Genomic DNA, 54,050 nt, shown 5'->3' on the forward strand with positions numbered 1-54,050 from the left:
GGAGAGTCGGTCAGCGCCAGGCCACCCCACCACCCCCAACACCCACACCCCCGCGGGGTGGAGCAGCCCGGTAGCTCGTCAGGCTCATAACCTGAAGGTCACAGGTTCAAATCCTGTCCCCGCATCCAACGATACATAACATAGGTGTTCGAGAAGTCCGTCCAGAGATCCTCTGGACGGGCTTTCGGCGTTTCCACTCCCTGGCCCAGCGCCAGCATCGCCGCTAAGGCGCCCCGAACCTCAATCCGCAGCAACCCTCCCTCCGGGTTCAGCCGCACCTCCTTCACAAGGTCGTGCACATCCTCGCGCGCCTGCGCACCCGTCTCCCGCTGCAACGCCGGAACCCTGAGCGACAGCCTTGCCGTCCGTTCATCCGACATGTCAGGCTTCCGCCGACAACCTTGCCGGGGACGTTCCGCATGGACCGCCGTGCCTTCCTTCTTTCCGCCTCCGCCGCCACGCTGGCCGCGCCCCGCCTCGGCCATGGCCAGGCGGCGCGGCCGCTGCGCTTCGTGCCGCAGGCCAACCTCACCAGCCTGGACCCGATCTGGACCACGGCGAACGTCACCCGCAACCACGGCTTCCTGGTCTACGACACGCTCTACGGCATGGACGCGCAGTTCCGCCCGCAGCCGCAGATGGCCAGCGGGCACACGGTCAGCGACGATCGCCTGACGGTCACCATCACCCTGCGCGACGGGCTGAAATGGCATGATGGCGAGGCGGTGCGCGCCGCCGACTGCGTCGCCTCCATCGGGCGTTGGATGAAGCGCAACCCCTCGGGCCAGCAGCTGGAGCGCGCGCTGGAGGAGGTGTCTGCGCCCGATGACCGCACCATCCGCTTCCGGCTGAAGAAGCCCTTCCCGCTGCTGTTCCAGGCACTGGCCAGCCCGGTGAACCCGGTCGCCTTCATGATGCCCGAGCGCATCGCCCGCACCGACCCCTTCCAGCAGATCCGCGAAACCATCGGCTCCGGCCCCTTCCGGTTCGCACCGCGCGAGTTCAACAGCGGCTCAATGGTGGTCTATGAGCGCAACCCGGACTACGTGCCCAATCCGGCCGCCGCCTCCTTCACCGCCGGTGGCAAGCAGGCGCATTTCGAGCGGCTGGAATGGCACATCATCGTGGATGCCAGCACCGCCGCCGGCGCGCTGCAGACCGGCGAGATCGACTGGTACGAGCAGCCGCCGCCGGAGATCCAGCAGCTGCTGCGCCGCAACCGCAACGTCGCACTGGACGCCATAGACCCGCTGCCGCTCACCGGCATCCTGCGCTTCAACCACCTGCATCCGCCCTTCAACGACAAGCGCGTCCGCCAGGCCTTCCTGCCCGCCATCAACCAGGAAGACTTCATGCAGGCGATCGTGGGCACCGACCCGTCGCTCTACGTCACCGGCAGCGGCATCTTCACCCCCGGCACCCCGCTGGCGAGCGAGGAGGGGCTGGAGCCGCTGCGCGGCCCGCGCAGCCTCGACCGCGCCCGCGCCCTGCTGCGCGAGGCCGGCTACACCAACCAGCCGATGCGCCTCATCGGCCCGACCGACATCCTGGCGCCGGCCGCCATGACCCAGGTCTGCGCCGACCTGCTGCGGCGCATGCAGGTGAACGCGGACGTCGTCATCACCGACTGGGGCACGGTGGTGCAGCGCCGCGCCTCGCGCGAGCCGCTGGAGCGCGGCGGCTGGTCCATGCTGCTCACCTCCTTCAGCTCCACCGACTTCATGGACCCCGCGGGGCACTTCCCCTTGCGCGGCAACGGCCTCAACTCCTGGCCCGGCTGGCCCACCATCCCCCGGCTGGAGGAGCTGCGCGACCAGTGGTTCGACGCCCCTGACCTCGCCGCCCAGCAGCGCATCGCGCGCGAGATGCAGCGCGTGGCGATGGACGAGGTGCCCTTCATCCCGGTCGGCGCCTACCGCTCCGTCACCGCCTTCCGGCGCAACCTGGCGGACCGGGTGCCCGGCTTCGCCATCTTCTGGAACCTCAGGAGGACCTGACCGATGCAGCGGCGCCCCTTGCTCCTCGGGGCGCTCGCCGCCCCCTTCGCGGTCCACGACGCGTCGGCCCAGGCGGCGCGCACGCTGCGCGTCATCCCCCAGGCCAACCTCACCAGCCTGGACCCGATCTGGACCACGGCGGTGGTCACCCGCAACCACGGCTTCCTGGTCTATGACACGCTGACGGCCGAGGATTCGCAGGGCCGCGTGCAGCCGCAGATGCTGGAAGGCTGGCAGGTCAGCGAGGATCGCCGCACCTGGCGCTTCACCCTGCGCGAGGGGCTGAAGTTCCACGACAACCAGCCGGTGCGCTCGGCCGACTGCATCGCCTCCATCAAGCGCTGGGCGCAGCGCGAGACCTTCGGCCAGATCGCCGGCGGCGCGGTGGAGGAATGGCGCGCCCTGGATGACCGCCGCTTCGAGGCGAAGCTCAAGCGCCCCTTCCCGCTGCTGGCGCTCGCGCTGGGCCGCGGGCAGGGCCCAGCCTTCATCCTGCCCGAGCGCTTGGCCACCACCGATGCCGCGACCCAGGTGCGCGACGCCACCGGCTCCGGCCCCTTCCGCTTCCTCGCGGATCAATGGAGCCCCGGCGCCCGCGCGGTCTGGGCGAAGTTCGACGGCTACGTGCCCCGGCAGGAGGCGCCGGACGGGCTGGCCGGCGGCAAGGTGGCCCGGGTGGACCGGGTGGACTGGACCGTCATCAGCGACGCCGCCACCGCGGCCGGCGCCATGGCGAATGGCGAGCAGGACTACTGGGAATACGCGGTGCACGACCTGCTGCCGCTGCTGCGCCGCTCGCGCGAAGCGGTGGTGGAGCAGCGGCTGATCCATGGCACCTATGGCTGCCTGCGCTTCAACCACCTGCACGCACCCTTCAACAACCCGAAGGTGCGGCAGGCGGTGGCGATGGCGGTGGACCAGCGCGACTACCTGCGCGCCGTGGCCGGCGAGGACCCGCGCGGCTGGGGCGTGATGGAGGGCGTCTTCCCCGCCGGCGGCCCGCTGGCCACCGATGCCGGCGCCGACATCCTGAAGGTCCGCAGCGTCGAGCGCGCCCGCGCCGCCCTGCGCGAGAGCGGCTACAATGGCGAGCGCGTGGTGCTCATCACCCCCTCCGACTACCCGCAGATCAACGCGCTCGGCCTGGTGACGCATGACCTGCTGCGCCGCATGGGCATGAACGTGGAGCTGGTGGCGAGCGACTGGGGCACGCTGGTGCAGCGCCGTGCCTCGCGCGAACCCGTCGAGCGCGGCGGCTGGAGCATCTTCCACACCACCGCCAGCGGCGACGCCCTGGCCCTGCCGCCGGTGCACCTGTTCCTGCGCGCCAACGGCGCCAATGCCTGGTTCGGCTGGCCAGACGACCCCGCCATCGAGGCGGACCGCCTGGCCTTCCTGGATGCCGAGACGGAGGCCGAGCAGCAGGCCATCGCGCGGCGGCTGAACGGGCAGGCGATGCGCACGCTGCCCTATGTGCCGCTGGGCTACTACTGGCAGCCCACGGCGCTGAACCGCCGCGTCACCGGCGCCTTTCGCGTGCCGGCCACCGTGTTCTGGAACATCGGAAAGACCGCATGATCACCCGCCGCGCCCTCGCCGCCGCCGGCGCCCTGGCGTTGCCCGGCCATGCCTCGGGGCAGGGGGCGCAGCGCGTGCTGCGCTTCGTGCCGCAGAGCAACCTCGCCAGCCTTGACCCGGTGTGGTCCACCGCCGTCATCGTCCGCAACCACGGGCTGATGGTGTGGGACACGCTGTTCGGCCTGGACGGCCAGTTCCGCGCCCGCCCGCAGATGGCCGAGGGGCACGAGGTGAGCAGCGATGGCCTGACCTGGACCATCCGCCTGCGCGAGGGGCTGCGCTTCCACGATGGCAGCCCGGTCACGGCGGCGGATGCGGTGGCGTCCATCCGCCGCTGGTCGAAGCGCGACGTGCTGGGCCAGCGCCTCGACGCCCTGGCCGACGAAATCGCCGCCCCGAACGAGCGCGACATCCGCATCCGCCTCAAGCGCCCCTGGCCGGGCCTGGCCTGGGCGCTGGGCAAGCCCTCGGCCAATATCTGCGCCATCATGCCGGCGCGGCTGGCGGCCACCGACCCCTTCGCCCAGGTGGGCGAGGCGGTGGGCTCCGGCCCCTTCCGTTTCCGCCAGGACCTGTTCCGCCCCGGCGACGTCGCGATCTATGAGCGCTTCGACGGCTACCGCCCGCGCGACGAGGCGGCGGATTTCCTGGCCGGCGGCAAGCGCGTGCATTTCGACCGCGTGGAATGGCGCATCCTGCCCGACCCCTCCACCGCCAATGGCGCGCTGACCCGCGGCGAGGTGGATTGGTGGGAAACCCCGCTGGCCGACCTGCTGCCCGCCCTGCAGCGCAACCGCGACATCGTGGTGGACCTGATCAACCAGGCCGGCAACCTCGGCGTGCTGCGCTTCAACTTCCTCCATCCGCCCTTCGACAAGGTGGAGGTGCGCCGCGCCATCCTGCCGGCGCTGGACCAGCGCGCCTTCATGGACGCCGCCATCGGCACCGACCGCGCGCTGTCGCGCGTGCCGTCGGGCGTCTTCACCCCCGGCACGCCGCTGGCCACCACCGAGGGGCTGGAGCCGCTGACCGGCCCGCGCGACCTCGCCGCCGCGCAGCGCGCCCTGCGCGAGAGCGGCTATCGCGGCGAGCGCGTGGTGATGATGTCCGCCACCGACCTGCCGGTGCTGCAGAACCTCAGCGAGGTGGCGGCCGACCTGCTGCGCCGCATCGGCTTCACCGTGGACATGCCGGCGATGGACTGGGGCACGCAGATCCAGCGCCGCACCAATCGCGGCCCGATCGAGCAGGGCGGCTGGTCCGCCTTCTGCACCACCTGGGAGGGGCTGGACGTCTCGGTGCCCGGCTCGCACCAGCCCTTGCGGGGGCATGGGGCGCAGGCCTGGTCCGGTTGGCCCACCATGCCGCGGCTGGAGGCGCTGCGCGAGGAATGGTTCGACGCGCCCGACCAGGCGGCGGAACGCGCCATCGCCGCGCGCATCCAGCGCGTGGCAATGGAGGAGGTGCCCTTCCTGCCGCTCGGCCTGGTGCTGCCGCGGCAGGCCTATCGGCGCAGCATCACCGACGTGGTCAAGGGCGGTCCGGCGCTGTTCTGGAACGTCCGGCGGGCGTGAACTGGCACGGATGCTGCAAGGCAGCATGCCGATGCGGTGGTCAGGCGGGTTTCCCTTGGGGGATGCCCAGGATTGCGGCACGCTCCGGGGCAATGGGCTGAAGCCCGGGGCATGACAGGGTTTGGGAGAGCATCACGAATGGATCGCAGGACCTTCATCGGCGCTGGCATCGGCGCCGGCGCCGCGCTGGCGGCTTCGGGCATCGCTGCCCCCGCGCTGAGCCAGGGCGCCAATGCCCGCACGCTGCGCTTCGTGCCGCAGGCGAACCTCGCCAATTTCGACCCCATCTGGGGCACGCAATACGTGGTTCGCAACGCCGCCGTGCTGGTGTGGGACACGCTCTACGGCATCAACGACCAGCTGGTGCCGCAGCGCCAGATGGTGGAAAGCGAGGAGACCAGCGCCGACGGCCGCACCTGGACCTTCCGCCTGCGCGAGGGGTTGCGCTTCCACGACAACGAGCCGGTGCGCTCCAGCGACGTCGTCGCCAGCCTGACGCGCTGGATGGCCCGCGACCCGATGGGGCTGATGATCCGCGCCATCCAGCAGGAGCTGGTGGCGGTGGATGACCGCACCTTCCGCTGGGTGCTCAGCCGGCCTTTCCCGAAGATGCTCTACGCCCTGGGCAAGAACAACTCGCCCATGGCCTTCATCATGCCGGAGCGCATCGCCCGCACCGACCCCTTCCAGCAGATCACCGAGCATGTGGGCTCGGGCCCCTGCCGCTTCGTGCGCAACGAATGGGTGCCGGGCGCGCGCGCCGTGTTCCAGCGCTTCGAGGGCTACGTGCCGCGGCAGGAGCCCGCGAGCTGGCTGGCCGGCGGCAAGCGCATGCTGGTGGACCGCGTCGAGTGGGCCATCATGCCCGACCCCGCCACCGCCTCCTCCGCGCTGCAGAACGGCGAGGTGGACTGGTGGGAGAACGCGCTGACCGACCTGGTGCCGCTGCTGCGCCGCAACCGCAACATCCAGCTCGACATCGCCGACCCGCTGGGCAACATCGGCGCCTTCCGCCTCAACCACCTGCACCCGCCCTTCAACGACGTGCGCGCCCGCCGCGCCATCCTCATGGCGATGAGCCAGGAGGACTACATGCGCGCGCTCGTCGGCAGCGACGACGCGCTGTGGAAGCGGCTGCCCGGCTTCTTCACCCCCGGCACGCCGCTCTACAACGAGGAGGGCGGCGAGGTGATCTCCGGCCCGCGCAACCTGGACGCGGCGCGCGCCCTGCTGCGGGAAAGCGGCTATTCCGGCCAGCCCGTCACCGTGCTGGCGGCGCAGGACCAGCCCATCACCAAGGCGCAGGGCGACGTGACGGCCGACCTGCTGCGCCGCCTGGGCATGAATGTGGATTTCGTGGCGACCGACTGGGGCACGGTGGGCCAGCGCCGCGCCATGAAGAACCCGCCCAGCGCCGGCGGCTGGAACATCTTCTTCTCCTGGCATGCGGGGGCGGATTGCACCAACCCGGCCGCCTACACCGCCATCCGCGCCAATGGCGACGGCGCCTGGTTCGGCTGGCCCAACATCCCGGCCGTCGAGCAGAAGGTGAACGAGTGGTTCGAGGCGCCGGACCTGGAGGCCGAGAAGGCCGCCATGCGCGGCCTGAACCGCGCCGCGCTGGAGAACGTGGTCTACGTCCCCACCGGCTTTTTCCTGGGCTACCAGGCGTGGCGCCGGAACGTGTCGGGCGTGGTGAAGGGGCCGATCCCCTTCGCCTGGGGTGTTTCCAAGTCGTGAAGCCTGGGGTCTGATCGCGCCATGTGGGCCTATATCCTCCGCCGAGTCCTCGCCACCATCCCCGTCATGGCGGTGGTGGCGCTCTTCGTCTTCTCGCTGCTGTATCTCGCCCCGGGCGACCCGGCGGCGGTGATCGCCGGCGACCAGGCGACGCCGGAGGATGTGGAACGCATCCGCGCCTCGCTCGGGCTGGACCGCCCCTACCTGGTGCGCTTCGGCGCCTGGGTGGGGGACATCCTGTCCGGCGACCTCGGCACCTCCATCTTCACCAACCTGCCGGTGAGCACGATGATCGCCCAGCGGGTGGAGCCGACGCTGTCGCTCTGCGTGCTGACGCTGATCCTCGCGGTGTCCATCGCGGTGCCGATGGGTGTGGTGGCGGCCTGGAAGCAGGGCACCACGGTGGACCGCGCGGTGATGGGCTTCGCGGTGCTGGGCTTCTCCGTTCCGGTCTTCGTGGTCGGCTACCTGCTGGCCTATGTCTTCGCGCTGGAACTGGATTGGCTGCCGGTGCAGGGCTACACGCCATTCCGCGAAGGGCTGTTCCCCTGGCTGGAGAACCTGATCCTGCCCGCCATCGCCCTGGGCGGCGTGTACATCGCGCTGATCGCGCGCATCACCCGCGCGACCATGCTGGAGGTGCTGAGCCAGGACTACATCCGCACCGCCCGCGCCAAGGGGGCCAACCAGGCCTCCATCCTGTTCCTGCACGCGCTGAAGAACGCCGCGGTGCCCATCGTCACCGTGGTGGGCATCGGCATGGCGCTGCTGATCGGCGGCGCGGTGGTGACCGAGAGCGTCTTCGCCATCCCCGGCCTCGGGCGGCTGACGGTGGATGCCATCCTGCGGCGCGACTACCCGGTGATCCAGGGCGTCGTGCTGCTGTTCTCCTTCGTCTACGTGCTGGTGAACCTGCTGATTGATCTCCTCTACACCCTGTTCGACCCGAGGATCCGCTACTGATGAGCGCCGTGACCATCCCCCCCGGGACGGCGGTGGCCGCGCCCATGCCGGACATCCTGCCGGACGTGAAGCCCAGGCGCGGCTTCGTCGGCTTCCTGCGGCGCAACCCCACCATGGCGCTGGGCGGCTTCCTGCTGCTGCTGATGGTGTTCGTCGCCGTCTTCGCCCCCGTGCTGTGGACCAAGGACCCCACGGCCCTGGCGCCGGCGCTGCGCACGCGCGAACCCTCGGCGCAGTTCTGGTTCGGCTCGGACATGCTGGGGCGCGACGTCTATTCCCGCGTGCTCTACGGCGCGCGGGTGTCGCTGATCGTGGGCTTCTCCGTCGCCATCCTCGCCTCGGCGGCGGGGCTGTTCATCGGGCTGATGTCGGGCTTCAACCGCATCGCCGATTCCATCATCATGCGGGTGATGGACGGCATGATGTCCATCCCGCCCATCCTGCTGGCGATCGCGCTGATGGCGCTGACGCGCGGCTCGGTGCAGAACGTCATCATCGCCATCACCATCGCCGAGATCCCGCGCGTCTCGCGCCTCGTGCGCGGCGTCGTGCTGTCCCTGCGCGAGCAGCCCTATGTGGAGGCCGCCGTGGCCTCGGGCACGCGCACGCCGGCCATCATCTTCAAGCACATCCTGCCCAACACCCTGGCGCCGCTCACCGTGCAGGCCACCTACATCTGCGCGGCGGCGATGATCACGGAGGCGATCCTGAGCTTCATCGGCGCGGGCACCCCGCCCATCATCCCCTCCTGGGGGAACATCATGGCCGAGGGCCGGGCGCTGTGGCAGGTGAAGCCCTACATCGTCTTCTTCCCGGCCATCTTCCTGTCCATCACCGTGCTGGCGGTGAACCTGCTGGGCGACGGCCTGCGCGACGCCATCGACCCGCGCCTGGCGAAGCGGCTGTGAACGCGATGACCGGCATGGCCGACAACCGCCCCATGCTGCTGGAGGTCGAGAACCTCCAGACGCATTTCCGCACCATGGACGGAGTGAACCGCGCCGTTGACGGCGTCTCCTTCTCCGTCCGCGCCGGCGAGACGCTGGCGGTGGTGGGCGAGAGCGGCTGCGGCAAGTCCGTCACCGCCATGTCCATCCTGCGCCTCATCCCCGAGCCGCCGGGCAAGATCGCCGGGTCCATCCGGTTTCAGGGCAAGGACCTGCTGAAGCTGTCGGACCGCGAGATGCGCGCCATCCGCGGCAACGAGATCAGCATGATCTTCCAGGAGCCGATGACCTCGCTGAACCCGGTGCTGACCAATGGCCGCCAGATCGGCGAGACGCTGCGGCTGCACCAGGGCCTGAGCAAGGCCGCGGCCGAGGAGCGCGCGGTGGAGATGCTGCGCCTCGTCGGCATCCCCGAGCCCGGGCGGCGCGTGCGCGAATACCCGCACCAGCTTTCGGGCGGCATGCGCCAGCGCGTGATGATCGCCATCGCGCTGGCCTGCAACCCGAAGCTGCTGATCGCCGACGAGCCGACCACGGCGCTGGACGTGACCATCCAGGCGCAGATCCTCGACCTGATGCGCGACCTCAAGACGCGGGTGGGGGCGGCCATCGTCCTCATCACCCACGACCTGGGCGTGGTGGCCGAGGTCGCGGAGCGGGTGGTGGTGATGTATGCCGGCAAGAAGGTGGAGGAGGCGCCGGTGGGCGAGCTGTTCCGCGCGCCCAAGCATCCCTACACCCAGGGCCTGCTGGGCTCGGTGCCCAAGCTCGGCTCCTCGCTGACCGGCGAGACCTCGCGGCTGGCGGAGATCCCCGGGCTGGTGCCGTCGCTGAAGCAGAAGATCCCCGGCTGCGTCTTCGCCTCCCGCTGCCCGAAGGCGACGGATTTCTGCCGCGCCGTGGCGCCGGCCCTGGAGGAGAAGGCGCCCCGCCACGTCGCCGCCTGCCACTACGCCGAGAAGGAGGGGGTGCTCGCGGCATGAGCCAAGCCATCCTGGAGGTCAGCGACCTCAAGAAGCATTTCCCCATCCGCGGCGGGCTGCTGGGCTCCACCGTGGGGCACGTCTACGCGGTGGACGGCGTCTCCTTCTCCATCAGCAAGGGCGAGACGCTGTCCCTGGTGGGCGAGAGCGGCTGCGGCAAGTCCACCGTGGGCAAGGCGGTGCTGCGGCTCTTCCCGCTCACCGCGGGGCAGGTGGTGCTGAACGGCACCCGCATCGACGACATGCCCGCCGGCACGCTGCGCCCGCTGCGCCGGCAGATGCAGGTGGTGTTCCAGGACCCCTTCAGCTCCCTGAACCCGCGCATGCGCGTGCGTGACATCCTGGCCGAGCCGATCCGCAACTTCGGCCTGGCGAAGGATGCCGCCGACCTGGATCGCCGCATCGCCGAGCTGATGGACAAGGTCCGCCTGCCGCGCGACGCCGTGAACCGCTGGCCGCACGAGTTCTCCGGCGGCCAGCGCCAGCGCATCGGCATCGCCCGCGCGCTGGCGGCCGAGCCGGACCTCATCGTGTGCGACGAGGCGGTCAGCGCGCTGGACGTCAGCGTGAAGGCGCAGATCGTCAACCTGCTGCAGGACCTCCAGGCCGAGCTGGGGCTGGCGATGCTTTTCATCTCCCACGACCTCGCCATCGTCGAGCACATGACGCACCGCGTGGCGGTGATGTACCTGGGCAAGATCGTCGAGGTGGCGGAGCGCCGCACGCTGTTCGGCCGCCCCCGCCACCCCTACACCGAGGCGCTGCTCTCCGCCGTGCCCATCCCGGTGCCCGGCGCGGGGCGGGAGCGCATCACCCTGCAGGGCGACGTGCCCAGCCCCATCCGCCCGCCGCCGGGCTGCCGCTTCCACACCCGCTGCCCCTACGTGCACGACCGCTGCCGCAGCGAGGAGCCGAAGCTGAAGGACACGGAGGCCGGCCACCTCGCGGCCTGCCACCTGAACGACCTGCCGGCGGCGCAGAACCCGCTGCTGAACCGGCCGCCGCCGACCGCCTTCCGTGCCGCCTGAGCCGGCGCCCGGCGCGCTGACCTTCCGCGCCCGGGCGCCGCGCAGCGCTTTCGGGCGGGGGGTGAAGTGGGCCTTCTGGGGCTTCCAGTTCCTCATGCTGGCGCTGGCGCTGGGCAACTGCACCATGGTCCTGCCCTACCTGGGAAGCGCGGACCCGGAGGTGGCGCTGGGTGCCGGCCTGTTCGGCGCCCAGCTGGGGCTGGGCGTGCTCGCGCTTTGGCCGCTCGGCACGTTGGTGCTGGGGGTGGCCCTGCTGCTCACGCGCGGGCGGCTGCTGACGCTGCAGGCGCCGCCGCCGAACGCTTGACCTCGCGCACGGCGCGCGCAACGCTCCGCCCCAGCGAACGCCAGGGAGGGCCCAGATGCCGCAAGTGACGCTCAGCGTGAACGGGACCGCGCACACGGTCGAGGTCGAGGGCCGGACCCTGCTGGTGGAACTCCTGCGGGAGAAGCTGCGCCTGACCGGCACCCATGTGGGCTGCGACACCAGCCAGTGCGGCGCCTGCGTGGTGCACATGGACGGCGAATCCGTGAAGGCCTGCACCACCCTCGCCGTGGCCTGCGAGGGGGCGAGCGTGACCACCATCGAAGGGCTGGCCAAGCCTGACGGCACGCTTCACCCGATGCAGGAGGCCTTCCGCGAGTACCACGCCCTGCAATGCGGCTTCTGCACGCCCGGCATGGTGATGAGCGCGGTGGACCTGGTGCAGAAGAACCCGCAGGGGCTGAGCGAGGCCGAGATCCGCGAGGGGCTGGAAGGCAACCTGTGCCGCTGCACCGGCTACCACAACATCGTGAAGGCCATCGCCGCGGCGCAGGACGTGATGCACGGCCGGCGCGAGAGCCTGGCCGCCGCGGCGGAGTAGCCCGGCCCGGCACGCGAGGTTGCCGGCAGCGGGGGCCAACCCCGCGCCGGGTCACACATACGGGAGGAACGACCGCCATGAACGTGATGGCCCCATTCGAAGGCATCGGCGCCAGCGTCCGCCGCAAGGAGGACCTGCGCTTCCTGTCCGGCCGCGGGCAATACACCGACGACATCAACCGCCCCGGCCAGCTGCACGCCTTCATCCTGCGCTCCCCGCACGCCCATGCGCGCATCACGGCGCTGGACACGGCGGCGGCCAAGGGGATGCCCGCCGTGCGCGCGGTCTACACCGGCGAGGACATGGCGGCGGTGGGCGGCATCCCCTGCGGCTGGCAGATCCACAACAAGGACGGCACGCCGATGGCGGAGCCGAAGCACCCCGTCCTGGCCGAGGGCAAGGTGCGCCATGTGGGCGACCCGGTGGCGGTGGTGATCGCCGACACCCGCCAGCACGCGCGCGACGCGGCGGAGGCGATCACCGTCGCCTACGAGGTGCTGCCCAGCGCCACCACCATGGCGCAGGCCCAGGCCCCCGGCGCCCCGGCGGTGCATGACGACCTGCCGTCCAACCTCTGCTACGACTGGCACATCGGCGAGAAGGCGGGCGTGGACGCCGCCTTCGCCCAGGCCGCGCACCGCGTGGTGTTCGAGACGACGAACAACCGCCTGGTGCCCAACGCCATGGAACCCCGCGCCGCCATCGGCGACTACGACACCACGACGGGCGAGCACACCCTCTACACCACCAGCCAGAATCCGCACGTCATCCGCCTGCTGATGGGCGCCTTCGTGCTGAACATCCCGGAATCCAGGCTGCGGGTGGTGGCGCCCGACGTGGGCGGCGGCTTCGGCTCCAAGATCTACCACTACGCCGAGGAGGCGATCGTCACCTGGGCCGCGCACAAGCTGGGCCGCCCGGTGAAGTGGACCGCCGACCGCACGGAATCCTTCATGTCGGACGCGCATGGGCGCGACCACGTGACGCGCGCCGAGCTGGCGCTGGACAAGGACGGCACCTTCCTGGCGCTGCACGTGCAGACCCAGGCGAACATGGGCGCCTACCTCTCCACCTTCGCGCCCTGCGTGCCCACCTACCTCTACGCCACGCTGCTGGCCGGGGTGTACAAGACGCCGGCCATCTACGCCGAGGTGAAGGCGGTCTTCACCAACACCGTGCCGGTGGATGCCTATCGTGGCGCCGGCCGGCCGGAAGCGACCTACCTGCTGGAGCGCCTGGTGGACGTGGCCGCCAAGCAATGCGGCTTCGACAAGATCGAGCTGCGGAAGCGGAACTTCATCGCCACCGACGCCTTCCCCTACCAGACGCCGGTGGCGCTGGAATACGACAGCGGCGACTACTTCTCCACGCTGTCGCAGGCGCTGGAAACCTCGGGCTGGCACGGCTTCGAGGCGCGGCGGGCGGAGGCCAAGGCGCGCGGCAAGCTGCGCGGCATCGGCATCTCCACCTACCTGGAGGCTTGCGGCATCGCGCCCTCCGCCGTGGTGGGTTCGCTGGGCGCGCGGGCGGGGCTCTACGAGGTCGGCACCATCCGCGTGCACCCGACCGGCAGCGTCACGGTGCTGACCGGCGCGCACAGCCACGGCCAAGGCCACGAGACGACCTTCGCCCAGCTGGTGGCGGACAAGCTGGGCGTGCCGGTGGCGCAGGTGGACGTGGTGCATGGCGACACCGCCAAGGTGCCCTTCGGCATGGGCACCTATGGTTCGCGCTCGCTGGCCGTGGGCGGCAGCGCCATGGACAAGGCGATGGACAAGATCATCGCCAAGGGGCGCAAGATCGCCGCGCACCTGATGGAAGCCGCCGTCGAGGACGTGGAGTTCGAGCGCGGCACCTTCCGCGTCGCCGGCACCGACAAGACCAAGGCGCTGGCTGAGATCAGCCTCGCCGCCTACGTCCCGCACAACTTCCCGCATGACGAGCTGGAACCGGGGCTGGAGGAGACCGCCTTCTACGACCCCAAGAACTTCACCTATCCCGGCGGCTGCCACATCGCCGAGGTGGAGATCGAGCCGGAGACGGGGAAGGTGTCCCTGGTCAACTTCACCGCCGTTGACGATGTCGGCCGCGTCATCAACCCGATGATCGTGGAAGGCCAGGTGCAGGGCGGCGTGGCGCAGGGCGTCGGCCAGGCGCTGCTGGAGGCCTGCGTCTATGACGAGGGCGGCCAGCTGCTGAGCGCGAGCATGATGGACTACGCCATGCCGCGCGCCGACGACCTGGCGCCCGTGTCCGTCGCCACCCACGCGACGCTGTGCACCCACAATCCGCTCGGCGTGAAGGGCTGCGGCGAGGTCGGCGCCATCGGCTCGCCGCCGGCGGTCATCAACGCGGTGGTGGATGCGCTGCGCGACTACGGCGTGAATCACGTCGAGATGCCGGCGACACCGCCGAAGATCTGGTCCATCATCCACGGGACGAAATAGGGAGTCCGGGGCATGTATGATTTCGCCTATCACAAGCCGTCCTCCGTCGCCGATGCGGTGAAGCTGCTGGCCGACCCGGACGCCAAGGCGGTGTCCGGCGGGCACACGCTGATCCCGGCGCTGAAGCACCGCCTCAACAAGCCCTCCGCCCTGGTGGACCTGTCCGGCATCGCCGAGATGAAGGGCATCCGGCGCGAGGGCAACGCCCTGGTGATCGGCGCGCTGACCAAGCACGAGGCGGTGGCGACCAGCCCGGAGGTCAAGGCCGCCATCCCCATGCTGGCCTTCGTCGCCAAGCACATCGGCGACACCCAGGTGCGCAACCGCGGCACCATGGGCGGCAGCGTCGCCAACAACGACCCGGCCGCGGATTACCCCGCCGCCGTGCTGGGGCTGGGGGCGACGATCCACACCAGCAAGCGCAAGATCGCGGCCGACGACTTCTTTCTCGGCATGTTCACCACGGCGCTGGAGCAGGATGAGCTGCTGACCGCCATCTCCTTCCCCATTCCGGAGAAGGCGGGCTACGCCAAGATGCGCAACCCGGCCTCGCGCTACGTGATGGCGGGTGCCTTCGTCTCGCGCGGGCCGATGGGCGTGCGGGTGGCGATCAACGGCGCCGGCCCCTGCGTGTTCCGGCAGGCGGCGATGGAGGCCGCGCTCTCCGCGAACTGGAGCGCCGATGCGGTGGCCGCCATCAAGCAGGACGCGGATGGGCTGAACAGCGACATCCACGGTTCCGCCGAATACCGGGCGCATCTCGTCTCCGTGATGGCCAAGCGCGCGGTGCTGGCCGCGGGTTGAGCACCGCCGCGGTCATCGGCGGCGGCATCCTGGGCGCCTGCCTGGCGCTGGAACTCCAGGATGCCGGCCACGCCGTCACGCTGATCGAGCCCGGACCACCCGGCGGCGCCCAGGCCGCCAGCTACGGCAATGCGGCCTGGATCTCGCCGGGCAGCATTATCCCTCCGGCCACGCCGGGGCTGTGGCGCAAGTTGCCGGGCTTCCTGCGCGACCCCCTCGGCCCGGTTTCCATCCGTCCGGCGCGGCTGCCGGCGGCGACGCCCTGGCTGGCGCGGTACCTGCTCTCGGGCTGGACGGAGGCGCAGGTGCGCCGCACCGCCACGGCGCTGCGCGGCCTGCTGCGCGACGCCCCGGCCCGCCACGCCGCGCTGGCGGCGCGCGCCGGCCGGACGGAGCTGATCCGCCAGGATGGGCTGCTCTACCCCTTCCCCGATCGCGCCGCCTTCACCGCCGAGGCACTGGCCTGGCGCATCCGCGCCGAGCTGGGCCTGCGGTGCGAGGAGCTGGACGCCGCCGCGCTGCGCGAGGCCGAGCCGGAGCTGTCGCCGCGCTACGGCTTCGGCGTGCTGGTGGGGGAGGGGGCGCATTGCCGCGACCCGGGTGGCTATGTGGCCGTTCTGACGGCGCTGGCCGAAGCGCGCGGCGCCCACCGCGTCGCCGCCCGCGCCACCGCATTCCGTGTCGAGGCCGGCCGTTTGCGCGCCGTGCTGACGGATGTCGGCGAGGTGCCGGCCGACCGCGCCGTGCTGGCTGCCGGCATCCATTCGGCACCGCTCGTCCGCCTGTTGGGCAGCCGCGTCCCGCTGGAAAGCGAGCGCGGCTACCACGCCGTGTTCCCCGAGCCCGGCATCGCGCCGCGCCGCCCGGTGATGCCCAGTGACGGCAAGATGGGCATCACGCTCACCGAGGGCGGGCTGCGCGTGGCCGGGCAGGTGCAGATCGCCGGGCTGGACGCCGCGCCCGACTGGCGCCGCGCGGAGATCCTCGCGGAGCGCCTGCGCGGCATGTTTCCCCGGCTGCAAGGCGAGGGCGGGCAGGTCTGGATGGGCCATCGCCCGTCCACACCGGACGGGCTGCCGGTGATCGGGCCGGCGCGCGCCACGGCCGATGTGTGGCTGTGCTTCGGGCATGGGCATGTCGGGCTGGCCGCCGCCCCCGCCTCCGCCGCGCTCGCCGTGGAAGGGATGCGCGGCGCGCCCGTGCCGCCTGCCTTCGCGCCCTCCCGCTTCGGCTGATTCTTTTTTCGTGCATTCGGGCGGCAGGAATGCCAGTCTAGGGCCTCCGGTGCTGCATCCCGCGGGGCCGGTGACGTTCCATGGATTGAACAAAGACGTGTCTGACGATTTTTCCGCCGGCGGCGGCGAGGGCCTGATCGAGGCCAAGGTGAAGTGGTACAACGGGCGCAAGGGCTTCGGCTTCGTGCTCGGACCGGACGGGCAGGACGTGTTCTTCCACGCCTCCGCCCTGACCGATGCCAACATCGACCAGCCCGACACCGACGACATCCTGGTGTGCGAGATCGGCACGGACCGTTCCGGCCGCCGCCTCGTCACCCGCATCACCGAGCTGAAGCGCGGCCCCGGTGGCGGCGCGTCGCGCGGCCCGGGCGGCTTTGGTGACCGCCCGCCCCGGCGCGACTTCGGCGACCGTCCCCCGCGCCGTGACTTCGGCGGCCCCGGTGGCGGCGGCGGCTTCGGCGACCGTCCGCCCCGGCGCGACTTCGGCGGTGGCGGCTTCGGCGGCGGCGACCGCGGCGGCTTCGGCGGCCCGCGCTCCGGCGGCTTCGGCGGTGGTGACCGCGGCGGTTTCGGCGGCCCGCGTTCGGGCGGCTTCGGCGGCGGTGGCGGCGGCGGCCCGCGCCGTGGCGGCTTCGACGAGGGCTCGGGCCCCGTCTACCCGCTCGAGGGCACGGTGAAGTGGTTTGACACGGTGCGCGGCTTCGGCTTCGTGACGCCGAGCGACGGCGGCCAGGACGTGTTCCTGCACTCCTCCGTGCTGAACCGCGCCGGCCGCACCGACCTGCAGCAGGGCGAGAAGGTCTCGCTGGACGTGCGGGACGGGCAGCGCGGCCGCCAGGCCGTGGGCATGAAGTAAGGGTTCCTTCAACCCTCGCATCGCAGTCTGGGCCGGCCATGCGCCGGCCCTTTCTGTTTCTGCTGCTCCTCTGCGCCGCGCCGGCCGCGGCCCAGGTGCCGCAATGCACCCCGCAACGGGAGGGGATGACCGCCTGCTTCGACGGGCGCCTGTGCCTATGCCGCTTCCAGCCCGGCGGGCAGATGACGGCGCGGCCGGATGGCCACCGCTGGGATTGCGGCCCGCTTCGCCCCGATTGCCGTCCGCCCGACGCCGCCCCCAGGCCGCCCTGGCCGGAGTTCCTGCCGCCGCCGCAGACCCTGCTTTCCCCGCAGCGCTGAGGCTTGCATGTCCTGCCTCGGCGGGGCGATGCTGCGCCGCATGATCCGCCGCCGCACCAGCATCCTCCTGCCGATGGCCGCAGCCCTGGCCGCCCCGGCCCTGGCCCAGGAGGCCCCGTGGCCCCAGGCCCGCCCCATCACCCTGATCGGCGGCTTCCCCAACGGCTCCGGCGTGGACATCTACCAGCGGCGGCTGGCCGAGCCGCTGTCCCGCGCCCTGGGCCAGACCATCGTGGTGGACAACCGCACCGGCGCCGGGGGCAACATCGGGTCCGACTTCGTGGCAAAGGCGCGGCCGGATGGCTACACCTTCTACTTCGGCACCGCCGGCACCCACGCCATCAACGCTTCGCTCTACCGCTCCCTGCCCTTCGACGTGGTGCGGGACTTCACCCCCATCGCCCACCTGGGCGACGTGCCGAACATCCTCACCGTCAGCGTCGAGCGGCGGCCGCAGTTCACCGACTGCGCGACGCTGCTGGCGGCGGCGCGGCAGGCGCGCGGCGGGCTGAACTTCGCCTCCACCGGCAACGGCGCGTCCACCCACCTCGCCGGCGCGCAGTTCGTCAACGCTGCGGGCATCGAGGCGACGCACATCCCCTATCGCGGCCAGCCCGGGGCGCAGACGGCGCTGCTGGCCGGCGACGTGGACTTCTTCTTCAACCAGACCGGCCCGGCCATCCCCGCCATCCGCCAGGGCCAGGTGCGGGGCCTGGCGGTGTCCACCGCGCAGCGCCTGCCCGCGCTGCCCGACGTGCCGACGGTGGCGGAGGCGTGCAGCCTGCCCGGCTTCGTTTCGACCACCTGGTACGGCCTGTTCGGGCCGGCCAACCTGCCGCGCCCCATCGTCGAGCGCGTGAGCCAGGAGGTGAACCGCGCCCTGGCCGACCCCGCCTTCCGCCGCTGGCTGGTGGAGGAGCAGGCCATCTCCCCGCCGCCGGTGGACACGCCCGAGGGCTTCGCCGCCATCCAGCGCCAGGACATCGCCCGCTGGGCGGAGGTGGTGCGGCGCTCCGGCGCCACAGTGGACTGATTCCGCTTGCGGGCCGGCGGGTGCCCGGCTAGGCTCTGACATGTTATTGCCCGGTCAGCCCGCATGTCGCATGCCCTTTCCCTGGAGCCGCCGCTTTCCCTGACGGAGCGCGCCGTGGCGCAGCTGCGGGCCGACATCCTGTCCACCCGCCTGGCGCCCGGCGAGGTGATCAGCGAGGCGATGGCGGCGGAGCGGCTGGAGCTGGGCAAGGCGCCGATCCGCGCCGCGCTGGCCCGGCTGGGCGAGGAAGGGTTGGTCACTTCCGTGCCGCGCCGCGGCTGGGTGGTCAGCCTGGTCACCATCCGCGACATCCACGAGGTCTTCGACCTGCGCCTGATGCTGGAGCCGGAGGCCGCCCGCCGCGCCGCCGGCCGGGTGGACGCCGAGATGCTGCAGCGCCTGGATGGCATCTGCGCCGCCGGCTACGACCCCACGGATGCCGCCAGCGCCATGGCCTTCCTGCAGGCCAACAAGGCCTTCCACGTCGCCATCGCCGAGCTGTCGGGCAATGCGCGGCTGGCCCGGCAGATCGCCCGCCTGCTGGACGAGAGCACGCGGATGCTGGTGCTGGGCCTGTCGCGCCGCGACCGCACCGGCGAGATGGCGCATGAGCACCACGCGCTGGTGGAGGCCCTGGCCCTGGGCCGCGGCGAGGAAGCGGCCCGGCTGATGCACGGGCAGGTGGCCGAGAGCCGCACCATGGTGGTGGCGGCGCTGACGGCGCCCGAGGCGGGGATCGCGATATGAACGTGTTCCGTTCCGGCCTGGCGCTGGACACCATGCTGGCCGCCATCGCCGCCGCCGCCCGCGCCCCGCTGGCCGCGCGGCCCGGGGCCATCGCCGACGCCATGGCCCCCTTCCTGCGCGACCCGCTGCTGCTGGAGGGCCGCGACTGCCCCGCCAATCCGGAGCGCTACGTCCGCCACCTGCTGGGCGAGGGCGAGGGCTACGCCGTGGTGGCGCTGGTGTGGCGGCCGATGCAGATGTCGCCGGTGCACGCCCACCGCACCTGGTGCGCCTTCGGCGTGCACCGCGGCATCCTGACCGAGCACCACTACGAGCCCGCGACGCTGCGCCCGAACGGCGCCTTCCTGCGTTGCGAGGGCGACACCTGCCACGGCCCCGCCGACCCCATGCTGATCCACCGGCTGGCCAATTGCTCGGCCGAGGTGGCGACCTCCATCCACGCCTATGGCGCCGCCTTCGAGCGCATGGGCGAGCAGGTGAACCTCGTGCTGGGTTGAACCGTTATCCCTCCGCATCGATCGCGGAGACCTCGTCATGTGGAAGCTGGCCCTTCTCGCCTACATGCCCATCGCGGCCGTCATCTTCGGCTTCCTGGGGATGATCCTCGCCGTCGCCGTCCCGCGGGACATGCCTTTCGAGGACGCGGCCTGGGCCTATTACGGCGCCGCCGCCCTCAGCTTCATCGGCGCCGCGCCGGTCGCGTGGATGGTGGCGCGGCGGATGCTGTGGCGTCGGGAGCGCCGGATGCTGGACGCTTCCTCCGGTTGACCCGGCTTGCTGCGGCGCGTCATGCTTCCCGCCTGAGGAAGACGAGGAAGACCGACCATGCTGGACCGACGCAGCCTGCTGCTGGCCAGTGCCGCGCTTACCGGGGCCGCGCTTCCGGGCGTGGCGCTGGCGCAGTCCCGCCCCGTCACGCTCGGCTACATGCTGCCGCTGACCGGCGAGTTCAGCCAGTACGGCATCCGCTTCCGCCAGAGCGCGACCATGGCGCTGGAGGCGTTCAACGCCGCCCGCCGCATCCCGGTGCCGGTGCAGATCCTCTACGAGGACACGCGCTCCGACGCACGCGAGGCGACCAGCGTGGCGCAGAAATTCAGCGACAACGCCGAGGTGGTGGGCGTGCTGGGGGACTTCTCCTCCTCCGCCTCCATGGCGGCGGCGCAGGTCTTCGCCCGCGCCGGGGTGCCGCAACTGAGCCAGACGGCGTCGCACCCTGATTTCGTGGGCATCTCGCGCTTCCAGTTCCGCAACATCACCACCCAGGCCTATGAGGGGCCCTTCGTGGCACGCTGGGCGGCCGGCAACGGGGTGAAGCGCGTCGCCGTCATCTGCATCCAGAACGACTGGGGGCAGAGCGTGGCGCAGGGCTTCAACACCGCCTTCACCGCCGGCGGCGGCGAGGTGACGAGCACCGAGTTCTTCAACCCCGGCAACCGCGAGTTCCGCTCCATCCTGACCAAGATCCAGCGCGAGCGGCCGGACGCGGTCTACCTCGGCATGTTCTACGAGGATGGCGCCGCGGTGCTGCAGCAGCGCCGCCAGCTGGCGATGCGCATGCCCTTCTACGCCACCTCCTCCCTCTATGAGCCGCGCCTGATCGAGCTGGCCGGCGCCCAGGCGGCGGAGGGCCTGTTCCTGGCGACCAGCTTCATGCCCACCAACCCGGACCCGGCGGTGCAGGCCTTCGTGACCGAGCACACGCGCCGCTTCAACATGGAGCCCAACAGCTTCAGCGCCCAGGCCTTCGATGCGGTGAACATCATGCTGGAAGCTGTGGCCCGCGCCGCGCCCGACATCACCCGCGCCCGCCTGCGCGACGAACTCGCCGCGACGCGCGACTTCCCCGGCGTGACCGGCGCCACCACCTTCGACCCGCAGACGCGCGAGCCATCGAAGACGCTGGCGCGGATGCAGGTGCGGGAAGGCCGCTTCACGGCGCTGTAGGGCCGTGTTCGACGTCTTCTTCCTCCAGCAGGTGCTGAACGGCCTGTCCGTCGGGCTGGTCTACGCGCTGGTGGCCATCGGCTTCACGCTGATCTTCGGCGTGCTGAACGTGGTGAACTTCGCCCATGGCGAGGTCTACATGCTCGGCGCCTTCGCCGGGCTGGTGCTGCTCACCACCCTCGGGCCGCCGCTGCTGGCGGCGGTGCTGGTGGTGCTGGCGGTGGGCGCCATGCTGGGCTTCGGGCTGGAGCGCATCGCCTTCCGCCCGTTCCGCCGCTTCCGCGACGAGGCCAGCCTGAAATCCAAGGCGGTGCGCGAGGCGACGCTGCTCTCCTCGCTCGCCGTCTCCATCGTGGTGCGCGAGCTGACGGAGAAGTTCCTCGGCGCCGACATGCAGGTGGTGCCCGAGCGCTTCCGCCTGCAGGACCCGATCCTGCTAGGGGACCTCGGCGTGACCGGCCCGCTGGCGGAGCTGGTCATCATCAACGGCCAGCTCTGGATCCTCGGCGCGGCCATCGTGATGTTCGGCGCGCTGCAATGGGTGCTGCACCGCACCGACATCGGCCTGTCCATCCGCGCCGTCGCGGCCAACCCGCTGGGGGCGCAGTTCGTCGGCATCAACGCCAACCGCACCGTCATCGCCACCTTCGCCATCGGCTCGGCCATGGGGGCGGTGGCGGGGCTGCTGATCGGGCTGTACACGGCGGACATCCAGCCGCACATGGGCTTCGCGCCGGGGGTCAAGGCCTTCGTCGCCATGGTGATGGGCGGGCTGTCTTCCATTCCCGGCGCCGTCATCTGCGCCATCCTGCTCGGCGTCAGCGAGGCGGTGGCCACCGAGTTCATCGCCCAGGGCTGGAGCGACATCATCGCCTATGCCGCGCTGCTGCTGGTGCTGTTCTTCTTCCCGCAGGGGCTGTTCGGGGGTGGGCGTGAGCGCGTCTAGCCGCAACCTCGGCGCGCTGGCGCTGCTGCTGCTGGTGCTGCTGCCGGGCGCGCTGTGGCTGGCCGGCGGCGGCTACGGCTTCCGGGTCGCCACCGTCTGCGCCATCTTCGCCATCCTGGGCGTGTCCATGCAGCTCATCACCGGGGTGGCCGGGCTGCTGTCCTTGGGGCACGCCGCCTTCTACGGGGTGGGAGCCTATACCGCGGCCAAGCTGGGCACCTGGCTGGGCTGGCCCTTCCTGCTGACGCTGCCGGCGGCGGGCATCGTCACCATGCTGGCCGGGCTGCTGGTGGCGGTGCCGACCATGCGGCTGGTCTCCATCTACTTCGCCGTCGCCACGCTGGGGCTTGGGCAGATGATCTACGTCACGCTGCTCAACTGGGTGGGCTTCACCCGCGGGCCGCTGGGCATCCCGGGCATTCCCGGCATCAACGTCTTCGGGCTGGACCTGTCCTCGGCCGCCGGCACCTACATGGTCACGGCGCTGGTGGCGCTGTTCAGCATCGCGGTGGCGCATCGGGTGGCGCATTCCTACCACGGCACCGCGCTGCGGGCGCTGCGCGAGGACGACCAGTGCGCCGCCGCCATGGGCCTCGACGTGCCGCGCCTGAAGCTGGAGGTCTTCGCCGTTTCCGCCTTCCTTGCCGGGCTGGCCGGCGCGCTGTGGGCGCATTCCACCGGCTTCGTCTCGCCCACCGATTTCCGCTTCAGCGAGAGCATCCTCATCCTCGCCATGGTAGTGGTGGGGGGCCTGGGCTCGATTCCCGGCGCGGTGGTGGGCGCCGTGCTGCTGGCCTTGCTGCCCGAGGCGCTGCGCTTCGCCGGCGACGTGCGCAACATCGTCGTCGGGCTGGTGATGTTCGGCTGCATCCTGTTCCTGCCGCGCGGCCTGCTGGGCGAGATCGAGACGCTGAAATTCCTGCGCCGCATCGGCGAGGGCTGGCGCGCGCCGGACGGGCGGATGCTGGGCTGGAAATGACCGCGCCGTTGCTGGAGATGGACCGCCTGTCCCGCCGCTTCGGCGGGCTGCTGGCGGTGGACGACGTCTCGGGCGAGGTGCGCGAGGGCGACCTGTCCGGCCTGATCGGCCCCAACGGCGCCGGCAAGACCACGCTGTTCAACCTGATCAGCGGCTTCACCCCGCCCAGTTCCGGCGAGGCGCGCTTCGCCGGCCGGCGCCTGAACGGGCTGGCGCCGCAGGCCATCGCCCGGCTGGGCATCGGCCGCACCTTCCAGAACCTGCGCGTCTTCCCCAACATGACCGCCTTCGACAACGTGGCGGTCGGCGCGGCCGGGCGCATCGGCCATGGCGTGTGGGACGCGCTGTGGCCCGGCCCCGCCGCCCGCGGCCGTGCCGAGGCGATCTCGCGCGCCGCCTACGACGCGCTGGACCGCTGCGGCCTGCGCGCGGAGGCCGAGCTGCTGGCCGCGCAGCTCGCCTACGGCAAGCGCAAGTACCTGGAAATCGCGCGCGCCCTGGCCACCCAGCCGCGGCTGCTGGTGCTGGACGAGCCCGCCGCCGGGCTGAACGACCGCGAGACGGCGGAACTCGCCGCCTTCATCACCCGGCTGAACGCCGGCGGCCTGACCGTGCTGCTGGTGGAGCACGACATGGGGCTGGTGATGGGCATCTGCCGCCGCGTGATGGTGCTGGCCTCTGGCCGGAAGATCGCCGACGGCACGCCCGCCGAGGTGCAGGCCGATCCCGCGGTGCGCGAGGCCTATCTGGGCACCGCGGATGCTTAAGGTGCGCGGCCTGCACGTCCGCCTCGGCGCGCTGGAGATCCTGCGCGGCGTGGACCTGTCGGTGCCGGGCGAGGGGGTGGTCTCCGTGCTCGGCGCCAATGGCGTGGGCAAGACGACGCTGATGCGCACCCTGTCGGGCGTCTACGCGCCCAGCGCCGGCAGCATCACCTTTGACGGCGCGGCCATCGGCGGCCTGCCGGCGCATGCGGTGCTGCGCCACGGCATCGCCCAGGCGCCGGAGGGCCGGCAGATCTTCGGCGCCATGACGGTGGCGGAGAACCTGCGCCTGGGTGGCATGCGGCTGCCCGGCGCCGATTTCGCCGCGGAGCAGGAGCGCGTGCTGGCGCTGTTCCCCCGCCTGCGCGAGCGCTTCCGCCAGAAGGCCGGCAGCCTTTCGGGCGGCGAGCAGCAGATGCTGTGCATCGGCCGCGCCCTGATGTCGCGCCCGCGCCTGCTGCTGCTGGACGAGCCCTCCCTGGGCCTGGCGCCGAAGCTGGTGGCGCAGATCTTCGAACTGGTGCGGGAGATCCGCGCCTCCGGCCTGCCGGTGCTGCTGGTGGAGCAGAATGCCCGCGCCGCCCTGGCGGTGGCCGACACCGCGCATGTGATGGAAGGCGGGCGCATCGTCCTGTCCGGCCCGGCGTGCGAATTGGCCGGGGACCCCCGCGTGGCCGAGGTCTACCTGGGCGGCCACGCCTGAATCGGGCATGAAGGGGCATGTTCTCCGCGCCCCGCCTGCTCGTCGGCCTGCTGCTGGGCGCGCTCGCCTCCGTCATCTGGGGCGGACACGCGGTGGTGGCGCGCATCGCCTTGCAGGGGCAGGGGATCACCGTGCTGGACATCCTGTTCAGCCGCTACCTGCCCGCCGCGCTGATCCTCGGCCCGCTGGCCTGGAAGGACCGCCACGCCATCGCCGGGCTGGGCCTGCGCCGGCTGGGGCTGCTGGTGCTGACGGGGGGCTGCGTGAACCTGACGCTGTTCGTCTCGGCGCTGCATTTCGCGCCGGCCAGCCATGGCGGCACCATCGCGCCGATGACCGGGCCGGTGGTGGGCGCCATCGCCGCCTGGTGGCTGCTGAAGGAACGCCCGACGCCGGGGCGGATCGCCGCGCTGGGCTGCATGCTGCTGGGCGTGCTGCTGATCGGCTGGGATGGGCTGGGCGGACACCCCGGCGCCTGGCGGGGCGACCTGCTGCTGCTGGGCGCCGGCGGCACCTGGGGCGTCTTCACCGTACTGCTGCGGCGCTTCGGCCTGGGCGCCATCGCGGCCAGCGCGGCGGTCACGCTGGCCTCGCTGGCGCTGGTGCTGCCGGTGTTCCTGCTGTTCCGCGCGGGCGAGTTCTTCGCGCTGCCCTGGCAGGTCTGGTCCTGGACGCTGGTGGCCCAGGGGGTGGCGCTGGGCGCGGCCTCCATGCTGCTGTTCGCCCGCAGCGTGGAGATGCTGGGGGCGACGCGCGCCGCCACCCTGTCCGTGCTGGTGCCGGTGGTGGGGCTCTCGGCCTCCTGGGCGGTGCTGGGCGAGCCGATCGGCTGGCTGAAGGCGGGGGGGGCGGCGTTGGCGGTCGGCGCCATGCTGGTCGCGGTGCTGTTCACCGGGCGCCGGGCGTAGGGCGCGCGGTCAGGCCGGGCGCCCTGCATTGGTCGCGCCCGTCAAGCCGGGCACCCTTGCTCTGTCGCGCCCGTCAAGCCGGGCGCTCTTGCTCGGTCGCGCCCGTCAAGCCGGGCGCTCTTGCTCGGTCGCGCCCGTCAAGCCGGGCGCTCCGGCCTCACCCATCCTGTCGTCACGTGCACGCAGGGTTTGTCGGCCTCGCCGGCGCGGGTGATGACCACCTCGCCGAACAGGGAGCGACCGCTGCCCTTGATGATGCGCGCCTCGGCGATGATCGGCCCCGGGCCGCAGGGGCGCAGGAAGGCGATGTTCATGCTGGCGGTCAGGCTCTCGTCGCGCCCCTCGGTGAGGGAGAGCAGCGCCGCCCACATCGCCACGTCGGCCAGGCCCATGATGGCCGGGCCGCTGACGGTGTTGCCGGGCCGCAGCAGCCGCTCGGCGAAGGGCAGTTCCAGCCGCGCCGTGCCGCCGGCGGCGTGCAGCACGCGAACCCCCCATTCGCCCGCCAGCGGCACACCGCGATGGATGATGCGCTCATACTCCGCAGGCGCCACGCGCGTGCCTCCCCCGATGTGCCGACGCGATGTTTGCACGCCGAACCGCCAGCGGCCTACCGTGCCCGGGGCGCGCATCCGCAGCCGGCGCTTGCGCCGGCGCAGGCGGGAACGACGCGCCCCAGGGAGGACCAAGATGCTTCACCGACGCAGCCTGCTGCTGGCACTCGCCGCCACACCCGCCTTCGCCCAGGGCGGCGCCTGGACGCCCCTGTTCAACGGCCGCGACATGGAGGGCTTCACCCCCGTCGGCAACGCCAACTGGCGCGTCGAGGATGGCGCCCTGGTGGCCGACCGCGGCACCGGCTTCCTGATGACCACGCGCTCCTTCAGCGATTTCGACCTGCGGACGGAGGTCTTCCTCGATCCGCGCACCAACAGCGGCATCTTCATCCGCATCAGCGACCCCGCGCGCATCGGGTCCGCCACCTCCTACGAGATCAACCTGTGGGATGAGCGGCCGGAGCAGCGCTACGGCACCGGCGCCATCGTGGACGTCGCCGCGGTGGACCCGATGCCGCGCGCCGGCGGCCGCTGGAACACGCTGGAGATCAGCGCGCGCGGCGAGGTGATGTCCGTCACCCTCAACGGCCAGCGCACGGTGGACGGCGCCCGCCACGCCCGCTTCCGCGACGGGCCGCTGGCCTTGCAGCATGCCGCCGGCGTCAACAACGACGACAGCGGCGTGATCCGCTTCCGCCGGCTGGAGATCCGCCTGCCGTGACCCCCATCCGCCCCATGTCCCGCGCCGAGCTGGAGATGGTGCTGGACTGGGCCGCGGCCGAGGGCTGGAATCCCGGCCGCAGCGACGCCGCCTGCTTCCACGCCGCCGACCCCGACGGCTTCCTGCTCGCCGAGCACGGCGGCCGCCCCGTCGCCGCCATCGCCGCCGTGCGGGGCGGGGAGGGGCAGGGCTTCATCGGCCTCTACATCGCCGTGCCCGGCGCGCGCGGGCAGGGGCATGGCATGGCGGCGTGGCGGGCGGGCATGGCGCGGCTGGAGGGGCGTTGCATCGGGCTGGATGGCGTGGTGGCGCAGCAGGCGAACTACCGCAGGTCCGGCTTCGCCTTCGCCTGGAACAATGCCCGCTACCAAGCCTCGGCGCCGCGCCTGCCGGCGGTGGGGCACCGCACGGAGCCCGCCCGCTTCGACGACGCCCTGGCGGCCTTCGACGCGGCGCATTGCGGCCACCAGCGCCCGGCCTTCCTGCGCGCCTGGTTGGATGCCCCTGGCCACGTCGCCCTGGTGACGCGCGACGCAACGGGCGCGCTGACCGGCTTCGGCGCGCTGCGCCCCTGCCGGGAAGGCAGCAAGCTTGGCCCGCTGTTCGCCCGTGGCCCCGAGGAGGCGCGCGCCCTGTTCGGGGCGCTGGCCGCCCGCCGGCCGCCCGGCCCGCTGGTGCTGGACGTGCCCGAGGACCACGCCGCCGCCGTGGCCCTGGCGCAGGAGGCCGGGATGGCCAAGGTGTTCGAGACGGCGCGCATGTACACCGGCCCGCCCCCGGCCATGCGGCGGCAAGGCATCTTCGGCATCACCAGCTTCGAACTGGGATAGCGCTTAGCGCACGATCCGCTTTGATGGAATCATCAAAGCGGTGAGTCGTCCTCTCAGCAAAGGCTAGATCATGATCCGCGTTTGCGGATCATGATCTAGTGCAGGCTGGCGCCGCGCCGGCCACGTCCCTTGCCCTTGGGCTCGTAGCCGCCGCCGCCGGGGCCGAGCGGCTTGGGCTTCCAGTCCTTCTTCTTGGTCGGCGCGCGCGGCGTCACCTCCTGCAGCGAACGCCCGGCCTCGTTGGGCGCGATGATGCCCAGCTCCATCGCCTCCAGCCGCTTGATCTCGTCGCGCAGGCGGGCGGCGGTCTCGAACTCCAGGTCGGCGGCGGCGGCGCGCATCTTCTTTTCCAGGTCGTTGATGGCGGCGCGCAGGTCCTTGCCGACGAAGTTGGCGGTGGCGTCGCCTTCCGACGCCTCGACGGTGACGTAGTCGCCCTGCGTCACGTCCTTCAGCACGTCGGCGATCTCGCGCCGGATGGTGGTGGGGGTGATGCCGTGCTCGGCGTTCCAGGCCAGCTGCTTGTTGCGCCGGCGCTCCGTCTCCTCCAGCGCCGCCTTCAGGCTGTCGGTCATGCGGTCGGCGTAGAGCACCACGCGCCCCTCGGCGTTGCGCGCGGCGCGGCCGATGGTCTGGATCAGCGAGGTGCGGGAGCGCAGGAAGCCCTCCTTGTCCGCGTCCAGGATGGCGACCAGCGAGCATTCGGGGATGTCCAGCCCCTCGCGCAGCAGGTTGATGCCCACCAGCGCGTCGAAGACGCCGCGCCGCAGGTCGCGGATGATCTCGATGCGCTCCAGCGTGTCCACGTCGCTGTGCAGGTAGCGCACCTTCACCCCCATCTCCGTGAGGTATTCGGTGAGCTGCTCCGCCATCTTCTTGGTGAGCGTGGTGATCAGCACACGGCCGCCCTTGGCCGCCTGCGCCTTGCACTCGGCCAGCAGGTCATCCACCTGGCCCTCCACCGGCCGGATCTCGCAGACCGGGTCCACCAGGCCGGTGGGGCGGATCACCTGCTCGGCGAAGATGCCCTGGGTGCGCTCCATCTCCCACGGGCCCGGGGTGGCGCTCACGAAGACGGTCTGCGGGCGGAAGGCGTCCCACTCCTCGAACTTCAGCGGGCGGTTGTCGGTGCAGGAGGGCAGGCGGAAGCCGTGCTCGCTCAGCACGATCTTGCGGTTGTAGTCGCCGCGGAACATGCCGCCGATCTGCGGCACCGTCACGTGGCTCTCGTCCACCACCAGCAGCGCGCCCTCGGGCAGGTACTCGAACAGGGTGGGCGGCGGCTCGCCCGGGTTCCGGCCGGACAGGTAGCGCGAGTAGTTCTCGATTCCCTTGCAGACGCCCGTCGTCTCCATCATCTCGATGTCGAACTGCGTGCGCTGCTCCAGCCGCTGCGCCTCCAGCAGCTTGCCCTCGGCCTCCAGCTCCCGCAGGCGTTCCTTCAGCTCCTCCTTGATGCGCAGGATGGCCTGGTTCAGCGTCGGGCGCGGCGTGACGTAGTGGCTGTTGGCGTAGATGGAGATGCGGTCGAAGGCGCCGGCGATCTCGCCGGTCAGCGGGTCGAACTCGCGCAGGTCCTCGATCTCGTCCCCGAACAGGGAGATGCGCCAGGCGCGGTCCTCCAGCTGGGCGGGCCAGATGTCCACGCTTTCGCCGCGGATGCGGAAGCAGCCGCGGGCGAAGGCGGCGTCGTTGCGACGGTATTGCTGCTCCACCAGCCCCTTCACCAGCGCCTCGCGCGGCAGCGTCCCGCCGCGCTCCAGCTTCACCACCATCTTGGAGTAGGTCTCGACCGAGCCGATGCCGTAGATGCAGGAGACGGAGGCGACGATGATGACGTCGCGCCGCTCCAGCAGCGCCTGGGTGGCGCCGTGGCGCATCCGGTCGATCTGCTCGTTGATCTGGGAGTCCTTCTCGATGTAGGTGTCCGTGCGCGGGACGTAGGCCTCCGGCTGGTAGTAGTCGTAGTAGGAGACGAAGTATTCCACCGCGTTGTTGGGGAAGAAGGACTTCATCTCCCCGTACAATTGCGCCGCCAGGGTCTTGTTCGGCGCCAGGATCAGCGTCGGGCGCTGCACCGCCTCGATCACCTTGGCCATGGTGTAGGTCTTGCCCGAGCCGGTGACGCCGAGCAGCACCTGGTCACGCTCGTTCTGCCGCAGCCCGCTGATCAGCTCCTCGATGGCGCGCGGCTGGTCCCCGTTGGGCGCGAAGGGCGAGACGACCTCCAGCCGCGGCCCGTGCTCGGGAATCGGGCGGCGGACCGGGGTGAACAGGACGGGGGCCAGCATGTTCATGGCAACGGATATGGAACATCAGCGCCCGGAAATCACCCCCGGAAGGTGTCGCAGGCCGCGACGCCTTCCGCCTGCAGGCCGCGGCGGAACCAGGTGACGCGCTGCTGGGCGCTGCCATGGGTGAAGCTTTCGGGCCGCACCGCGCCGTGGCCGGCCTGGATGCGGTCGTCGCCCACGGCGGCCGCGGCGGCCAGGCCTTCCTCGATGTCGCCGCGCTCCAGGATGCCGCGCATCTCCTGCGCGCGCTGCGCCCAGAAGCCGGCCATGCAGTCCGCCATCAGCTCGGTGCGGACGGAGATGGCGTTGGCCTCGGACCGCGCGCCGGCCTGCTGCTGCGCCCGCTGGGTGGCCGGCAGCACGCCCAGCAGGTTCTGGACGTGGTGCCCCACCTCGTGCGCGATGACATAGGCCTGCGCGAAGTCGCCCGGCGCGCCGAGGCGGCGCTGCAGCTGGGCCATGAAGTCGAGGTCGATGTACACGCGCCGGTCCAGCGGGCAGTAGAAAGGCCCCATCTGCGCCTGCGCCGTGCCGCAGCCCGACTGCACCGCGCCGGAGAACAGCACCAGCCGCGGCGGCTCGTAGGTACGGCCGGCGCGCTGGAACTCGCGGGTCCAGACATCCTCCGTCGAGGCCAGCACGCGCGAGACGAAGCGCGCGCCCTCGTCATCCGCCGCCGGGCGCTGCGCCGGCGCCTGTGCCTGCTGCTGCGCTGGCGGCGCGCCGCCATCCAGCTGGTTCAGCACCACGCCCGGGTCCACGCCCAGGAACATGGCGATCAGCGCGATCACCACCACGCCGATGCCGCCGCCGGCGATGCCGCCCCGGCCGATCGGGAAGCCGCCGCGCCCGAAGCCACCCTGGCCGCGCCGGTCTTCCACATACTGGCTCTCGCGCTCGTCATCCATCCGCATGGCCGGCCCTCCACCCTGTCCCTGCCGCGAACGCGCGCGCCGGGCTTCCGTTTGCGTCAGCGTGGCACCGGATGATATGCGCCGCCAAGCAAGGACGCGACGATGCCCGAGGATGTGGACCCCGACGACCTGTTCGTGACGGACGACGCCTACGCCGCCGGGCGCAAGGCCTTCGCCGACGGCGCGAGCGTGCTGGAGAACCCGATGGCCCAGACCGGGGACTGGGGCAAGGCGTGGTTCGCCGGCTGGCTGGACGGCCTCGCCGACGCGGTGACAGGGCAGGACCGCGGCCGGGCCGCGTTCGCCCGCCTGCTGCGCAAGGATCGCGCGGAGCCGTTCTGAGCCGGGAAAAATAGAACGCCCTGACAACTTTCTGTTGACCGGCATGGGGGAACCTACCTAGAACATAAGGCGATTCGATGGGGAACCCCCGCCCATGCTCACGCGCAAGCAGCACGAGCTGCTCATGTTCATCCACAAGCACTTCACCGCGACGGGCTTCTGCCCTTCCTTCGAGGAGATGCGCGCCGCGCTCGACCTCAAGAGCAAGTCCGGCATCCACCGCCTGATCACCGCGCTGGAGGAGCGGGGCTTCCTGCGTCGCCGCGCCCACCGCGCCCGCGCGCTGGAGGTGGTCCGCCTGCCCGAGGAGCTGACGCGCCCGCCGCGCGCCGAGGTCACGCAGCTGGACGCCGTGCGTGCCCGGCGCGCCGCCACGCAGCCCTCCATCCCGGTGCGGCCCGGCCACGGCGCCCTGCCGCTGATGGGCCGCATCGCCGCCGGCACGCCGATCGAGGCGCTGCGCAACCCCACCGAGATGGTGGAGGTCCCGGCCGACCTGATGGTGGGTGGCGAGCACTACGCGCTGGAAGTCGCGGGCGACTCCATGATGGAGGCCGGCATCCTGGACGGCGACATCGTGGTGATCCGCCAGGGCGACACCGCCGACAACGGCGCCATCGTGGTGGCGCTGATCGACGACAACGAGGTGACGCTGAAGCGCCTTCGCCAGCGCGGCAACGCCGTGGCGCTGGAGCCGGCCAACCAGGCCTATGAGACGCGCATCTTCGCCGCCGGCCGCGTGAAGGTGCAGGGCCGGCTGGTCGGCCTGATCCGCAAGTACCACTGAAGGCGGGCGGCCGCTTTCAGCCGGCCGCCGCCAGCAGCGCGGGGAACTGCCCCGGCAGCTCCCGCGCCAGGAAGCCGGGCGGCCCCAGCGCCCGCCCGGCCTGGGCGTGCAGCCACACCCCCCAGCCCGCCGCCACCAGCGGCGGGGCGCCGCGCGCCAGCAGGCCGGTGATGGCGCCGGCCAGCACGTCGCCGCTGCCCGAGGTCGCCAGCCCCACCCCGCCGCCTTCCACCATCAATGCGGCACCTTGCGGCGTCACCACCTGGCTGTGCTGGCCCTTCACCACCACCACCGCCTGGAAGCGCCGCGCCGCCCGGCGCCCGGCGTCCAGCGGATCTTCCTCCACCTCGGCGCGGCGGATGCCCAGCATCTGCGCCATCTCGCCGGCATGGGGCGTCAGCACCAGCCGGCCGCCGTGGCGGCCGATGCTGTCCGGCTCCAGCCCGCAGATCGCCGCGGCGTCCAGCAGGAAGGCGACGGGGCGGCGCACCCCGCGCAGCAGCGCCCGCGCCAGGGCGCCGGCCTCCTCCGGGTCCATCATGCCGGGGCCGAAGCCCACTGCGTCCACCCGCGCCGCCAGCTCCTCCAGCCGGGGCGCGGCTGCCGGGCCGATGCCGCCCTCCGCCGTTTCCGGAAGGGCGACGACGCGCGCTTCCGGCAGGCGCAGCGCCAGGCCGGGCGCCACGGCGGCCGCGGTGGCCACCTGAAGCTTGCCCGCACCGGCGCGCAGCGCCGCCTCGGCCGCCAGCAGGATGCCGCCCGGCACCTCGCGGCAGCCGCCGGCCAGCAGGACGCGGCCGCGCGAATCCTTGTCGGTCGCCGCCTCCATCGGGGGCAGGGGGTTGGCGCGCAGCCACGCTTCGTCCAGCACGTCGGTCATCGCGCCCCCGTCACCCGCTCGGGTTCCGCCGTCACCGGGGTGCCTTCCTCGCGCAGCGGCGCCACCCAGTTGGCCCGGTGCAGCACCAGCCCGCCATGCGGGCCCGCCGCCGGGTCCAGCCGGTACTCCGTCACGCCGCAATTCGGCACGTCGCCGGCGCGGTCCACTGCCAGCACCTGTTCCTCGTCCATGCGCTCCAGCAGGTAGCGCATGCACAGCACGACCACCTGGTGCGCCACCACCAGCACGCGCTCCCCGGCGTGGTGCAGCACGATGGTGTCCAGCGCCGAGCGCAGCCGCAGGATGACGTCGCACCAGGACTCGCCGCCCGGCGGCCGGTGGTAGAACTTGCCCAGGATGCCGCGCAGCTCCGCCTGGTCCGGGTGCATGGCTTCGATGCCGGCGCGGGTCAGTCGGTCCAGGATGCCGAACTCCTTCTCGCGCAGGCGCTCGTCCACGCAGACCGGCACGTCCAGCCCCGCGGCGTCGCGCAGGATCTCGGCCGAGCGCCGGGCGCGCAGGTAGGGCGAGCACAGGATGACCTCCGGCGCCTGCGCCCGGAACCAATGGCCCAGCGCCGCCGCCTGGCGCTCGCCGAGGGGGGAGAGCGGCACGTCCACGTCCCGCCCGCCGGTTTCGATCACGTGCGCGCCCGCGGCGTCCGCGGCGTCGCGCGCCACGTTGCCCAGGCTCTCGCCATGCCGGACCACCCAGAGCCGCTCGGGCCAGCGCTGCGCCATCGCCACCTTCCCATGAAGCGCAACGCCAACGCGCCGCCCCGGCCCCGCGTTGCCCGGCGGACCCCAAGGGAGGCCCCCATGCCCGACGACCTGTCCCCGCGCGGCCCCGAGACGCTCGCGGTCACGCTGACCGTGAATGGCGAGGCGCGGCGGCTGCGCCTGCAGCCCTGGACCACGCTGCTCGATGCCCTGCGCGACCATCTCGGCCTCACCGGCTCCAAGAAGGGGTGCGACCACGGGCAATGCGGGGCCTGCACCGTCCTTCTCGACGGCAAGCGGGTGAATTCCTGCCTGGTGCTGGCCGCCAGCAAGGAGGGCAGCGAGGTCCGCACCGTGGAGGGCCTCGCCGCGCTGGACGGCACGCTGCACCCGCTGCAGCAGGCCTTCATCACCCATGACGCCTTCCAGTGCGGCTACTGCACGCCCGGCCAGCTCTGCTCCGGCGTGGCGCTGCTGGAGGAGGGGCACACGAGGAGCGAAGCCGAGATCCGCGAGTGGATGAGCGGCAACATCTGCCGCTGCGGCGCCTATCCCAACATCGTCGCCGCCATCCAGGAGGCCGCTTCCCGATGAGGCCCTTCAGCTTCTCCCGCCCCGAGGCGCCGGCGCTGGCCATCGCCGCCAAGACGGCGCAGGCGCGCTTCCTGGCCGGCGGCACCAACCTGGTGGACCTGATGAAGTACGACGTCGAGCGGCCGCCGGCCCTGCTCGACCTCGGCCGCATCGAGGCGCTGCGCGAGATCACCGAGAGCGGCGGCACGCTGCGGATCGGCGCGCTGGCCACCAATGCCGACACCGCCGCGCACCCGCTGGTGCAGCGCCACGCCCCGCTGCTGGCCGACGCCATCCTGGCCGGCGCCACGCCGCAGCTGCGCAACATGGCGACGACCGGCGGCAACCTGCTGCAACGCACGCGCTGCCATTACTTCTATGACCGGCAGACGCCCTGCAACAAGCGCGAGCCCGGCACCGGCTGCCCGGCGATCGGCGGGGTGAACCGCATCCACGCCATCCTCGGCGCCTCCTCCTCCTGCATCGCCACCCACCCCTCCGACATGTGCGTGGCGCTGGCGGCGCTGGAGGCGGTGGTGGTGGTGCAGGGGCCGGAAGGCGAACGCCGCATCCCCATGGCCGGGTTCCACCGCCTGCCCGGCGACGAGCCCTGGCGCGACACCACCCTGGGCGAGCGCGAGCTGATCACCGCCGTGGAGATCCCCACCTGGGAGACCGGCGGGCACCGCACCTACCTCAAGCTGCGCGACCGCCTTTCCTACGCCTTCGCGCTGGTGTCGGTGGCGGCGGCGGTGACGCTGGAAGGCGGGCGCATCACCAAGGCGCGCGTCGCGCTGGGTGGCGTCGCCCACAAGCCCTGGCGGGTGGCGGAGGCCGAGGCGCTGCTGGAAGGCCGCGCGCCCGACGAGCCCGCCTTCGCCGCGGCGGCGGAACGCCTGCTGCACGGCGCGCAGGGCCAGGGCGAGAACGACTTCAAGGTCGAGCTGGCGCGCCGCGCCATCCCGCGCGCCCTGCACCAGGCGGCGGCCGGCACGCCGCAATCCCATGTCGAGAAGGCGATCAGCTGATGCTGCACGACCCCGTCATCGGCACGCCGCGCGACCGCGTGGACGGCCCCGCCAAGGTCACCGGCGCGGCGCGCTACGTGGCCGACTTCGCCGCCGGAACCCCCATCCTGCAGGCCCATGCCCTGGGCAGCGCCATCGCGCGCGGCCGCATCCGCGCCATCCGCACGGAGGCCGCCGAGGCGGTGCCCGGCGTGGTGGCGGTGTTCACGCACGAGAACCGGCCCTCCGCCGCCTTCCGCGGCAGCGCCTACCAGGACCAGGTGGCGCCGCCCGGCCAGCCGCTGCGGCCGCTCCATGACGACCGCATCCTGCACAGTGGCCAGGCCATCGCGCTGGTGGTGGCCGAGACCTACGAGGCCGCGCGCTTCGCCGCCAACCTCATCGAGGTTTCCTACGCCGAGGAGCCCTGCCACACCGACCTGGCGGCGCGGCTGGACAGGGCGCGGCACCCTTCCAAGAAGCGGTCCGGCACCAGCCCACCCCCCGCGCCCAAGGGCGATGCCGACGCGGCGCTGGCATCGGCGCCGGTTCGGATGCAGGCGCGCTACGTCCACGGCGCCGAGCACCACAACGCCATGGAGCCGCACGCCACCACCGTGATCGTCGAAGAAGGCGGCAAGCTGCTGATCCACGACAAGATCCAGGGCGTCACCAACACGCAGGAATACGTGTGCAGCGTGTTCGGCCTGAAGAAGGACGACGTGCGCGTGGTCACGCCCTTCCTGGGCGGCGGCTTCGGCTCCGGGCTGCGGCCGCACCACCAGTGCTTCCTGGCGGTGATGGCGGCGCTCGCGCTCGGGCGCTCGGTGAAGCTGGTGCTGCCGCGCGACCAGCAATGGTCCATCGGCCACCGGCCCGAGACGGTGCTGGACATGGCGCTGGGCGCCAGGCCGGACGGCACCTTGCTGGCCATCAAGCAGGAGGCGATCGCCGCCACCTCCTCCTACGAGGAATACCAGGAAACGGTGGTGAACTGGGTGAACCTGCTCTACCCGGCGCCCCACGTGAAGCTGGACCACCGCTTCGTCCACCTGGACATCGAGACGCCGCTGGACATGCGCGCCCCCGGCGCCCCCACCGGCCTGTTCGCCGCCGAATCCGCCATGGACGAGCTGGCGGAGAAGCTGGGCATGTGCCCGCTGGCGCTGCGCCTGCGCAACCACGCCGACACCGACGAGAGCAGCGGCAAGCACCACACATCCAAGGAGCTGCTGGCGGCCTACCAGCTCGCCGCCGCGCGCTTCGGCTGGGCCGGCCGCCCGCTGGCGCCGCGCATGATGAGGCAGGGGCGGGAGCTGGTCGGCTGGGGCATGGCCACCGGCGCCTGGGAAGCGCAGATGCAGAAGCACCAGGCCCGGGTGCTGCTGGACGCCGAGGGGAACGCCACGGTCGGCGTCGCCACCGGCGACCTGGGCACCGGCACCTACACCATCCTGGCGCAGATCGCCGCCGAGGAGCTGGGCCTGCCCATGGAGCGCGTCACCGTGCTGCTGGGCGATTCCTCCTTGCCCTACGCCCCTGTGTCCGGCGGGTCCTGGACCGCGGCCTCCGCCGGCTCGGCGGTGGCCGATGCCTGCGCCCGGCTGAAGGCGGAGCTGCTGCGCCTGGCCCAGGCGCAGGGCGAGCTGCTCGGCGCCTCGCTGGAGGATGTGCGCTTCGCCGGCGGCCGCGTGGCGCGCTGGAGCGACGCCGGGCGCGCCCTGCCGCTGGGCGGGGTGATGCGCGCCGCCGGCCGCGACCGGCTGGTGGCCGATGGCAAGGCCGGGCCGGACATGATGACGCAGCTGCGCTACTCCTCCCACGCCCATGCCGCGGTCTTCGCCGAGGTGAGGGTGGACGAGGAGCTGGGCCAGGTGCGCGTCACCCGCGTGGTGCAGGCGGTGGCGGCTGGGCGCATCCTCAACCCCAAGACCGCGCGCTCGCAGATCATCGGCGGCACCGTCTGGGGCATCGGCATGGCGCTGCATGAGGAAAGCCAGGCCGACCACCGGCTGGGGCGCTGGATGAACCACAACCTCGCGGAATATCATGTGCCCGCCAACGCGGACGTGGAGGGCATCGAGGTGATCTTCGTGGAGGAGCGCGACCGGCTGACCAGCCCCATCGGGGTGAAGGGCCTGGGCGAGATCGGCATCTGCGGCACGCCGGCGGCCATCGGCAACGCCATCTGGCACGCCACCGGCCGGCGCATGCGCGAGCTGCCGATGACGATCGAGCGCGTGCTGGGCCTGAAGGCGCCGCGCGCATGAGGGCCTGGCTGGCGGCCCTGCTGCTGGCGCCGCTGCCGGCGCTGGGGCAGGGGGCGCAATGCTGGATCCCCTATGCGGGCTTCGAGGAGAAGGTGCCGCACCTCGACCTCGACCGCTGCCCGGATGACGACCCGAAGCCGGAGGAGGGGTTCTGCCGCGTCATGGTCCAGGGCAACGACATCTACATCTACGCCTTCCGCCATGACGCCGCCGCCGGCGGGCCCTGCCTGGTGCGGGTGGACCGCATGCCCTTCAACGACTGGGTGCGCGCGCGCGGCGTGACCAACCCGGCGCGCTGACTGGACGCGCCGTCCCCTCCGGGCGATGCTGCCCGGAGGAGGATTGCCATGCTCGAGATCGCCACGCCCGCCGCCCTGTCCGACTGGGTCGGCAAGAAGCTGGGCACCAGCGAATGGTTCACCGTGGACCAGAAGACCATCGACCTCTTCGCCGAGGCGACGGGCGACCACCAGTGGATCCACGTGGATGTCGAGCGCGCGGCGAAGGAGATGCCGGGCGGCAAGACCATCGCCCACGGCTTCCTGACGCTGTCGCTGCTGCCGCGGCTGGCGCCCTCGGTCTATCGCGTCGTCAACCGCTCGCGCGCCATCAACTACGGCACCAACAAGGTGCGCTTCACCGCGATGGTTCCGGCGGGCTCGCGCGTGCGGCTGCACCTGACCTGCAAGGCGGTGGAGCCGATCGCCGGCGGGGTGCGGGTGACGCTGGAGAACGAGATGGAGCTGGAAGGCAGCCCGCGCCCCTGCCTGGTGGCCGAGACGCTGGCCCAGGTCTACGACTGACGGTGCGCGGCGGCCGGGTGCGGCGCCTCCAGGCGCGGCCCGGCGCCCAGCAGCTTTTCCCGCAGCGTGCCGGGGGCATGGGCGGTGCGGAAGGCGCCGCGCCCCTGCAATTCCGGCACCAGCAGCTCCACCGCATCCGTCCAGCACTCGGGCACCACGGTGCGCGACAGATTGAAGCCGTCCGCCCCCGTCTCGGCCAGGAAGGCGACCAGCGCGTCCGCCACCTCCGAGGCGCTGCCGACCAGCGGCACCTGCCGGCTGCCCAGGATGAAGCGCTCCACCAAGCCGCGCTTGGTCAGCGTGCCGCCGCCCGCCGCCGTCATCGCCGCCACGTTGCTCTGGATGGCGTTGCCCGGGCCCTGGGTGATCGGCTCATCCCAGTCGAAGCGGCTGAAGTCGATGCCCAGCGAGGCCGCGGCATGGGCCAGCGCGCCCTCCGTGCTGGCATGCGCGCGGTAGTCGGCCAGCTTCTCCTGCGCCTCGGCGGCGGTGCGGCCCAGCACGGGCGTGACGCCCACCAGCACGCGGATGCGCCGCGGCGCCGCCGCCGCGCGCAGCGCCGCCACCTGCTTCGCCACGGCCGGCGCCGGCCCGCCATTGAGGAACACCACCTCGGCATGGCGGCCGGCGAAGCGCTGCCCGCGCGCGCTGGCCCCCGCTTGGTAAAGCACCGGCGTGCGCTGGGGCGAGGGCGCGCAGAGGTGACGCGCCTCCAGCCGGAACTGCGGGCCTTCGTGCCGCACCTTCCGCACCTTCGCGGGGTCGGCGTAGAGGCCGGCGGCGCGGTCCGCGCGCACCGCGTCGTCGTCCCAGCCGCCTTCCCACAGGGCATAGGCGGCCTCCATGTACTCGTCGGCCATGTCGTAGCGGTCGTCATGCGCCATCTGCCGGACGAGGCCCATGGCACGGGCCGCGCTGTCGAGGTAGCCGGTGACGATGTTCCAGCCGATGCGGCCTTCCGTCAGGTGGTCCAGCGTGCTCATCCGCCGGGCGAACAGGTAGGGCGCCTCGTAGGACAGGTTGGCGGTGACGCCGAAGCCCAGGTGGGTGGTGGCCGCCGCCATGGCCGGCACCAGCATGGCGGGGTCCAGCAGCGGCACCTGCACGGCGTTGCGGATGGCGGCGCCGGCGTCGCCCCCCAGCACGTCGTAGATGCCCAACACGTCGGCCAGGAAGATGCCGTCGAACAGCCCGCGCTCCAGCAGGCGGGCGGTTTCCGTCCAGTAGGCGAGGCGGTGGTAGTCCACCGAGCGGTCGCGCGGGTGGGTCCACATCCCCTGCTGGATGTGTCCCACGCAGGCCATGTCAAAGGCGTTGAGAATCATGGCGGCAGGATGCGCGCAGCCCCTCACGCCCGCAAGCTCGCGCCCTCCTCGCCCAGGGCGTAGACGCCGCGTTCGCCGGGCAGGGGGGTCAGGCGGGTGGCCATGCCCATCGCCGTCTCCGCCGCGCCGAGATAGAGGGCGCCATCCGGGTTCAGCCGTTCGGCCAGCGCCGCCAGCACGCGGGCCTTGGTCGGCACGTCGAAGTAGATCAGCACGTTGCGGCAGAAGATGACGTCGAAGCGGCCCACGGCGCGCAGGTCGCCCAGCAGGTTCAGCTTTTCGAACCGGCAGCGCGCGGCGATGTCCGGGTTGACGCGCCAGCGCGTCCCGTCCTGCGAGAAGCGCTTCATCAGCGTGCGGATGGGCAGGCCGCGCTGCACCTCGAACTGGGTGAAGACGCCGGCGCGCGCGCGCTCCAGCACCGCGGCGGTGATGTCGGTGCCGATGATCTCCACCCGCCGCGCGGCGAAGGAGGCGTCGGCCTCGGCCAGTTCGCTCGCCAGGATGGAGATGGAATAGGCTTCCTGCCCGGTGGAGCAGGCCGCCGACCACACCCGCAGCGGCTGGCCCGCCGGGCGCGCCCGGTGCAGGGCGGGCAGCAGCGCGCGGAGGTGCTCGAAGGGGCGGCCATCGCGGAAGAAGCTGCTCTCGTTGGTGGTCAGGAGTTCCGTCATCTCCTGCGCCAATGACTCGCTGCCGGGGCGCTGCAGGCGCTGCGCCAGCGCGTCCAGCCCGGGCAGCCCCTCACGCTTCAGCAGCGGCGCCAAGCGAGTTTCCAGCATGTAGCCCTGGTCGGGGTTGATCACACCGCCCGAGCGCTGCTTGACCATGCCCACCAGGGCCTGGAAGGTGGCCGGCGTCATCGCGCCACCCCCACCCGCAGCGCCAGAGCCTCGCCCAGCGCGTCGGGCGTGCCCTGCTCGCTCGCCAGCCCCGCACGGGCCACCGCGCCGGGCATGCCCCAGACGACGCTGGAGGCCTCGTCCTGCGCCCAGACCGCGCCGCCGGCCTGCGCCACCGCGCGGCAGCCCAGCAGCCCGTCCGAGCCCATGCCGGTGAGGATCACCGCCTGCACCAGCGCCCCGCAGGCCGCCACGGCCGAGCGAAGGGTAGGGTCCACCGCCGGGCGGCAGAAATTCTCCGGCGCTGCGTCGGAGAGTTCCGTCACCAGGCGCTCGCCCTCCTGGCGGACCAGCAGGTGGCGGTCGCCCGGGGCGAGCACGCCCATGCCGGGACGCAGCACCTCGCCGCCCTTGGCCTCCGCGATGCGGGGGCCGCCGAGCGTGTCCAGGTGTTGGGCCAGCATGGCGGTGAAGCCGGGCGGCATGTGCTGGACCAGCACCAGCGGCACCGCCAGGTTGCGCGGCAGGCGCCGCACCAGCGCCGCCAGCGCTTGCGGCCCGCCGGTGGAGGAACCCAGGCACAGCAGCCGGGGCGGGGCGCCCGCCGGGGCGCGCACGGCGATGCGCGGCGTAGCACCCGGCGCCGCCTTCACCCGCGCCCAGCCCTTGACCTTGGCCAGCAATTCGTTGCGGAAGCCGGGATCGGAGACGCCGCCGGCCGCCGCCGCCGGCTTGGGCACGTAGTCCGAGGCGCCGGCGCGCATCGCCGCCATGGTGGCCGCCGCGCCCTTCTGCGTCAGCGCCGAGGCGACGATGACGATGGGCCGCGGCTCCCGCTTCAGGATCAGCGGCAGCGCCGTCATGCCGTCCATCACCGGCATCTCCAGGTCCAGCAGCACCACCTGGGCGCGCCGGGCGGGCGGCGCCGCCTCCAGCGCGCGCAGGGCCTCCTGGCCGTTGCCGACGCGGGCGACGACCTCGATGCCCGGGTCGCCCTCCAGCACGCGGCCCAGCAGGGTGCGGACGGTGGCGCTGTCGTCGCACAGCATCACGCGCAGCGGCGCGCTCATGCGAAGCCCACCTGGGCCAGCTTGTCCATCAGGATCGCCTCGTCGAAGGGCTTCATCACGTATTCGTCCGCCCCGGCCTCCAGCCCTTCCAGGATGCGGTCCTGCGCGGCCTCGGTGGTGCACATCACCACCACGGGCTGGGGGGCGGGCTGGGCGCGCAGCGCCTTCAGGAAGCCGATGCCGTCCAGCACCGGCATGTTACGGTCCAGCAGGATCAGGTCCGGGCGCGCCTCGGCGCAGCTGGCCAGGGCCGCGCGGCCGTCCTCCGCCTCGCGCACCGCGAAGCCGTGCTTCTCCAGCATGCGGCGCGCCACCTTGCGCACCACGCCGCTGTCATCCACCACCAGCACCGTGCGTGCGGTCATTGGGCGATCGCCAGCAGGCGCTCCACGTCCAGCAGCACCAGCAGGTCATCGCCCAGCCGGTGCACGCCCAGGCTGACCTGCTTCCACGCCTCGTCCAGGGTGGGCGGGTTGGGGGCGCGCTCCTCCTCGTCCAGCGAGAGCACGTCGCCCACCCCGTCCGCCAGCAGGGAATAGAGCTCTCCGCCCACCTCCACCACCACGCTCATCGCCGGGGTGCCGGCTTCGCGCGGGGGCAGGCCCAGCCGCGGGCGCAGGTCGATGGCGGTGACGATGCGCCCGCGCAGGTTCAGGCTGCCCGCGACCTCCGGCGGGGCCAGGGGGATGCGGGTGATGGATTGCAGCCCCAGCACGTCGCGCACCGCCAGCACCGGCACGCCGCAGAGCTGCCCGCGCACCGTCAGCGTCAGCACCATCCGGGCCGCGTCATCCGCCGGCCCGGCCCCGGCCGGGGCGCCCGTGGCCCCGTGCATCGCCGCCTGCATCGTCATCCTTCCCTTCCCCTCAGCCCGCCAGGGCCAGGCATTGACGCAGGCTGCCCAGCAGCGCGTCCTTGTCGAACTTGGCCACGAAGTCGCTGAAGCCGGACTCGCGGCCGCGCTCCACGTCCGGCGGCGCCGCGTTGCCCGACAGCGCGATCATCGGCAGCTCGGCCCAGATGCCGCCCTCGCGCACCGCGCGGGCCAGCCCGTGGCCGTCCAGGCCGGGCATGTGGATGTCGCTGACGATGACGTCGAAGCGCTCGCCCGCCTCGCGCAGGCGCAGGGCATCCCGCCCGTCGGCCACCGTCACCACGTCGAAGCCCGCCGCGGTGATGGCCGGCACGGCCAGCGAGCGGAAGAAGGCGCTGTCCTCCACCATCAGCACGCGTGGCCGGGGGCCGGCGGCGGCATTCTGGCCGAACCAGTCCGGCTGCGCCTGGCGCAGCCAGAAGGCGGTGTCCAGGATGTCGGTAACCTTGCCGGCCAGCACGGCAGAGCCAAGGAAGCCCGGGCGCGCGCCGGCGGCGTCGATGGACAGCGCCTCCTCCATCACGTCCAGGATCTCGTCCACCATCAGGCCCATGGCGCGCTCGTCCTCGCCGAACACCAGCACGGGCTGGCGCTGCCCGGCCTCGCGCGGCAGCACGCCGGGCAGGGAGAGCAAGGGCATCAGCCGGCCGCGATACTGCGTCACCAGCCCGTCGCCCGCCTGCTCGACGCGCTCCACCGGCAGGTCCTCCAGCCGCGCCACCAGGCCCAGCGGCACCGCGCGCGGCGCGCCGTCCCCGGCCTTGAACAGCAGCATGGCGGTGCGCCGCCCGTCGCGCGCCGCCGGCGGGGCGGCCGCGGCCTCCGCCGCGCTTTCCACGCCCAGGCCAGAGGCGCGGGCGATGCCGCCCGGGTCCAGGATCATGATGACGGAGCCGTCGCCCAGGATGGTGTTGCCGCTGAACATGGTGATGTGGCGCAGGATGGGCGCCACCGGCTTCACCACGATCTCCTCCGTGTCGAAGACGCGGTCCACCACGATGCCGAACAGCTGGCTGCCGACCTGGGTGACCACCACGAAGCCCTGCGCGTTCTCCGCCGGCAGGCCGTCCTCCAGGCGCAGCAGGCGCTTCAGCGAGACCAGCGGCAGCAGCCGGTCGCGCAGGCGCAGGATGGCGGCGTCCTTGATGCGCTCGACGCGCGGCCCCTCGCCCTCGCCCACCCGCACCAGCTCCAGCACGCCGGCCTGCGGGATGGCGAAGCGCTCGCCGCCCGCCTCCACGATCAGCGCGGCGGCGATGGCCAGCGTCAGCGGGATCTTGATGGTGAAGGTGGTGCCCTTGCCCTCGCGGGAGCGCAGGTCCACCAGCCCGCCGATGCGCTCGATGTTGGTCTTGACCACGTCCATGCCCACGCCGCGGCCGGAGACGGAGGTGACCTCGGCCGCGGTGGAGAAGCCGGCGCGGAAGATGAAGCGGTGGATCTCGTGCTCGCCCATCCCGGCCAGCTCGGCCTCCGTGGCCAGGCCCTGGGCCAGCACCTTCTGGCGGATGCGGTCGGTGTTCAGGCCGCGCCCGTCATCGCCGATCTCCAGCACGATGTGCCCGCCCTCGTGGAAGGCGTTGAGCAGGATGCGCCCGGTTTCGGGCTTGCCGGCGGCGCGGCGCTGCTCCGGCGACTCCAGCCCGTGGTCGGCGCTGTTGCGGACCATGTGGGTCAGGGGGTCCTTGATGAGCTCCAGCACCTGCCGGTCCAGCTCGGTCTCGGCGCCGCGCATCTCCAGCGTGATGCGCTTGCCCAGCTCGTTCGTCAGGTCCCGCACCAGGCGCGGCAGCTTGCTCCAGGCGTTGCCGATCGGCTGCATGCGCGTCTTCATCACGCCGTCCTGCAGGTCGCTCGTGATCTGCGAAAGGCGCTGCAGCGGCACGGCGAAGGCCGCGTTCTCCTCCGCCCGCGCGAGCTGCAGCAGTTGGTTGCGGGTCAGCACCAGCTCGCTCACCAGCACCATCAGCTCCTCCAGCACCTCCACCGCCACGCGGATGGATTGCGGCGCGCCCGGGCCGGTGCCTTCGGCGGCGGGCGCGGCCTCGGCGGCGGGGGCCTCGGCGGGGGCGGCCGGGGCGGGGGCCTCGCCCCGGGAGGTCGCCTCCAGCGCGGCCTTCAGGGGCGCGTCGTCGCCCTCGGGCTCGCTGCCCGAGGCCTCCAGCCCCTCGACGATGGCGCGGATGCGGTCCAGCGCAGACAGGATGGTGGTGATGCCCGCCGGCGTGACGCCCAGGCTGCCGTCCCGCCACAGGCCCAGCACGTTCTCCGCCGCGTGGGCGACGCCTTCCAGCCGGCCCAGTCCCAGGAAGCCGCAGGTGCCCTTGATGGTGTGGACGATGCGGAAGATCTCGCCCAGCACCTGCCGGTCGGCCGGGTTGCGCTCGAGCTGGAGGAGCGCGCCGTCCAGGCTCTGCAGCCCCTCGCGCGTCTCGGTCAGGAAGTCCACCAGCAGGTCGTCCATGCAGCGCGTCTCCGGCAGGGGTCGGTATGGGCGGCCAGGATGCGGGGGCCGGCTGAAGAAACCGTGAAGCCTCAGGCCGGCGCGGCGATGCGCAGCGCCGGCGCGCCGCCATCCGCGCCCAGCAGGAAGGCCACGTCGCGGAACTCCGCGCGCGCCAGGCTCCAGACCCAGGGCGACAGCACCCAGCGCGGCCCCTCCGCCAGGATGGCGTCCATGGAGTCGCCGGCCACCAGGCGCAACAGCGCCTCCGGCCACACCTGGTCGCGCCCCTCGGCGCGCAGCAGGAAGGCGCCGTCCTCGTGCGCCAGCCGCACCTCCCCCCCGCGCGGCAGCGACTCGGCGGCCAGCAGCGCCGCGGCCAGCACCAGCCGGCCGGTGGCGGCGCCCAGGTGGCGCGGGCCGGGGCCGAAGGCGAAGCGCACGCGATGCGCCATGGGCGCGCCGCGCAGCGCCTCCGCCAAATCGTCCCAGGCGAGGTCGTCGCCGCCGCCGAAGCACAGGCAGAACAGGCGGTGGCGCTGGCGCAGCTCCACCGCCGTCTCGCTCAGCAGGGCGTGGGCCGCGGGCTCGGCCGCCTGGGGCATGATGGCGGTGAGCGTGGACAGCGGCGAGCCGATGTCGTGGCACAGGCGGGCGGCCACCAGCTCGGCCAGGCGGATCTCGGGGGTCTTCATGCGTCGCTTCCCTGTTCGGTGGCCTTCCGGGCCGCGCCGTCCCGCGCAATGATTGGCCGTGCACAGTGCAGGCCGCGGTGCAGGCAGCATGGCGGCGGAAACTTGCCTTTTCCTTGCCGCCGCCTGGGGAGGGCAGGGATTGACCGATTACGAGCCGGGCCAGCGCGTCCGCCACCCGCAGCGGCCCGAATGGGGGCTGGGGCAGGTGCAGTCCGTCACCGGCACGCGGGTGACGGTGAACTTCGAGAACGCCGGCAAGGTGCTGATCAACGCCGCCCTAGTGACGCTGGACATCGTGGACGCATGACGGAGCTGCTGGGCGACTGGCGCCTGTGGGCCGCCCTGGGCGCCACCTTCCTGGCCGGTGTGCTGCGCGGCTACTCGGGCTTCGGCACCGCCATCCTGCTGGCGCCGGTGTATTCCGTGCTGTGGGGGCCGCGCGTGGGCGTGCCGGTGATGCTGCTGCTGGAGTTCTTCGTTTCCATGCAGCTGCTGCCCCGCGCCGCCCGCGAGGCCGACCGGCGGCTGATCCTGCCCATGGGCGGCGCGGCCACCCTGGCGGTGCCGCTGGGCGCGGTGATCCTGCTGACGGCCGACCCGGAGGCGCTGCGCCGCTTCATCGGCGGCTTCGTCATCGTCTTCGGGCTGCTGCTGGTGTCGGGCTGGCGCTACCACGGCACGCGGCCGCTGGGGCTGAACCTGGCGGTGGGCGCTGCATCCGGCCTGCTGAAGGGCGCGACGGGCATGAGCGGCCCGCCGGTCATCCTCTACCTGCTGGCGGGGCCGGAAGCGGTGGCGCGGCACCGCGCCAACCTCATCCTGTATTTCGGCATCATCTCCGTGGTCAGCATCCTCGGGCCGCTGTGGGGCGGGCTGCTGACGCAGGCGGTGTTCTGGAAGCTGCTGCTGGCGCTGCCGGCGCTGCTGCTGGGGGTGCAGCTGGGCGCGCGGCTGTTCCACGTGGTGCCGGTGCGCTTCTACAAGCCCTTCGCCACCGCCGCCCTGCTGGCGGCGGGCGCGGTGGCGCTGCTGGCCTGAGCTACTCGGCGGCCGCCTGCGGGGCGGTGGCGCCGTGCTTGGCGCCCTTTTTCCGCTCATGCGCCATCTCGCCCATCGCCTTCTGCACATGGGCGCTGAACACGTATTCCGCCGGGCGCTGCTTCGACAGGTCCACCTCCGGCGCCATCGGGCCCTCGGTGCGCGGGCCGCGCAGCTGGGCGGCCACCGCCTTCCAGGGCTTGCTGATGGCGTCCATCGCCGCCGTCGCCTCGAAGCCGCTATGGACCATGCAGTCGGCGCATTTCTCGTAGTTGCCGACGCCGTACTTGTCCCAGTCGGTGGTTTCCATCAGCTCCTGGAAGGTCGCGGCGTAGCCCTCGCCCAGCAGGTAGCAGGGGCGCTGCCAGCCGAAGATGTTGCGCGTGGGGTTGCCCCAGGGCGTGCAGGCATAGGTCTGGTTGCCGGCCAGGAAGTCCAGGAACAGGGGCGAGTTGCCCATGCGCCACTTCGTCTTCCTCGGCCCTTGGGCGGTGTTGCGGCGGAAGATGTCGCGGAACAGGCTCTTGGTCGCCTGCCGGTTCAGGAAGTGCTTCTGGTCCGGCGCGCGCTCATAGGCGTAGCCGGGGCTGAGCATGATGTTGTCCACGCCCATCGCCGTCACGTCGTCGAAGAACTTCGCCGTGCGCCCGGGGTCGGCGTTGTTGAACAGGGTGCAGTTGATGGCGGTGCGGAAGCCCTTGTCCTTCGCCAGCTTCAGCGCGGCCACGGCGCGGTCGTAGACGCCCTCCTGGCTCACCGCCCAGTCGTGCTGGGCGCGGTCGCCATCCAGGTGGATGTCCCAGATGAAGCGCGGGTGGGGCTTGTAGGCCTCGATGCGCTTCTCCAGCAGCAGGGCGTTGGTGCAAAGGATGACGATGCGCCCCTGCGCCAGCAGCCCCTCCACCACCTGCGGCATCTCCTTGTGCAGCAGCGGCTCGCCGCCGGCGATCGCCACCACGGGGGCGCCGCATTCCTCCGCCGCGCCCAGGCAGTCCTCCACGGACAGGCGCTTGTTGAGGATGGCGTCGGGGTAGTCGATCTTGCCGCAGCCGGCGCAGGCCAGGTTGCAGCGGAACAGCGGCTCCAGCATCAGCACCAGCGGGAAGCGCTTGCGCCCCAGCAGCTTCTGCTTGACCACGTAGGCCGCCACCTGCGCCTGCTGGGAGAGGGGAATGCCCATTCCGTTCCGGTTCCGTCCAAAGCCCGCGTTGCCCCAGCCCTAGCACGGCCCAAGTCCGGGCGCACCACTCGGGATGCCGCGCCCGGGCACATGGCGGGGCGGAGGCCGGCGCATGACGCCCGCGGCGGGTGGACGCGGCGGCGGGGGCGCGCCTAGTGTCCGCCCATGATTCCCCGCCGCCTCGCCCTCGCCGCGCCGGCCCTCCTCCTGGCCGGGCCGGTCCGCGCCCATGCCCTGGTCACCGGCTCCGTCCCCGCCGCCAATGCCCGGCTGGCGGCGGCGCCGTCCGAGGCGCGGGTGCGCTTCAACTCCCGCGTGGACCTCGCGCGCTCCCAGCTGCTGCTGGCCCCGGTGCGCGACGGCGCCGGCGGCACGGCGGACGAGCGCGCGCTGGACCTGCTGCCCGGCACCCCGGACACCGAGCTGCGCGCCGCCCTGCCGCCGCTGGCCCCCGGCCGCTGGCGGCTGCGCTGGCAGGTGCTGGCGCTGGACGGCCACATCACCCGCGGCGACATCCCCTTCGCCGTCACCGGCCAGCGGGCGCCCGGCTGATGGAACTGTTCTTCGACCTCTACGGCTTCCTGTCGGTGGTGCTGAAGGCCGGGGCGCTCGCCGCGCGCTCGGCGCTGGTGGGCTCGGCGCTGGCGCTGGTGCTGGTGCTGGCCCCGGTGGAGCGGGTGCTGCCCGCGGCGCAGGCGGCGCTGGCGCGCGGCATCGGCCACCGGGTGCTGCTGTGGTCCGGGGTGTGGACGCTGGCCTTCACCCTGCTGTCGGTGCTGCTGGGTGTGGTGGCGCTGGTCGGCACGCTGGAGGTGTCGGTCCCCTCCGCGCTGGGCGCGGGCTTCGTGCTGTCCGGCGCGGGGGTGGTGGCCGGGGCACTGGGGCTGATGGCGCTGGCGCCGCGCGGCGAGGTTTCGGCCCGGCGGGGCTGGGCGCTGGTGGCGCTGGCGCTGCTCACCGTCGCCGCCGCGACGTCGGGCGCGCATGCCATGGCCCGGCCCGAGGGGCGCTGGTGGCTGCTGCTCGCCACCTTCGCGCACCAGCTGGGCGCGGCGCTGTGGCTGGGCGGGCTGCCGGTGCTGCTGCTGGCGCTGCGCGCCGCCTGGCCGGCCTCCGTCGCGCAGGCGGTCGGGGCGCGCTATTCCGGGCAGGCGGCGGCGGGGGTGGGGCTGATCCTGCTGGGGCTGCTGGGCTACTGGGCCGGCTACATCCAGGCGCCCGACGCGCTGTACGGCACCGCCTACGGCGCCATGGCCGCCACCAAGGGCAGCCTGACCCTGTTCCTGCTGCTGCTGGGCGCGGCCAACTGGTGGCTGCTGCACCGCATGGCCCGGGCCGGCGACCCCGCCGCCTGGCTGCCGCGCCTGCGCCGCTTCGTGGAGTGCGAAATCATCGCGGGCATCGCCGTGTTCGGCATCGCCGCCTCGCTCACCTCCGTGCCCCCCTCGGTGGACCTGCCGGAAGACCGCGCCGCCTGGGCCGAGGTGGTGGAGCGGTTCACCCCCGCCTGGCCGCGCCTGGCCAGCCCCGACCATGCCGAGCTGGGCATCCCCGCCCTGCAATCCCGCCTGGACGAGGAATGGCGCCAGCGCCAGGAAGGCGCGCGCCCGCAGGCCTTCATCCCCGGCGAGGGCTTCCTGCCGCCGCGCAACGCCGGCGACCTGGCCTGGAGCGAATACAACCACCACATGGCCGGCTTCGTGGTGCTGCTGGTGGGCGTCGCCGCGCTGCTGGACCGCACCGGGCGGGTGCCGCTGGCGCGCCACTGGCCGCTGCTGTTCCTGCTGCTGGCCGCCTTCCTGTTACTGCGCTCGGATCCCGAGGCGTGGCCGATGGGCGCCATCTCCCTCGGCGAGTCGCTGCGCGACCCGGAGGTGCTGCAGCACAAGCTGCTGTCCCTGCTGGTGGTGGTGTTCGCCGTCTCCGAATGGTTCGTGCGGCTGCGCGGCAAGACCTCGGCGGCGGCCTACGTCTTCCCGCTGGCCATGGTGCTGGGCGGCTTCCTGCTGCTGACGCACACCCACGCCATCGCCAACATCAAGGAGGCGCTGCTGGTGGAGCTGTCGCACCTGCCGCTGGGCGTGCTGGCGGTGGTGGCCGGCTGCGCCCGCTGGGTGGAGCTGCGCGGCGCCGGCTCGCGCGAGGCGCGCTGGGCCGGCTGGGTGTGGCCGCTGTGCATGGTCGGCATCGCCATGCTGCTCATCTTCTACCGTGAGGCCTGATCCCGCGGCCGCGCTGGGCGGAGTGGTCTCCGCCCTGGTGGGCCGCTCCGTCCGCCGGCCCTGGACGGTGGTGCTGCTCTCGCTCGCCGTCACCCTCGCGGCCCTCTGGCTGGCGCTGACGCGCTTCGCGCTGGACAGCGACGTCACCCGCCTGTTCCCGCAGGACCTGCCCTGGCGCGTGGCGGAGCGCCAGATGGAGGCGGCCTTCCCCCAGCGCACCGACCTGATCCTGGTGGTGCTGGACGCCCCCGACGCCGCCGCGGCCGAGGCCGGCGCCGAGGCGCTGGCGCAGGCGCTGCGCGCGCGCCCCGGGCTGTTCCGCAGCGTCCGCCGGCCGGATGGCGGGCCGTTCTGGCGCACCCACGGCCTGCTCTACCTGGAAGAAGCGGAAGTAGAGGCGGTGACCGCGCGGCTGGTGGAGGCGCAGCCCTGGCTGGCCACGGTGGCCGCCGACCCCTCCCTGCGCGGCCTGGCCGAGCTGCTGCGGCTGATGCGCGAAGGCGTGGCGCGCGGCGAGGTGGCGGAGGCGCGGGTGCGGCCGGTGCTGGACGCCGCCGCAACCGCGGCCGCCGCCGCCCTGCAGGGCCGGGTGCAGCCGCCGGACTGGCAGGCGCTGCTGACCGGCCGCGCCCCGCGCCCGGCGGAGCTGCGCCGCCTGGTCCTCGTGCAGCCGGCGCTGGACTACGGCCAGCTGGAATCCGGCGCCGGCGCCACCGCGACCATCCGCGCCGAAGCCGCGCGGCTGGGCCTCGCGGTGCGGCTGACCGGCCCGGTGCCCATGGCCGACGAGGAATTCGCCACCGTGGCCGCCGGCGCGGTGGAGAACACCGTGCTGTCCTTCGTCCTGGTGGGCGTGCTGCTGTGGATGGCGCTGCGCTCCTGGCGGCTGATCTGGCCGCTGCTGGTGCTGGTGGTGGCGGGGCTGCTGTGGACGGCGGCCTTCGGCATCCTGGCGGTGGGGCCGTTCAACCCGCTGTCCATCGCCTTCGCCGTGCTGTTCATCGGCATCGGGGTGGATTTCGGCATCCAGTATTCCGTGCAGTACCGGGCGGAGAACGCCGCGCTGCGCGCCACCGTGCCGGCGCTGGAGCAGGCGGCGCGCGTCGCCGGGCCGGGCATGACCCTGGCGGCGCTGGCCGTCGCCGGCTCCTTCCTCGCCTTCCTGCCCACCGAGTACCGTGGCGTGGCGGAGCTGGGCCTGATCGCCGGCGTGGGGATGCTGATCGGCTGGTGGCTGGCGATGACGCTGCTGCCGGCGCTGATGGTGCTGGCCCGCCCGCGCGCCGAGGCGCGCGAGGTCGGCTATCCCGCGCTGCGCCACGTGGACGGCTTCCTGGCGCGCCACGCGCGCGGCGTGGCGGCGGCGGCGCTGCTGGTGGCCATCGCCTGCACCGCGGCGCTGGGCTGGCTGCGCTTCGACACCAACCCCATCAACCTGCGCGACCCCGACGCGGAATCGGTGGCCACCTGGCGCGACTTGGCGCGCGACCCCGACACCAACCCCGACACGCTGGACGTGCTGGCGCCCGGCCTGCCCGCCGCGCAGGCCCTGGCCACCCGCCTCGCCGCCCTGCCCGAGGTGGCGCGCGCCACCACGCTGGCCGATTTCGTGCCGGAGGGGCAGGCGGCCAAGCTGGCGCTGATCGAGGACGCGGCGATGCTGCTGGCGCCCTCCTTCGCCGCCGCGCCGCTGCCGCCGCCGGACGACGCTGCGGTGGCGGCGGCGCTGCGGCGCGCCGGCTTCACCGCCCTGGCGGAGGGCAGCGCGGCGCAGCGCGCCCGCTTCGCCCAGGCCATGCTGCCCGGCCTGTCCGCCACGCTGGCCCACGCGCGGGACCTGCTGGCGGCCGGCCCGGTGACGCTGGACACCCTGCCGGACGAACTGCGCGCCGACTGGCTGGCCGCCGATGGCCGCGCCCGCGTGGAGGTCGCGCCGCAGCCGGACCTGCCGGGCGACGCCACGGCGCGGCAGCGCGCCTTCGCCCGCGCGGTGCAGGAGGTGGCACCGGGCGCGACCGGGCTGGCCACGTCATCCCTGGCGTCCTCCGCCACCATCGAGCGCGCCTTCGTGGTGTCCGGCGCGCTGGCCGCCGCCTTCGTGCTGGCGCTGCTGTGGGCCATGCTGCGCTCGCTGCGGCTGGCGCTGCTGGCGCTGGCGCCGCTGGCCCTGGCGGGGCTGCTGACGCTGGCCACCTGCGCGCTGCTGGGGCCGGACCTGAACCTGGCCAACATCATCGCGCTGCCGCTGCTGTTCGGGCAGGGCGTCGCCTACGACATCTACTTCGTCGCCGCCTGGAAGGACGGGCAGCGGAACCTGCTGGCCAGCCCGCTGAACCGGGCGGTCATCTACTCGGCGGTCACCAACGCCGCCGCCTTCGGCGCGCTGGCGATCAGCCCGCACCCGGGCACCGCCTCCATGGGGGTGGTGCTGTCGGTCTCCCTGGGATGGTCGCTGCTGTGCGTGATGCTGGTGATGCCGCCGCTGCTGCGGCTGTTCCACGGGGCGGCCGCGCCGGCGCCGCAGGCCTGACCCGGCGCCGGCGCCCCCGCCTCAGCGCGCCGTCTGCCAGAACCCGGCCGGCGGCACGGCGCTGAGCGGCGCGCTCGCCGCCGGCAGCGGGTTGGCCGAGGGCTGGAACACCGGCCCGGCCACCGGCGCCATGGCGGCAGGGGCGGCGCGCGGGGTGGCAGCGGCCGGCCCCGGGACGGCCGTGGGCGGCGCCGTGCGGGACAGGGCGGGCGCAACGGCGGCGGGCTGCGCGGGGGCCAGGGCCGGCGCGCTTGCGGCGGGCTGCGCTGGCAGCAGCGGCACGCCCATCGGCACCAGCAGCGGCGCCGGCTGCGGGGCGGGCGCCGGGGCAGGGGCCAGGACGACCGGCGCGGGCGCCGGCTCGGCGGCGCGGCCGGACATCCGGCGCGAGGCGCCGTCGGGCGCCGGCTGGATCGCCGGCATCGGCGCGGGCGTGAAGACGCTGCCCGGGATGGCGCTGGCGAAGGGCGCCGCCTGCTCGGGCGTTGCCCAGGCCACGCCGGGGGGCAGCGGCGCCGCGGCGGGGCCCGGCACGGCCAGCACCGGCGCCGGCGCCGCCGCCGGGGCGGCCACGACGGCCGGCTGGTCCGCCGCGGGCTGCGCCGCCCAGTCGGGCGCGCTGACCACCCGGCGGCGCTGGCGCGAAGCGGGCGCCGCCTCCAGCACCGCGCGGCGGCGGGTGGCGTTGGCCGGCGTGCCGGGGGGCTGCGGCACCATCGCCACCGGCACCGCGCCCAGCCGGCCCATGCAGCGGAAGGCCACCTGGTAGGATTGCGGGTTCACCCGCGTGGTCAGCATCTCGGCCTGGTTGCCCTGGGCGCCGCAGAAGGCCGCGGCCTCCTCCAGCGTGCGCTCCACCACGCCGGGCAGGAGGCCACCGCGATTCTCGATGACGAAGACGTCGGGGCCCAGGGCCACCACCCCGCTGCTCTCGCCGCCGCCCGCGCAGCCGGCCGCCAGCAGGCCCATCCCCAGCACACCCACGTAGCGCTTCATCGCCAGCCTCATCCCCGCTCCTGGCCCCGTCGCTCAAACCCGGGGCGTGTCCGTCATCAGCGCTGGCATCCGGCGCGCGCCGCCGCTATCCGGGAAACAACGGAGGACCGAACCCATGCAGCGCCGCACCCTGCTCGCCGCCACCCTCAGCGCCCCGCTGGCCTTGCCCGCCCGCGCGCAGGATTCCTGGCCGCAGCGCCCGGTGTCCCTGCTGGTGCCCTGGGCGCCCGGCGGCTCCAACGACATCGTCGCCCGGCTGGTGGCGCCGCAGCTGGAAGGGCGCACCGGCCAGCCCTTCGTGGTGGAGAACCGTCCGGGCGGCGGCGGCTCCATCGGCATGGGCGTGGCGATGCGCGCGCGGCCCGACGGCCAGGCGCTGCTCGTCTCCTCCGCCTCCAACCACGTCTTCCACCCCCTCATCTCCGGTGAGCTGGGCTACGACGTGCGCGAGGCCTTCGAGGCGATGGCGATGTGGGTGGACGTGCCCAACGTGGTGGTGGTGAACCCCGCCGTCCCCGCGCGCACCCTGCCGGAGCTGCTGGATCTGGTGCGCCGCACCCGCGGCGGCATGAGCTTCGGCTCCTCGGGCGTCGGCTCCTCCAACCACCTGGCGGGCGAGCTGCTGCGGCTGCGCACGGGGCTGGACCTGACGCATGTGCCGTATCGCGGGGGCGGGCCGGTGCTGAGCGACCTGATCGCCGGCACCATCCCCATCGGCATGATGAACCTGCCCACCGTCATCCCGCCCGCCGAGGCCGGCCGCGTGCGCA

55 protein-coding genes and 1 tRNA gene (1 of these 56 running past the window's edge) are annotated in these 54,050 nt (G+C 72.8%); 41 read left to right on the forward strand and 15 right to left on the reverse strand.

Annotated features, from left to right (window positions below; translation table 11 throughout):
• Positions 1-51 precede the first annotated feature (51 nt).
• Positions 52-128: transfer RNA gene (locus tag ACI6QG_RS11040), tRNA-Met, on the forward strand.
• Here the strand turns inward: ACI6QG_RS11040 and ACI6QG_RS11045 are convergent.
• Complete coding sequence (locus ACI6QG_RS11045; RefSeq protein ID WP_407024612.1) at positions 99-380, reverse strand: hypothetical protein; 282 nt, start codon at positions 378-380, stop codon at positions 99-101. The genes ACI6QG_RS11040 and ACI6QG_RS11045 overlap by 30 nt on opposite strands.
• Positions 381-419: 39 nt before the next feature.
• Here ACI6QG_RS11045 and ACI6QG_RS11050 point away from each other — a divergent pair, with 39 nt between their 5' ends.
• The 25 genes from ACI6QG_RS11050 (at position 420) to ACI6QG_RS11170 (ending at position 25,368) form a co-directional block, all read left to right on the forward strand.
• Positions 420-1,997, forward strand: a complete 1,578-nt coding sequence (locus ACI6QG_RS11050) for an ABC transporter substrate-binding protein (protein ID WP_407024613.1) — start codon at positions 420-422, stop codon at positions 1,995-1,997.
• 3 nt (positions 1,998-2,000) lie between these two features.
• A complete protein-coding gene (locus ACI6QG_RS11055) occupies positions 2,001-3,575 on the forward strand; it encodes an ABC transporter substrate-binding protein (RefSeq protein WP_407024614.1) in 1,575 nt (524 codons plus the stop codon).
• Positions 3,572-5,149 (forward strand): ABC transporter substrate-binding protein, encoded by a 1,578-nt coding sequence (locus tag ACI6QG_RS11060; RefSeq protein ID WP_407024615.1) that lies wholly within the window; start codon positions 3,572-3,574, stop codon positions 5,147-5,149. Before ACI6QG_RS11055 ends, ACI6QG_RS11060 begins: the two co-directional genes overlap by 4 nt.
• A 138-nt stretch (positions 5,150-5,287) precedes the next feature.
• Positions 5,288-6,889, forward strand: a complete 1,602-nt coding sequence (locus tag ACI6QG_RS11065) for an ABC transporter substrate-binding protein (RefSeq protein WP_407024616.1) — start codon at positions 5,288-5,290, stop codon at positions 6,887-6,889.
• A 21-nt stretch (positions 6,890-6,910) separates the two neighbouring features.
• The gene (locus ACI6QG_RS11070) at positions 6,911-7,852 is read left to right on the forward strand and encodes an ABC transporter permease (protein WP_407024617.1); all 942 of its coding nucleotides are present in this window, start codon (positions 6,911-6,913) and stop codon (positions 7,850-7,852) included.
• Positions 7,852-8,760 (forward strand): ABC transporter permease, encoded by a 909-nt coding sequence (locus ACI6QG_RS11075; protein WP_407024618.1) that lies wholly within the window; start codon positions 7,852-7,854, stop codon positions 8,758-8,760. The genes ACI6QG_RS11070 and ACI6QG_RS11075 overlap by 1 nt, the downstream gene beginning before the upstream one ends.
• A gap of 5 nt (positions 8,761-8,765) precedes the next feature.
• Positions 8,766-9,782 carry an ABC transporter ATP-binding protein gene (locus tag ACI6QG_RS11080; RefSeq protein ID WP_407024719.1) on the forward strand — a complete coding sequence of 339 codons (1,017 nt, stop codon included), beginning with the start codon at positions 8,766-8,768 and terminating at the stop codon, positions 9,780-9,782.
• Positions 9,779-10,810, forward strand: coding sequence for an ABC transporter ATP-binding protein (locus tag ACI6QG_RS11085; RefSeq protein WP_407024619.1), 1,032 nt, complete (start codon positions 9,779-9,781; stop codon positions 10,808-10,810). Before ACI6QG_RS11080 ends, ACI6QG_RS11085 begins: the two co-directional genes overlap by 4 nt.
• A complete protein-coding gene (locus tag ACI6QG_RS11090) occupies positions 10,800-11,117 on the forward strand; it encodes a hypothetical protein (protein WP_407024620.1) in 318 nt (105 codons plus the stop codon). The genes ACI6QG_RS11085 and ACI6QG_RS11090 overlap by 11 nt, the downstream gene beginning before the upstream one ends.
• A gap of 55 nt (positions 11,118-11,172) precedes the next feature.
• Complete coding sequence (locus ACI6QG_RS11095; RefSeq protein ID WP_407024621.1) at positions 11,173-11,676, forward strand: (2Fe-2S)-binding protein; 504 nt, start codon at positions 11,173-11,175, stop codon at positions 11,674-11,676.
• Between the two features lie 86 nt (positions 11,677-11,762).
• On the forward strand, positions 11,763-14,123 hold the full coding sequence (locus tag ACI6QG_RS11100; RefSeq protein ID WP_407024720.1) for a xanthine dehydrogenase family protein molybdopterin-binding subunit: 2,361 nt from the start codon (positions 11,763-11,765) through the stop codon (positions 14,121-14,123).
• Between the two features lie 12 nt (positions 14,124-14,135).
• Complete coding sequence (locus ACI6QG_RS11105; protein WP_407024622.1) at positions 14,136-14,927, forward strand: FAD binding domain-containing protein; 792 nt, start codon at positions 14,136-14,138, stop codon at positions 14,925-14,927.
• Entirely contained in the window at positions 14,924-16,162 is a 1,239-nt protein-coding gene (locus tag ACI6QG_RS11110) for an NAD(P)/FAD-dependent oxidoreductase (RefSeq protein WP_407024623.1), read from the forward strand. The genes ACI6QG_RS11105 and ACI6QG_RS11110 overlap by 4 nt, the downstream gene beginning before the upstream one ends.
• Before the next feature lie 97 nt (positions 16,163-16,259).
• Entirely contained in the window at positions 16,260-17,021 is a 762-nt protein-coding gene (locus tag ACI6QG_RS11115; RefSeq protein WP_407024624.1) for a cold-shock protein, read from the forward strand.
• A 38-nt stretch (positions 17,022-17,059) separates the two neighbouring features.
• The gene (locus tag ACI6QG_RS11120; RefSeq protein ID WP_407024625.1) at positions 17,060-17,341 is read left to right on the forward strand and encodes a hypothetical protein; all 282 of its coding nucleotides are present in this window, start codon (positions 17,060-17,062) and stop codon (positions 17,339-17,341) included.
• A gap of 7 nt (positions 17,342-17,348) precedes the next feature.
• A complete protein-coding gene (locus ACI6QG_RS11125) occupies positions 17,349-18,374 on the forward strand; it encodes a Bug family tripartite tricarboxylate transporter substrate binding protein (protein WP_407024626.1) in 1,026 nt (341 codons plus the stop codon).
• 63 nt (positions 18,375-18,437) lie between these two features.
• Positions 18,438-19,121: a GntR family transcriptional regulator gene (locus ACI6QG_RS11130; RefSeq protein WP_407024627.1), complete on the forward strand. Its 684-nt coding sequence runs from the start codon at positions 18,438-18,440 to the stop codon at positions 19,119-19,121.
• The gene (locus tag ACI6QG_RS11135; RefSeq protein WP_407024628.1) at positions 19,118-19,618 is read left to right on the forward strand and encodes a cysteine dioxygenase family protein; all 501 of its coding nucleotides are present in this window, start codon (positions 19,118-19,120) and stop codon (positions 19,616-19,618) included. Before ACI6QG_RS11130 ends, ACI6QG_RS11135 begins: the two co-directional genes overlap by 4 nt.
• 37 nt (positions 19,619-19,655) lie before the next feature.
• Positions 19,656-19,889: a hypothetical protein gene (locus tag ACI6QG_RS11140; RefSeq protein ID WP_407024629.1), complete on the forward strand. Its 234-nt coding sequence runs from the start codon at positions 19,656-19,658 to the stop codon at positions 19,887-19,889.
• Between the two features lie 57 nt (positions 19,890-19,946).
• Complete coding sequence (locus tag ACI6QG_RS11145; RefSeq protein WP_407024630.1) at positions 19,947-21,068, forward strand: ABC transporter substrate-binding protein; 1,122 nt, start codon at positions 19,947-19,949, stop codon at positions 21,066-21,068.
• Positions 21,069-21,072: 4 nt separating this feature from the next.
• Positions 21,073-22,014, forward strand: a complete 942-nt coding sequence (locus ACI6QG_RS11150) for a branched-chain amino acid ABC transporter permease (protein ID WP_407024631.1) — start codon at positions 21,073-21,075, stop codon at positions 22,012-22,014.
• A complete protein-coding gene (locus ACI6QG_RS11155) occupies positions 22,001-22,993 on the forward strand; it encodes a branched-chain amino acid ABC transporter permease (RefSeq protein ID WP_407024632.1) in 993 nt (330 codons plus the stop codon). The genes ACI6QG_RS11150 and ACI6QG_RS11155 overlap by 14 nt, the downstream gene beginning before the upstream one ends.
• On the forward strand, positions 22,990-23,760 hold the full coding sequence (locus tag ACI6QG_RS11160) for an ABC transporter ATP-binding protein (RefSeq protein WP_407024633.1): 771 nt from the start codon (positions 22,990-22,992) through the stop codon (positions 23,758-23,760). The genes ACI6QG_RS11155 and ACI6QG_RS11160 overlap by 4 nt, the downstream gene beginning before the upstream one ends.
• The gene (locus ACI6QG_RS11165) at positions 23,753-24,460 is read left to right on the forward strand and encodes an ABC transporter ATP-binding protein (protein ID WP_407024634.1); all 708 of its coding nucleotides are present in this window, start codon (positions 23,753-23,755) and stop codon (positions 24,458-24,460) included. The genes ACI6QG_RS11160 and ACI6QG_RS11165 overlap by 8 nt, the downstream gene beginning before the upstream one ends.
• Before the next feature lie 17 nt (positions 24,461-24,477).
• Positions 24,478-25,368, forward strand: a complete 891-nt coding sequence (locus ACI6QG_RS11170) for a DMT family transporter (RefSeq protein WP_407024635.1) — start codon at positions 24,478-24,480, stop codon at positions 25,366-25,368.
• A gap of 137 nt (positions 25,369-25,505) precedes the next feature.
• Here ACI6QG_RS11170 and ACI6QG_RS11175 read toward each other — a convergent pair whose 3' ends face one another.
• Positions 25,506-25,922, reverse strand: coding sequence for a PaaI family thioesterase (locus ACI6QG_RS11175; protein ID WP_407024636.1), 417 nt, complete (start codon positions 25,920-25,922; stop codon positions 25,506-25,508).
• Positions 25,923-26,058: 136 nt separating this feature from the next.
• On the opposite strand from ACI6QG_RS11175, the gene ACI6QG_RS11180 reads away from it, so the two are divergent.
• Both ACI6QG_RS11180 and ACI6QG_RS11185 read left to right on the forward strand, forming a co-directional pair.
• Positions 26,059-26,646 (forward strand): 3-keto-disaccharide hydrolase, encoded by a 588-nt coding sequence (locus ACI6QG_RS11180; RefSeq protein WP_407024637.1) that lies wholly within the window; start codon positions 26,059-26,061, stop codon positions 26,644-26,646.
• Positions 26,643-27,476, forward strand: a complete 834-nt coding sequence (locus tag ACI6QG_RS11185; protein WP_407024638.1) for a GNAT family N-acetyltransferase — start codon at positions 26,643-26,645, stop codon at positions 27,474-27,476. The genes ACI6QG_RS11180 and ACI6QG_RS11185 overlap by 4 nt, the downstream gene beginning before the upstream one ends.
• Before the next feature lie 95 nt (positions 27,477-27,571).
• On the opposite strand, the gene uvrB is transcribed toward ACI6QG_RS11185, so the two are convergent.
• Both uvrB and ypfJ read right to left on the reverse strand, forming a co-directional pair.
• Complete coding sequence (gene uvrB, locus ACI6QG_RS11190) at positions 27,572-29,773, reverse strand: excinuclease ABC subunit UvrB (protein WP_407024639.1); 2,202 nt, start codon at positions 29,771-29,773, stop codon at positions 27,572-27,574.
• Between the two features lie 32 nt (positions 29,774-29,805).
• Complete coding sequence (gene ypfJ, locus ACI6QG_RS11195; protein WP_407024640.1) at positions 29,806-30,684, reverse strand: KPN_02809 family neutral zinc metallopeptidase; 879 nt, start codon at positions 30,682-30,684, stop codon at positions 29,806-29,808.
• A 102-nt stretch (positions 30,685-30,786) separates the two neighbouring features.
• On the opposite strand from ypfJ, the gene ACI6QG_RS11200 reads away from it, so the two are divergent.
• Both ACI6QG_RS11200 and lexA read left to right on the forward strand, forming a co-directional pair.
• Positions 30,787-31,026, forward strand: coding sequence for a hypothetical protein (locus ACI6QG_RS11200; protein ID WP_407024641.1), 240 nt, complete (start codon positions 30,787-30,789; stop codon positions 31,024-31,026).
• 124 nt (positions 31,027-31,150) lie between these two features.
• Positions 31,151-31,813 carry a transcriptional repressor LexA gene (gene lexA, locus ACI6QG_RS11205; RefSeq protein ID WP_491630732.1) on the forward strand — a complete coding sequence of 221 codons (663 nt, stop codon included), beginning with the start codon at positions 31,151-31,153 and terminating at the stop codon, positions 31,811-31,813.
• Positions 31,814-31,829: 16 nt separating this feature from the next.
• On the opposite strand, the gene ACI6QG_RS11210 is transcribed toward lexA, so the two are convergent.
• Together ACI6QG_RS11210 and ACI6QG_RS11215 are read right to left on the reverse strand one after the other, a co-directional pair.
• Positions 31,830-32,693: an NAD(P)H-hydrate dehydratase gene (locus tag ACI6QG_RS11210; RefSeq protein ID WP_407024643.1), complete on the reverse strand. Its 864-nt coding sequence runs from the start codon at positions 32,691-32,693 to the stop codon at positions 31,830-31,832.
• On the reverse strand, positions 32,690-33,433 hold the full coding sequence (locus ACI6QG_RS11215; protein ID WP_407024721.1) for a histidine phosphatase family protein: 744 nt from the start codon (positions 33,431-33,433) through the stop codon (positions 32,690-32,692). Before ACI6QG_RS11215 ends, ACI6QG_RS11210 begins: the two co-directional genes overlap by 4 nt.
• Positions 33,434-33,511: 78 nt before the next feature.
• Between ACI6QG_RS11215 and ACI6QG_RS11220 the strand changes: the two genes are divergently transcribed.
• The 5 genes from ACI6QG_RS11220 to ACI6QG_RS11240 are packed head-to-tail and all read left to right on the forward strand — an operon-like array spanning position 33,512 to position 38,065.
• Positions 33,512-34,006 carry a (2Fe-2S)-binding protein gene (locus tag ACI6QG_RS11220; RefSeq protein ID WP_407024644.1) on the forward strand — a complete coding sequence of 165 codons (495 nt, stop codon included), beginning with the start codon at positions 33,512-33,514 and terminating at the stop codon, positions 34,004-34,006.
• Positions 34,003-35,013, forward strand: a complete 1,011-nt coding sequence (locus ACI6QG_RS11225) for an FAD binding domain-containing protein (RefSeq protein ID WP_407024645.1) — start codon at positions 34,003-34,005, stop codon at positions 35,011-35,013. Before ACI6QG_RS11220 ends, ACI6QG_RS11225 begins: the two co-directional genes overlap by 4 nt.
• Positions 35,013-37,262, forward strand: a complete 2,250-nt coding sequence (locus ACI6QG_RS11230; RefSeq protein WP_407024646.1) for a xanthine dehydrogenase family protein molybdopterin-binding subunit — start codon at positions 35,013-35,015, stop codon at positions 37,260-37,262. The genes ACI6QG_RS11225 and ACI6QG_RS11230 overlap by 1 nt, the downstream gene beginning before the upstream one ends.
• Positions 37,259-37,561: a hypothetical protein gene (locus ACI6QG_RS11235; protein ID WP_407024647.1), complete on the forward strand. Its 303-nt coding sequence runs from the start codon at positions 37,259-37,261 to the stop codon at positions 37,559-37,561. Before ACI6QG_RS11230 ends, ACI6QG_RS11235 begins: the two co-directional genes overlap by 4 nt.
• 48 nt (positions 37,562-37,609) lie before the next feature.
• Complete coding sequence (locus ACI6QG_RS11240) at positions 37,610-38,065, forward strand: MaoC family dehydratase (RefSeq protein ID WP_407024648.1); 456 nt, start codon at positions 37,610-37,612, stop codon at positions 38,063-38,065.
• Here ACI6QG_RS11240 and ACI6QG_RS11245 read toward each other — a convergent pair.
• The 7 genes from ACI6QG_RS11245 to ACI6QG_RS11275 form a co-directional block, all read right to left on the reverse strand.
• Positions 38,056-39,390, reverse strand: coding sequence for an LLM class flavin-dependent oxidoreductase (locus ACI6QG_RS11245; RefSeq protein ID WP_407024649.1), 1,335 nt, complete (start codon positions 39,388-39,390; stop codon positions 38,056-38,058). The genes ACI6QG_RS11240 and ACI6QG_RS11245 overlap by 10 nt on opposite strands.
• 23 nt (positions 39,391-39,413) lie before the next feature.
• Positions 39,414-40,253 (reverse strand): CheR family methyltransferase, encoded by an 840-nt coding sequence (locus tag ACI6QG_RS11250; protein ID WP_407024650.1) that lies wholly within the window; start codon positions 40,251-40,253, stop codon positions 39,414-39,416.
• Entirely contained in the window at positions 40,250-41,302 is a 1,053-nt protein-coding gene (gene cheB, locus ACI6QG_RS11255; protein ID WP_407024651.1) for a chemotaxis-specific protein-glutamate methyltransferase CheB, read from the reverse strand. Before cheB ends, ACI6QG_RS11250 begins: the two co-directional genes overlap by 4 nt.
• A complete protein-coding gene (locus ACI6QG_RS11260; protein WP_407024652.1) occupies positions 41,299-41,667 on the reverse strand; it encodes a response regulator in 369 nt (122 codons plus the stop codon). Before ACI6QG_RS11260 ends, cheB begins: the two co-directional genes overlap by 4 nt.
• Positions 41,664-42,155 carry a chemotaxis protein CheW gene (locus tag ACI6QG_RS11265; RefSeq protein ID WP_491630730.1) on the reverse strand — a complete coding sequence of 164 codons (492 nt, stop codon included), beginning with the start codon at positions 42,153-42,155 and terminating at the stop codon, positions 41,664-41,666. The genes ACI6QG_RS11260 and ACI6QG_RS11265 overlap by 4 nt, the downstream gene beginning before the upstream one ends.
• Before the next feature lie 13 nt (positions 42,156-42,168).
• Positions 42,169-44,640 carry a hybrid sensor histidine kinase/response regulator gene (locus ACI6QG_RS11270; protein ID WP_407024653.1) on the reverse strand — a complete coding sequence of 824 codons (2,472 nt, stop codon included), beginning with the start codon at positions 44,638-44,640 and terminating at the stop codon, positions 42,169-42,171.
• A gap of 71 nt (positions 44,641-44,711) precedes the next feature.
• On the reverse strand, positions 44,712-45,314 hold the full coding sequence (locus tag ACI6QG_RS11275) for a histidine phosphotransferase family protein (protein WP_407024654.1): 603 nt from the start codon (positions 45,312-45,314) through the stop codon (positions 44,712-44,714).
• 139 nt (positions 45,315-45,453) lie between these two features.
• Here ACI6QG_RS11275 and ACI6QG_RS11280 point away from each other — a divergent pair, with 139 nt between their 5' ends.
• Both ACI6QG_RS11280 and ACI6QG_RS11285 read left to right on the forward strand, forming a co-directional pair.
• The gene (locus tag ACI6QG_RS11280; RefSeq protein ID WP_407024655.1) at positions 45,454-45,621 is read left to right on the forward strand and encodes a DUF3553 domain-containing protein; all 168 of its coding nucleotides are present in this window, start codon (positions 45,454-45,456) and stop codon (positions 45,619-45,621) included.
• Positions 45,618-46,352: a sulfite exporter TauE/SafE family protein gene (locus ACI6QG_RS11285; protein ID WP_407024656.1), complete on the forward strand. Its 735-nt coding sequence runs from the start codon at positions 45,618-45,620 to the stop codon at positions 46,350-46,352. Before ACI6QG_RS11280 ends, ACI6QG_RS11285 begins: the two co-directional genes overlap by 4 nt.
• Before the next feature lies 1 nt (position 46,353).
• On the opposite strand, the gene hpnH is transcribed toward ACI6QG_RS11285, so the two are convergent.
• Positions 46,354-47,532: an adenosyl-hopene transferase HpnH gene (gene hpnH, locus ACI6QG_RS11290; RefSeq protein ID WP_407024657.1), complete on the reverse strand. Its 1,179-nt coding sequence runs from the start codon at positions 47,530-47,532 to the stop codon at positions 46,354-46,356.
• 165 nt (positions 47,533-47,697) lie between these two features.
• On the opposite strand from hpnH, the gene ACI6QG_RS11295 reads away from it, so the two are divergent.
• Genes ACI6QG_RS11295 through ACI6QG_RS11305 form a run of 3 tightly spaced genes read left to right on the forward strand, consistent with a single transcriptional unit; the run spans position 47,698 to position 52,284 of the window.
• A complete protein-coding gene (locus ACI6QG_RS11295; protein WP_407024658.1) occupies positions 47,698-48,084 on the forward strand; it encodes a copper resistance CopC family protein in 387 nt (128 codons plus the stop codon).
• Positions 48,084-49,754, forward strand: a complete 1,671-nt coding sequence (locus ACI6QG_RS11300) for a CopD family protein (protein WP_407024659.1) — start codon at positions 48,084-48,086, stop codon at positions 49,752-49,754. The genes ACI6QG_RS11295 and ACI6QG_RS11300 overlap by 1 nt, the downstream gene beginning before the upstream one ends.
• The gene (locus tag ACI6QG_RS11305; RefSeq protein WP_407024660.1) at positions 49,744-52,284 is read left to right on the forward strand and encodes an MMPL family transporter; all 2,541 of its coding nucleotides are present in this window, start codon (positions 49,744-49,746) and stop codon (positions 52,282-52,284) included. The genes ACI6QG_RS11300 and ACI6QG_RS11305 overlap by 11 nt, the downstream gene beginning before the upstream one ends.
• Before the next feature lie 21 nt (positions 52,285-52,305).
• On the opposite strand, the gene ACI6QG_RS11310 is transcribed toward ACI6QG_RS11305, so the two are convergent.
• Complete coding sequence (locus ACI6QG_RS11310; RefSeq protein WP_407024661.1) at positions 52,306-53,292, reverse strand: hypothetical protein; 987 nt, start codon at positions 53,290-53,292, stop codon at positions 52,306-52,308.
• A gap of 103 nt (positions 53,293-53,395) precedes the next feature.
• Between ACI6QG_RS11310 and ACI6QG_RS11315 the strand changes: the two genes are divergently transcribed.
• On the forward strand, positions 53,396-54,050 hold the 5' portion of the coding sequence (locus ACI6QG_RS11315) for a Bug family tripartite tricarboxylate transporter substrate binding protein (RefSeq protein ID WP_407024662.1). 314 nt of this gene lie beyond the right edge of the window; only the first 655 of its 969 coding nucleotides appear in the window; the start codon lies at positions 53,396-53,398; the stop codon falls past the right edge of the window.

This window comes from Sabulicella flocculans (assembly GCF_045449635.1).
GTDB lineage: Bacteria > Pseudomonadota > Alphaproteobacteria > Acetobacterales > Acetobacteraceae > Roseococcus.

Bases quoted from the DNA above. Each gene is read 5' to 3' on its own strand.
- ACI6QG_RS11285 (WP_407024656.1), top strand. From the start codon at position 45,618: ATGACGGAGCTGCTGGGCGACTGGCGCCTGTGGGCCGCCCTGGGCGCC.
- ACI6QG_RS11095 (WP_407024621.1), top strand. From the start codon at position 11,173: ATGCCGCAAGTGACGCTCAGCGTGAACGGGACCGCGCACACGGTCGAG.
- ACI6QG_RS11165 (WP_407024634.1), top strand. From the start codon at position 23,753: ATGCTTAAGGTGCGCGGCCTGCACGTCCGCCTCGGCGCGCTGGAGATC.
- ACI6QG_RS11145 (WP_407024630.1), top strand. From the start codon at position 19,947: ATGCTGGACCGACGCAGCCTGCTGCTGGCCAGTGCCGCGCTTACCGGG.
- ACI6QG_RS11135 (WP_407024628.1), top strand. From the start codon at position 19,118: ATGAACGTGTTCCGTTCCGGCCTGGCGCTGGACACCATGCTGGCCGCC.
- ACI6QG_RS11310 (WP_407024661.1), bottom strand. From the start codon at position 53,292: ATGAGGCTGGCGATGAAGCGCTACGTGGGTGTGCTGGGGATGGGCCTG.
- ACI6QG_RS11220 (WP_407024644.1), top strand. From the start codon at position 33,512: ATGCCCGACGACCTGTCCCCGCGCGGCCCCGAGACGCTCGCGGTCACG.
- ACI6QG_RS11225 (WP_407024645.1), top strand. From the start codon at position 34,003: ATGAGGCCCTTCAGCTTCTCCCGCCCCGAGGCGCCGGCGCTGGCCATC.
- ACI6QG_RS11125 (WP_407024626.1), top strand. From the start codon at position 17,349: ATGTCCTGCCTCGGCGGGGCGATGCTGCGCCGCATGATCCGCCGCCGC.
- ACI6QG_RS11060 (WP_407024615.1), top strand. From the start codon at position 3,572: ATGATCACCCGCCGCGCCCTCGCCGCCGCCGGCGCCCTGGCGTTGCCC.
- ACI6QG_RS11260 (WP_407024652.1), bottom strand. From the start codon at position 41,667: ATGACCGCACGCACGGTGCTGGTGGTGGATGACAGCGGCGTGGTGCGC.
- ACI6QG_RS11075 (WP_407024618.1), top strand. From the start codon at position 7,852: ATGAGCGCCGTGACCATCCCCCCCGGGACGGCGGTGGCCGCGCCCATG.
- cheB (WP_407024651.1), bottom strand. From the start codon at position 41,302: ATGAGCGCGCCGCTGCGCGTGATGCTGTGCGACGACAGCGCCACCGTC.
- ACI6QG_RS11055 (WP_407024614.1), top strand. From the start codon at position 2,001: ATGCAGCGGCGCCCCTTGCTCCTCGGGGCGCTCGCCGCCCCCTTCGCG.
- ACI6QG_RS11200 (WP_407024641.1), top strand. From the start codon at position 30,787: ATGCCCGAGGATGTGGACCCCGACGACCTGTTCGTGACGGACGACGCC.
- ACI6QG_RS11300 (WP_407024659.1), top strand. From the start codon at position 48,084: ATGGAACTGTTCTTCGACCTCTACGGCTTCCTGTCGGTGGTGCTGAAG.
- ACI6QG_RS11265 (WP_491630730.1), bottom strand. From the start codon at position 42,155: ATGACGATGCAGGCGGCGATGCACGGGGCCACGGGCGCCCCGGCCGGG.
- ACI6QG_RS11245 (WP_407024649.1), bottom strand. From the start codon at position 39,390: ATGATTCTCAACGCCTTTGACATGGCCTGCGTGGGACACATCCAGCAG.
- ACI6QG_RS11070 (WP_407024617.1), top strand. From the start codon at position 6,911: ATGTGGGCCTATATCCTCCGCCGAGTCCTCGCCACCATCCCCGTCATG.
- ACI6QG_RS11235 (WP_407024647.1), top strand. From the start codon at position 37,259: ATGAGGGCCTGGCTGGCGGCCCTGCTGCTGGCGCCGCTGCCGGCGCTG.
- ACI6QG_RS11045 (WP_407024612.1), bottom strand. From the start codon at position 380: ATGTCGGATGAACGGACGGCAAGGCTGTCGCTCAGGGTTCCGGCGTTG.
- hpnH (WP_407024657.1), bottom strand. From the start codon at position 47,532: ATGGGCATTCCCCTCTCCCAGCAGGCGCAGGTGGCGGCCTACGTGGTC.
- ACI6QG_RS11140 (WP_407024629.1), top strand. From the start codon at position 19,656: ATGTGGAAGCTGGCCCTTCTCGCCTACATGCCCATCGCGGCCGTCATC.
- ACI6QG_RS11105 (WP_407024622.1), top strand. From the start codon at position 14,136: ATGTATGATTTCGCCTATCACAAGCCGTCCTCCGTCGCCGATGCGGTG.
- ACI6QG_RS11085 (WP_407024619.1), top strand. From the start codon at position 9,779: ATGAGCCAAGCCATCCTGGAGGTCAGCGACCTCAAGAAGCATTTCCCC.
- ACI6QG_RS11230 (WP_407024646.1), top strand. From the start codon at position 35,013: ATGCTGCACGACCCCGTCATCGGCACGCCGCGCGACCGCGTGGACGGC.
- ACI6QG_RS11270 (WP_407024653.1), bottom strand. From the start codon at position 44,640: ATGGACGACCTGCTGGTGGACTTCCTGACCGAGACGCGCGAGGGGCTG.
- lexA (WP_491630732.1), top strand. From the start codon at position 31,151: ATGTTCATCCACAAGCACTTCACCGCGACGGGCTTCTGCCCTTCCTTC.
- ACI6QG_RS11275 (WP_407024654.1), bottom strand. From the start codon at position 45,314: ATGAAGACCCCCGAGATCCGCCTGGCCGAGCTGGTGGCCGCCCGCCTG.
- ACI6QG_RS11180 (WP_407024637.1), top strand. From the start codon at position 26,059: ATGCTTCACCGACGCAGCCTGCTGCTGGCACTCGCCGCCACACCCGCC.
- ACI6QG_RS11065 (WP_407024616.1), top strand. From the start codon at position 5,288: ATGGATCGCAGGACCTTCATCGGCGCTGGCATCGGCGCCGGCGCCGCG.
- ACI6QG_RS11210 (WP_407024643.1), bottom strand. From the start codon at position 32,693: ATGACCGACGTGCTGGACGAAGCGTGGCTGCGCGCCAACCCCCTGCCC.
- ACI6QG_RS11240 (WP_407024648.1), top strand. From the start codon at position 37,610: ATGCTCGAGATCGCCACGCCCGCCGCCCTGTCCGACTGGGTCGGCAAG.
- ACI6QG_RS11160 (WP_407024633.1), top strand. From the start codon at position 22,990: ATGACCGCGCCGTTGCTGGAGATGGACCGCCTGTCCCGCCGCTTCGGC.
- ACI6QG_RS11295 (WP_407024658.1), top strand. From the start codon at position 47,698: ATGATTCCCCGCCGCCTCGCCCTCGCCGCGCCGGCCCTCCTCCTGGCC.
- ACI6QG_RS11080 (WP_407024719.1), top strand. From the start codon at position 8,766: ATGACCGGCATGGCCGACAACCGCCCCATGCTGCTGGAGGTCGAGAAC.
- uvrB (WP_407024639.1), bottom strand. From the start codon at position 29,773: ATGAACATGCTGGCCCCCGTCCTGTTCACCCCGGTCCGCCGCCCGATT.
- ACI6QG_RS11120 (WP_407024625.1), top strand. From the start codon at position 17,060: ATGCGCCGGCCCTTTCTGTTTCTGCTGCTCCTCTGCGCCGCGCCGGCC.
- ACI6QG_RS11170 (WP_407024635.1), top strand. From the start codon at position 24,478: ATGTTCTCCGCGCCCCGCCTGCTCGTCGGCCTGCTGCTGGGCGCGCTC.
- ACI6QG_RS11130 (WP_407024627.1), top strand. From the start codon at position 18,438: ATGTCGCATGCCCTTTCCCTGGAGCCGCCGCTTTCCCTGACGGAGCGC.
- ACI6QG_RS11215 (WP_407024721.1), bottom strand. From the start codon at position 33,433: ATGGCGCAGCGCTGGCCCGAGCGGCTCTGGGTGGTCCGGCATGGCGAG.
- ypfJ (WP_407024640.1), bottom strand. From the start codon at position 30,684: ATGCGGATGGATGACGAGCGCGAGAGCCAGTATGTGGAAGACCGGCGC.
- ACI6QG_RS11100 (WP_407024720.1), top strand. From the start codon at position 11,763: ATGGCCCCATTCGAAGGCATCGGCGCCAGCGTCCGCCGCAAGGAGGAC.
- ACI6QG_RS11250 (WP_407024650.1), bottom strand. From the start codon at position 40,253: ATGACGCCGGCCACCTTCCAGGCCCTGGTGGGCATGGTCAAGCAGCGC.
- ACI6QG_RS11050 (WP_407024613.1), top strand. From the start codon at position 420: ATGGACCGCCGTGCCTTCCTTCTTTCCGCCTCCGCCGCCACGCTGGCC.